Origin of the sequence: Pelagibius sp. (genome assembly GCF_965227505.1) — a bacterium.
Taxonomy (GTDB): Bacteria; Pseudomonadota; Alphaproteobacteria; order Kiloniellales; family Kiloniellaceae; genus Pelagibius.
Genome location: NZ_OZ245757.1, coordinates 226,380 through 283,361, shown reverse-complemented (window position 1 = coordinate 283,361; position 56,982 = coordinate 226,380). Strand labels below are relative to the sequence as shown.

The following is a 56,982-nucleotide window of genomic DNA, read 5'->3' as shown; positions in this document are numbered from 1 at the left end:
ATGCCTCTAACAGAATCCGACCTCCTCCAAGCCCTTGTGCGGCTGGCGAGATCGCAAAAAGTGTCACCTCGCACTTTGCGCCCAAGTCAGGACTTCTCCGATCATGCTCAATGACATTCTTCAGCCAGGTCCATTTGGAGACCAAACTAACACCTTTGAGAAATAGCAGCTCACCAACCATGGTCAGCTTGCCGAAGAATCCGGAATACCTTCCTTGGAAAAGCGGCTCGTCAGGCAGGCGCCCGAACAGAAAGCCGACAACCTCCCCATCCACCTCAAGGCCAAAAGCCTTGCTGCTTTCGATCACGCTACTCTCGACATAGAGCTTTGCCAGAAAGTTTGCCAAGATGTGCGGCGATACTCTTTCCGAAACTCCAAAGCTCAGCGCCACGATCTCGTAGCACTTCGGCAAGTCTGTAAAACGGAACGAACGAAGTTGAGGCGTGTTCTTGTTCCTGGATCTTGATACCATTTGCCTTGCTCTTTGAACCGCACCGGGTTTGCCGGAGGCTGGGTTGTGTGAGTCACGCCGCCATGGCGGGCTCACGGCTTTCGGCATCCTAGCGAAAAACTCAGCTCAGATCAGCGAAGCACGCGCTCACCTCGTTTCGAATGCAGGTCGCGGTGTTTCGACATATTTTGGAAAACTAAGACCTGCGTTTTTCACCAATCGGCTAATCTAGCGTAGGGCTATTGCGAAGGAGTAGTTCGTATTATCGACATCTCGACATGTCGAGATACGCCCACATGTGGGCGTGTTGCGATTGAAGCCAAAGCTTAGCGAGCAACGGCGGATAACTCGTCTAACTCTGAGGCGAGTTTCACTACCTACCGGTTGGTCTTGCATCTGGCTTTTCGGGGGCCGAGTCATTCAGTGGCCTTATCCGCGCGGACATGGAGCGGAAAGACCTTACCAAGTTGAAGAAAGAGCTTTGCCAAGAGAGGGCGATAGAGGCTGCGGCGAAGGGAACCAAATGGGAAATGTCGGATATAAAATCAAAACACAAGATTTTTATCTGGGTAACTTCTCTCTGGCATAAAAGTGACTGGTAAGTGATCCGTTCGTTTTATTAGTAGAACCATACTAACCGCATCAGCGGGACTTTGTATGGAGACTAATATGATCAGAAAATCTGTAACAGCACTTGCTACAGTAGCGACTCTTGCCATCGCCTCTTTGCCCGCGTCCGCAGGAAACCAGTTGGCCGTCGCGATTGGCGGGTATGACACGGTATCGTATCACCAAGATGGTCCAATGCCGGGAGAGGCTCGGATCAACCATTTCTGGAACGGAGCGATCTGGTACTTTGCTTCGACCGAGAACCGGGACGCCTTTGCGGCTGATCCGGAGCGTTACGCCCCTGCTTATGATGGCTATTGCTCTTGGGCGGCCAGCCAGAACTACAAAGCACCGGGCGATCCAAATGTTTGGCAGATCGTGGACGAAGTACTGTATGTGCAGGTCCATCCGCGCGCGCAGGAGCTTTGGCAGGCAGACATTCCGGCGCATATCGTAGCTGGCGATGAGAACTGGCCGCGCATTCACCCGTTCTAAGGCGAGATCACGCCGACGGTGGTTGGGTTCTGGGAGGGTGACACTCCCGGCCTAAGCCCTGGCAGGCCTGGATACAGACTGATTGAAAGGCCGGTCCGGTTTCGCAGAACAGGAACCGGCCCGGCCTTTCGTCTCTCTGACCGGGCGCAGCATGATGACAATAGATACTGCCATACCGAACCGCGCCGGACTTGGCCTTAAGGCAGAGCACTAAGAGGCCGTTCTGGACGGCCAGCCGGACCGTGATGGACTATCACTAGCGCTCCCCCTTCGTAGTTTTAGGCAGTCCCCACAGCAGCACCGCACCCGATGCCCTACACAGATCCTTGCGCCGATACCGCTGCTGAGCACCTGGCCCCCACGCCACCTCCATGAGCACGTCGGCCTCCGTCATGGCGATCACGCGCTTTCGGGACAGAAAGCCGACAAGGCCGCACTGGTCGAGACGGGCGTAAGGGCGGTGTTTGTTGGCTCCGAACAAAGAATGCGCATCCCACCCCATCCGCCATTCCCCGCCGATTGTGCGACGGCCTTGTATGCGGGGCCGGTGGTCGCCTTGCGGGACAAAGCCGACACGAGCATGGTCGCCGCGCGGGTGCATGGAACGCAGGGCAAGGGCGGCGCACTGATTGCGCCGCCCGACGCCGAAAGCCCTAACCTTGGTAGGCCCTTTGAAACAGCCCGATGACCTCATCCTTGATGGGCTGTTTCGGGTTGGTGGCCCCGCAGGCATCCTTCATCGCATTGTCTGCCAGGGTCGGAAAGTCCTCCGGATTCACGATGTCGAACGCAGCCAGGTTTGCGGGAATGCCGACCTCTTTGGAGAGGGCTCGGATCGCGTTTAGCGCCGCCTCAGCGCTCTCCGCCGATGTCATGTCGCGTGTGTCTATCCCCATGGCGCCGGCGACTTCGACGAACCGCTCCGGTACCGCTTGTGCATTATAGGCTTGGACATGCGGGAGCAGGATCGCGTTGCAGACGCCGTGCGGCAGATCGTATAAGCCGCCGAGTTGGTGGGCCATAGCATGGACGTAGCCAAGGCTCGCGCTGTTGAACGCCATGCCCGCCAGAAACTCCGCATAGGTCATCATTTCGCGCGCCTCGTGATCGTGGCCGTCCTTCACGGCCCGTGCGAGAAATCCCGAGACCAGCTTGATGGCATGCAGTGCTGCCGAGTCCGTAACCGGCGTCGCAGCCGTGGAGACATAGGCTTCGATGGCGTGGGTCAGGGCGTCCATCCCTGTTGCAGCCGTGAGCGATGGCGGCATGGCCTCCATCAGCTCCGGATCATCCACGGACAGAGTCGGCGTTGTCCGCCAATCGACAATTGCCATCTTCACATGGCGCTTTTCGTCGGTGATGATCGCAAACCGAGTCATCTCGCTGGCCGTGCCTGATGTCGTGTTGATGGCAACGAGCGGCAGCATAGGCTTCGACATCTGGTTGATACCCTCGAAGTCCCGAATATCGCCGCCATGTGTCGCCAGGATACCGATTGCTTTCGCCGCATCATGGGGCGAACCGCCGCCGAACGAGATGATGAAGTCGCACGCCTCCTCCCGAAGCATAGCTGTCCCGGCATCGACTTGGCCTGTGGTCGGATTTGGCTCGACCTCGTCATAGATCGCGTAAGCGACGCCGATCTTGTCGAGCAAGTCGGTCACCACCTTGGTTGCCTTCAGCTCCCGGTGCAACGGGGCGTCTGTGACGATAAGTGCCTTTTTGAACCCGAGCGCTTGGATTTCTTTGCCGGCATCAGCCAGCCCGCCGGCTCCCATAATGTTCACCGTCGGCATGAAGAAGTAGTAGGCCATGATTCCCCGCTTGGTTGTGTGTTGAAGTAAGGCTCTTGAAGGTGCGGTCGACTTCGCCACCGTCATATGTGGTGTGTTCAAGGACAATTCGCGCTTTATCGGAGCGCCCTTGTTATGCCGAGCCTACTTTCTGCCGCTCAACGGTCGCTTGTATGCATACAGCGAGCCAGTCTGGTGCGCGTCAGGTCGCGGCGTTTCCGTCAAGCGTGCGAGGCTCCTGACAGCGCCCCGAAGACCTTCTGCTTTTTCACCTGGCTGCCTTCGCTCCTGTCACCACGGTGACAAGAGGCCTGTGGTTCCGTGACGTCCCATAACCCAATAGGAGGGCACAAGATGAAGAGAACAGCCGTAAATCCGTGGCCGTGGTCCTTGAACTACGGCTACAACCAGGCCGAGGTCCTTGAAGGTACGAAACGGCATCTGGTATGCGCAGGACAGACCGCCGTGGATGCAGAGGGCGCGCCGCAGCACCCCGGCGACATGCGGGGACAGATCGCACTGGCGGTCGATAACCTCGAAGCGGTCTTGCAAGCAGCCGATATGGGGCTTGTTAACGTCGTCCGCTTGGGGATTTTCACGACCGACGTGGACGATGCCATGAAGCACTTCGACATCCTCGGAGCCCGGTTCGGACCCCTTGGCGTTTCACCGCCCATGACGCTGCTTGGCGTGAGCCGTCTTGCCCTGCCGCCGCTCCTGTTCGAGATCGAAGCAACAGCCGCAGCTTGATCACAAGGTCGGCCCGCATTGGAACCCAAAGGCCATTCGCGCTAGGATCGTCGCGGTAACCATTGGAAAACAGAGTCCAATGCGTCGCTCAGAAAGACTGTTCCGGATCGTGAACGAAATGCGCAGCCGAGGGGTTAGCCGCGCCGCGGACCTGGCCGCGCATTTCGAGGTGAGCGTGACCACGATCTATCGCGACATCGCCCATCTCCAAGCCTCCGGCCTGCCGATCGATGGTGAGGCCGGAATTGGCTACCTGCTCCGCCCCGGCTTCGACCTGCCGAATGTGACGTTCACACATGACCAGGTCGATGCCCTGGCAGTCGGTTTGTCCTTTGTGGAGCGCACCGGCGATCCGGTGCTTGCTACTGCGGCGCGGGAAGTGCGCGCAAAAATCCAGGCAAGCATGCCTGCACCGGAAGAGCGCAAGCTTGCTGATGCGCCGTTTTACAGCCTTCAGCCCAAACGTGGCGCATCGCAAGACAACCGCCTCCTTCGAGAAGCAATCCGCAATCAACGCATTGTTCAGATCGTCTACAAGGATGGCCAGGGGAACCTCACCCGCCGGCGCCTGCGTCCGCTCGTGATCTGGGACCTGCCGGACGGTTGGATGGTCTCCGGTTGGTGCGAACTCAGGGAAGGGTTTCGGACGTTCCGATGGGACCGGATCACGGAACTCACCAAGACGGAAGACAGGTTTCAGGAAGACGAGAAGACCGGCCTCATCGCCTTCATGGAACGGGAGCGCTGCCACGCCTGAAGCCAGCCGCGGTCATCCCCTGCCCGGAAAGGGTCTCGTTCTCATTTTCATGACACCCGGCCCGCCAAATGCGAAGGTCCCTGCACTACAACGCTGGAGCGCAGCATGACGACATCGGTGTTTGATCCGCTGGTCGAGGTGGAGGCTCTCGAACAGCTCGAGTTCCGGGAGCTCGCGGGTTTCAACGAGGGCGCGGTGGGCGTCTTTTGGGCGGACGCCGGCGCTACCGGTCCTTGGGAAATGCACCCGGACTGCGAGGAGTTCCTTATGGTTCTGGACGGCGAGGTCGAAGTCGAAATCCTGCCCGAAGACGGTGGGCCCGCAGAGGTACGGCGGCTTCGGTCAGGCGCCGCCACAGTCGTGCCGCGCCGCTGCTGGCACCGGCACACCATCCTGAAGCGAACCAAAGAACTCTACCTGACGCCGGGCGCCACGGAAAACTCTGACGCTGACGACCCTCGATCGAATGCAGACGAATGAATGCACGTCAGCTCGGTCCGAGCAACACCCGGCCGAGCCCAGAACCTGAAGCGCCCAGCACCTGAAGCCTCTGCTGACTGGCGTCGGAGCGCGCTGCCCGGCGCCGCCCCGTTGTCTTTGTCAGAACCGGCACCATGATCATTGGCGGTACCGGCACTGGAACAGGCTTGCTGGCGGAGGCCGGCGCACCTACAGTCCCGCCGCCGCAAGCGTTGAGAATTAGGGGGTTTTTGTGGGTCTTTTGACCGAAGTCGTTTTGCCGCTTGCGCTGGCATTCATCATGTTTGCACTCGGCCTGGGTTTGACGTTCGATGACTTTGCGCGGGTCGCACGGCGTCCGCGGGATTTCATCGTCGGGGCCCTGTCGCAGATTCTGCTGCTGCCTGCGGTCGCCTTTGTGATTGTCAGTCTGTGGTCGCTGCCACCGGAACTGGCGCTGGGCGTCATGATCATCGCGGCGGCCCCGGGCGGCGTGACCTCGAACATCCTGACCGCCTTTGCGCGCGGCGATGTCGCCCTGTCGATCTCCCTGACAGCGGTCATCAGTCTGCTCAGCGTCGTCACCATCCCCCTGGTCGTCGTGTTCGCCTATGGCCAGTTCATGGGCGGCGATGTCGGCGCCGATGTATCGGTCGCCAAGACGGCCATAAGCGTCTTCGTTATCGTGACCTTTCCGGCACTGCTTGGCCTGCTGCTGCGCCATAGCGCCGAAGGAATCGCGCTTCGTTTCGAACCTCTGGCCCGCCGCATTTCGACCTGGCTGTTTGCCCTGGTGCTGGCCGGCGCGATCTATCAGGAGCGAAGCAACATTCTCGAGTACCTGACCCAGGCGGGCCTCGTGACCCTGGTGCTGAATGTCGTCATGATGGCCCTGGCCTACCTCATCGCGCGGCTCTTCGCTTCGGGCATCCGCCAGCGCGTCGCCATCTCCATCGAATGCGGCCTGCAAAACGGCACGCTGGCGATCGCGGTCGCAACCCTGCTGTTCGGCGGCGGTCTCGTGACTGTGCCGGCGGCGACCTACAGTGTGCTTATGTTCGCCACCGCGCTGGTCTTTATCGCGTTTCTCAGACGGCGGGTGCCACTGCAGCAAACCGCCAGCGAGACGGCTTAGTCGTCGGCCCATAACCCAGCGGCGATTGCTCAGATGGCTCTGGCGCGGGTGCAGACCGGCGCTGGCCGAAGATCACCTCAGAGCCCGATCGGCACCTGTGGAACGCAGTGCGCCCGGGATGCGTGCCATGCGGACAGAAGTCAGCAGGCCGCGCAGATCACGCAGAGGTGATCTGCGCCGCGTATTGCTGTTCGGCTACAGTTTGTCCGTTCCGGGCCTTGGCCGTGGCTGAACGGGCGGGAATCCGCCAAACACGGACCGGCGCTGGGCAAAGCCGCACCCTTGAGGGATCTCGCGATGAAGCGACAGAAGCGCAAGGCAACGCCGAAAAGAAAACAGGGGCCCTGCTCCGGCGCCCAGACTACGCCCCAAGCCGCGCCGAGAAAGAAGCTGCGCAGCCGGCGAGATCTGCTGCAGAACATCGGCTTCGGTGTTCTCGGCATCGGGGTTGTCGGCGGAAGCGGCTGGTACCTCGCTGGCAGTGTTCACGCCAGCATTCTCGAGCGGGATTTCTCGCGCCTCGGAAACGGAATCCCGACCGTCGTACAGGTGCACGATCCGCACTGTCCCCAGTGCCGCGATCTGCAGCGCGAGGTGTGCAAGGCGCTTTCGGAACTGGACGACGCTGAGATCCAGTATCTCGTCGCCGACATTCGCCAGCCTGAAGGACGGGCGTTTGCTGCGGAAAACGGCGTCGGCCACGTCACCGTGCTGCTCTTCGACGGCAGCGGAACGCGGCGCGGCGTCATGGTGGGCCAGAACAGCAGCGATGTCTTGCTGAACGAGTTCAGAAACCTGATCCGCAGATCCGCCTCAGGATAGGGCCATCCCCTTCCCTGCCCGGCAGCGCGCGTAAGGTCAGCCGCCGCTGCGCAGCAGGCCGGCTGCGAGATGGCGGAATGCCTCTACGGCACGCGCAAAGACGGCGTAAGGATTGTCGGCGGCGGCGATCCAGAGCGAGGCATTGAGAGCCGTTCCGTTCAACAGCCGCGCGGCCGCTTCCGCATCCACCGGCTTGACGGTTCCCGCATCGATGAGTGCCTGGATCGCCTTTGTCGTCCTTTGCAGACAGGCGCTCTGATTCGGCCATTGCGACGGGTCGCCGAGCACAGCCGGCCCGTCCAGCAGCATGATGCGTTGAATCTCCGGCTCGAGGGCCATCTCGATGTAGGCGGTGTATTCATCGAGAAACCCCTGCCAGGGATCTTTCGCCCGGTTCTGGACGCTGCGCAGGCGCGCCAGCATTTCCCCGTCGATCTGGTCGATCACGGCCTGCAACAGACCCTTCTTGTCGCCGAAGTTATGATAGAGCGCGCCCCGGGTCAGGCCGGCCTCGGCTGTCAGGTCGTCCATCGACGCCGCCGCATAGCCCTTCTCCGCGAAAGCCTTCCTGGCTGCCTGAACAAGCTTCGCCCGGGTCTCCTCCACCATCTGCGCACGCCGTTGTGCGGCCACCGTCTTCTCCTGTAGGTACATACGCCGCGTATGCTATTGACATACGGCTTGTATGAATTTAAATGCCGACATACGGAACGTATGTCAATGGCCGTTCGGCCCGATACGACCCGAGCAACGAGGCCCGATCGAACAGGAGCAAACCCATGAGCAAACGCGATGCAGTCTTCCCGGCCGGCCGCCAGGCGCTCTACGAGATGCACCACTACTCGGCGGCTATTCGCTCCGGCGACCTCCTGTTCGTCTCCGGCCAGGTCGGCAGCCGCGAGGACGGCTCGCCCGAACCGGATTTCGAGAAGCAGGTGCAGTTGGCCTTCGACAATCTCTCAGCCGTGCTGAAGGCTGCCGGCTGCACCTTTGACGACGTCGTCGACGTGACCACTTTCCACACCGACCCGGCGGCGCAGGTCGAAACGGTCTCCGCCGTGCGCCTGAAGGCGGTCGGGGAACCGCCCTACCCCAACTGGACCGCGGTCGGTGTGACCTGGTTGTCGGGCTTCGATTTCGAGATCAAGGCCATCGCGCGTATTCCCCAGCCAGCGTGATCGATTGGCGACGGACGGCGCAGCAGTTGCGCGCCGTCCGCTCAGACCGTAGAACGGTTGCGCTACAGGGAGACGCAGATGACGCTTCCCCGGACAATGCGGGGCATGGTCCTGACGGGCCACGGAGGCCTCGAGAAGCTGGAGTGGCGCGATGATCTCGCGGTCCCAAGCCCGGGCGCCGGCGCGGTCCTGATCAAGGTCGCGGCCTCTTCCGTGAATAACACCGACATCAACACCCGCACGGGGTGGTATTCCAAGAGCGTACGCGGGGATACGGCCTCCGGCGCAGTAGAGGGCTACGGCTCCGCGGCGGACGCGGATGGCGGTTGGTCCGGAACTGCGCTGTCCTTTCCGCGCATCCAGGGTGCGGACTGCTGCGGCGAAATCGTGGCCGTGGGGGCTGGCGTGCCATCCGCCCGCACCGGTGAGCGAGTCCTGGTGCGGGCCCTGCAAAGCCCAGAAGGAGCGTCAGGCTCCAAACCGACGACCGCGACCTTTGGATCGGAGTGCGATGGCGCTTTCGCTGAGTATGCGATTGCTGCATCGGGCGATGCGATCGCTGTCCGGTCAGACCTATCGGATGTGGAACTGGCCTCCTTTCCCTGCGCCTTTTCGACCGCCGAAGGCATGATCCAGCGCTGCGGTCTTGGCGCGGAGCGGGTGTTGATCACCGGCGCCTCGGGCGGTGTCGGCTCAGCCGCGATCCAGCTGGCTAAGCGGCGCGGCGCCCGGGTGACGGCCCTGACGAGCCCGTCCAAGGCCGATCAACTGCGCGCACTCGGCGCCGACGAAACGATCGACCGCGATGCGGGGCTGCCGGAGCGCAGCTTCGACATCGTGCTCGACCTTGTCGGCGGGCCGCGCTGGCCGGATCTGATCGACGCCCTCTGCGATGGCGGGCGCTACGTCACCGCCGGCGCAATCGCCGGCCCCATCGTCGAACTGGATCTGCGCACGCTTTACCTGCGCGACCTCTCGTTCTTCGGCTGCACGCACCAGCCGGCCAATGTGTTCACGGATCTGGTGCGCTACATCGAGGCGGGCGAGATCCGCCCGATCATCGCACAGAGCTATGCGCTGGCGGACCTGCGCGCCGCCCAGGAGGCCTTCCTGACCAAGTCCCACGTCGGCAAGATCGGCATCCGGGTTCACGACTGAGCCAAGCACTCGATCATGGGACGACGAGAACCAGCTTTCCGGTTTGTCCGGCGGCAGCCGCCGCATGAGCCTTGGCAGCCTCTGACAACCCGTAGGTCGTGATCTCCGGCAGCGGCAACTGACCCTCCGCGAAGAGTTTACCGAGCTGCTCAAGCGCCGCCCGGTCAGGCGTGACCTGGAGCATCTGCCCTTCGACTGCCATGCCGGCGGGGATCTGCGGAGGCTGCACGGTGGAGACAACCCGACCGCCCGGCCGAACCCAGGCAATTGCGCGCTCCAGGAGCGGACCACCAACCGTATCGATCAGCAGATCAACTGATGGCGGTGCAGCATCGAGCCCGCTTTTGTCCGTGGCAAGATACTGAACATGGTCCGGCAGGTCGGCGTGCTCCAGGTCGCGCGCCGTGGCGGCGGCCCATACCCGTGCATCCCGCAGGGCAGCAAGCGCCAGGCACAAGCGCCCGACGTTGCCGGCGGCGCCGAGAACGAGCACTGTCTGGCCCGGACGGAGATCGCCGGGACCGTTCACGAGTTGATGGGCCGCAAGTCCGACGACCGGAACGGCTGCAGCTTCGATTGGCGTCAGTTCCGGCGGAAGCGGGGCGAGCGCGGATTCCGGAAGTGTCGCGCGCTCGGCATAAGCACCGGGACGTCCGATCGGAATCATGCCGAACACCGCATCGCCCGGCCGGAAGTTGGTCACCGCGGCGCCGACAGCGGCGACAATACCGGCAATGTCCCAACCGAGAATGGCCGGCAACGGCAACGGCATCAGCCCAGCCAGCGCACCGGAACGGATCTTCCAGTCGAGCGGGTTGATCCCGGCCGCATGGACGTCGACGACGACCTCGTCCGGACCGGGGGTGGGATCCGGGGCCTCCTCGAAGCGCAGCACCTCGGGTTCGCCATAAGAATGGATCCGAACGGCTTTCATTGCGCCAACTCTCCGTTAGCAGCGGTGGCATAGGAGGCGTGCGCCAGCGGCCAGCGGTTATGGCAAAGCCGGCCGGCAAACCCTGCATCGCCGTGTTGTGTCATGGCGCAGCTCCGTTCTTGATGTGAGAGAAGCCCGGCGGCCTGGGGCCGCCGGGTCCTGCTTCAAGCGGCGGCACTCCGCTGTGGGATCCCCTCGCCGCTGATAGCCCGGCGAAAGAGCGCCTGCATCTCTGCGACGGTCGCCGGTCTTGGGTTGGTAGCTGCGCAAGCATCGGCAAGCGCGTGATCCGCCAGGTGCGGCACGTCTTCATCCTTGACACCCATCTCGCTAAGGTTGCCGGGGATACGCATCGCCTGGTTGAGGCCCAGCACCTTGCCTATGAGATCCTGCACGACCTCGTCGGTGGCGCGGCCCTGTCGCTCGATGCCCATATGCTCGGCGATCTCGGCGTAGCGCTCACCGGCAACCGTGGCGTTCCAGGCGATCACATGCGGCATAAGGACCGAGTTGATGACCCCATGGGCAAGGGTGTGGTACATGCCGCCGACCTGGTGCGACATGGCGTGGATGAAACCGAGGCTCGCGTTGTTGAAGGCCATACCGGCGAGAAATTCGGCATAGGTCATGTCGGATCGTGCGGCGCGGTTCTTGCCGTCACGATAGGCCTCGACCAGCGATTTCTCTATCAGCTCGACCGCCCGAAGCGCGCCCGGATCGGTCAGGTGACTGGCGGCGGTCGACACATAGGCTTCGAGTGCATGGCTGAGGGCATCCATGCCCGTGGCCGCGGTCAGACCTGCCGGCATCCCCTCCATGAGCTTCGGATCGTCGACGGAGACGCTTGGCGTGCAGCGCCAGTCCACGACCGGCAGCTTCGACCGGGCTTCCTCGTCGGTGATGATGGCGAAGCGGGTGATTTCACTGGCCGTGCCGGAAGTCGTGTTGACGGCGAACATCGGCGCCATCTTCACCTGCATCCGGTCGACGCCGGCATAGTCGCGGATCGATCCGCCATTGGTGGCGACAATACCGATCCCCTTGCAGCAGTCGTGCGGAGAGCCGCCACCGAAGGAGATAAGAAAATCGCATTCCTCCTCCGCATAGATCGCCGCTCCCTCGTCGCATTCGGCGACAGTGGGGTTGGGCGTCACCTGATCGTAGACGACGTAATCGATCCCCTTTGCCTCGAGCCGGTCGATAAGCGGCTTCGTCGCATGGACCTTTCGATGGAGCGGTTCATCAGTGACAATCAAAGCTTTCTCGAAACCTTGGGACAACATCTGGTCAACAGCCGCATCGAGCGCGCCGTCGCCTGCGATGTTCATGGGGGGCAGAAAGAAGAAGTCGGGCATAGCAGTTCTCCGGAATCACGGTTTCTGACACCAATCCGAAAAACGAGGCCGGGCGGACCGCTTCACAGCGCAAAGCGATCGGAACGGACGCTTGGGGGAACGGGCCTCGCCGCCAATGCGGGAAGTCTCTCAGCACCCGGCCTCAGTCAGAACGGAGCGATCAGTTCAGCTTGACGTAGACGGCCTTGGTCTCGGTAAAAGCCTCAAAGGCCTGGCGGCCACGGTTGCGCCCCCATCCGGACTGCTTGTAACCGCCGAAGGGCATCGCCGCGTCAAAGACGTTGTAGCAATTCACAAAAACCGTCCCGGCGCGGATCGCCTTGGCGACATGATGTGTCTTGCGGACGTCCGTCGTCCAAATCCCTGCGCCGAGCCCGTAATCGGAATCATTCGCGCGCCGGACGACATCGTCGATGTCGGAAAACCGCTCAATCGATGCGACGGGCCCGAAGATCTCCTCACGAACAATCGACATGTTCGGATCGACGTCGGTGAAAAGCGTCGGTTGCACGAAGTAACCCTTGTCACTTGCCCGGGCGCCGCCGACCGCTACGGTCGCGCCGTCCGACTTGCCCGCATCGATGTAGCCCATCACCGTGTTGAGCTGATTCTGGGAGACGAGCGGCCCCATGTCGGTATTGGGTTCCTGGCCCGAACCGAGACGGATCTTGTTAGCCTCCTCAACCATGCCTGCCACGAATCTGTCATAGACCTTGTCCTCGACATAGATCCGTGTGCCTGCACAGCAGCACTCGCCCTGGTTAAAGAAGACGCCCATCGCAACGCCGGCAATGGCAGCCTCGAGATCAGCATCGGCGAAGATGATGTCCGGCGACTTTCCGCCGAGCTCCAAGGTCACCTTCTTCAGGTTTGAGTCGGCGACGGACTTGAGCAGGCCGCGACCAGTGCGGGTTGAGCCTGTGAAGCCGATCTTGTCCACCTGCGGGTGCTCCACGAGGCGCGCGCCTGCGCCGGTACCATAGCCATGAACGATGTTGATGACGCCCGGTGGCACACCGGCCTCCAGCGCCAGCTCCCCGAAGCGTATGATCGACAGCGGTGTCACTTCGGACGGCTTCAGCACGACCGTATTGCCGGCGGCAAGCGCGCCGGCCATCTGCCAGCCGGCGGCGATCAGCAGTGGATAGTTCCAGGGCGTGATCAGACCGACGACTCCGACCGGCTCTTCAACCGTATAGGCGTGGAATTCCGCACCCGGTATCGCAAAGTCCGAGGTCGGCACCACATGCCCTTCGCGCGTGCGGGTATGGGCAGCCATGTAGTGGAAGAGGTCGGCGGTCAGCGGAATGTCGGCTACGCGGGCAACCTTCACCGGCTTGCCGTTGTCGAGGCTTTCGATCCAGGCCAGTTCCTCACCGTTCTCCTCAATGAGGTCGCCCAGTTTCTGCAGAATGCGCTGACGCTCGGCCGGAAGCATGCTCGGCCAGGGCCCCTCATCGAAGGCTTTGCGTGCGGCGGCAACAGCAGCGTCGACATCGGCGGCATCGCCGAGCGCGACCGAGGCGAGCGTCTCCTCGGTTGCCGGATTGAGCGTCTCGAAGGTTTCTCCTGATTTCGCGTCGACCCACTCGCCGCCAATGAGCAGGCGGTGGGTCCGGTTGAGGAAACTCTCGGCGGGACCGAGTGAGGACTTGAGAGGCGTTACAACGTTCACCGCGAAGCTCCTTTCAAGTTGCGAGTTGAATCGACTCAAGTTGCGAGTTGAATCGACCGGTTCGGAGCGGGCTGCAATCAGCCTCCGAACCCAGGAGCCATGGTGAAGACTTGAACGTGCCGCGTATTCCGAGGACGCGGTGCCGATTCTGAATTCCCTGATCTGCGTGGCGTGAAAGTCAGGACGGGTCTGAGAACGCCGAAGAGAGCCGCTGGGCGTCGGGCTCAAGACTTGGCGCTTTGGGGCCGGCTTGTGGGCGCCATGCCTTCGGCGCCAAGACAAATCAACTGTGGCGATCTGCTCCGTTTTCGCGCCGATGCGCAGGTCGGGGAAATCGGTGTTCGGGTCCCAAACCGGCCCGGACGCGCAGCCAGCGGACTATGGCTTGCGGCCGAGCTCAAGCAGAAGCTGGGTCTTCATCAGGTCGCGCGCCATTGCCGGCGTCACAACCGACCCCCTGACCAGCATGGCGCCGGCGAGGCCGTCCATCAGCGCTGCAAGGCGCCAGGCGGCGGCTTCGGCGTCGATCCCCTTTGCCTGCCCTTCCCCCGCGACCCTGACCAGGAGACCGGCGATCAGCCGCTGCCAGTCTGCCATGGCCGCGTTCATGACTCCGGCCAGAAGATCGTCGCGATGCGCCTCGTCCTGGGCGTTCAACCACAGCCGCCAATGCCGCATGTCTTCGTCTTCGACCATCCAGTCGGCCAGGCGGTTGAGCGCCTGCAGCGCGGGCAGGGTCGCGACCATGGCCTGGACCTCGTCGATCTCCCGCCTTGCCGCCAGACGCACGGCCTCGGCCCGCAGGTCCGCCCAGGACGGGAAGTAGTGGTGCAGGAGCCCCGAGCCGACGCCCAGCGCCTTGGTCACATCCCGCGTCGCCGCCTGCGCCAGCCCCCTGCGAAGCACGGCCTCGGTGGCGGCTTCGACAATCTGCCGGCGGCGCTCTATGCCAGACATGCGCGCCATCTCAATGCCTCCTTGAAATCCTTGCCTGAGCTGAGCATATGCTCAATTGAACAATTGCTCAATCCAGGACTCTCCCATGAAACCCGAAAGCCACGTCAACGTTATCGTCGTCGGCGGCGGAGCGGCCGGACTGGCCGCCGCTGCGGCGGTGGAACAGGCCGGTCTGTCCTGCCAGCTGCTGGAAGCACAGGCGCGTCTGGGGGGCCGCATCCGGACAGTACCGCTGCGAAGCGGCGGCGTTTTCGACGAGGGAGCGCAAATGGTGAACGGCGACATGCACGCCGTTCTCGGCCTTGCTGCGCGCGCGGGCCTGCATCTGTCACCGGTCCCGCGAACCGGGATCGGCCTCTGCCTCGCCGGAAAACAGACTCTGCGCTCCGAAGACCTGATCTCGGCCAGCGAGCTTCACGACCTTCTCGAAGACCAGGTGGTGCGCTGGGACAGTCCCGGCGAAGTCCTTCGCGCGCTGCGCCTGAAGCTGGAGTGGTGGAACACCCCTTGGGAGAGCCCTGGCGAAGCGGGGCGTGGGCTGAGGTTCTTGGTCGAAAAACGGACCGCCCCGAAGGAGAGTCTCGCGGCGGCTCTGCGTGCCTTGTTGCTGGAGGCCGAGGAGCACGCCATGGCCTATTCGCATTTCTCGGAGATCCTCGGAGCCGCGCCGGAAGACATCCATGCGCAGGCGGTCAGAGACATTTTCGCGCGCTACGCTTCCGAACGGGATGACCTGGAGTTCCAGATCGCCGGCGGGATGATTGGGATCGTCGATCAGCTTGCGTCGGATCTGCGGCACAGACCGCGCCTGAGCACGCCTGTGGAGTGCATCCGCGCCACAGGGGACCGGGTCGAAGTCTTCGCCGCGGCGGAGGTCCGGACAGCCGATCATGTGATCGTCGCCGTACCGCCGCCCGCCGCCCGGCGGATCACGTTTGAAATGGATAACAGCCACGAGCTGGCGGCGCTTCTGGCGTCCTTTGCGGCCGGCGCCATGATCAAGACGGTCCTCGTCTTCGATCGCGCATTCTGGCGCCTCAAGGGGCTCAGCGGCGTGGCGCTCTTCGCAGACACACCGGGCCTGGCAGTGGTCGATGGCAGCAGCGACGGCCCCTTCCCGCCCCGCCTCATCGCCTTCCTCGGCGGACCACTCGCACGGCAATGGGCCGTGTTGTCGCAGGAGGCGCGCCAGGACCTGCTCCTCAGTCGGCTGAGCCACGCTTTTGGCGAGGATGTGCGCAGTTATGGCGAAATCGCCGAAGCGGTCTGGGTCGACCACCCCTGGTCCGGCGGCGGTTACAACGCGACCGTTCGGGTCGGGGGCAACCCCGACGCGGTCTGCCGGCTGGCGGACTGGAGCGGCCGGGTCCGTTTCGCCGGGGCCGAAGTCGATGACCGGTTCTGGGGCTATGTGGAGGGTGCCATCCACAGTGGCCGATCCGTCGCCCAACAGATCAGCGGCCGTGCTGCGGTCGATGTCATTTGTGAGACCGGGTCGCCTCGAACCGCCTAGGGACAATGCCCTCCCCATCCAATTCGACTATTTTTTTCAAAGGGATAGAGTGGCTTTCTTATGCCCAGCTTCCATGACTCCGCATGACAATCCGATCGATAAGCAAAAAATGATTCGCGCCCCCTTGTTAGAACGATTCTAAATCCTACATCATTAGAATAGTTCTAATTCCTGAGCGCAGACCCTACGACGCGGAGGCAAAACATGGACGGCGGCAGCAAATGCCCGGTGACCGGCCGGGTACATATTTCCAATCGTGACTGGTGGCCAAACCAGCTCAATCTCAAGATCCTTCATCAGAATTCCCCCCTCTCCGATCCGATGGGCGAAGCCTTCAACTATGCCGAGGCGTTCAAGACCCTCGACCTCGACGCCCTGCGGAAGGACATCTTCGACCTGATGAAGACCTCGCAGGACTGGTGGCCGGCCGACTATGGCCACTACGGCCCGCTTTTCATTCGCATGGCCTGGCACAGCGCCGGCACCTACCGCACGGCCGATGGCCGCGGTGGCGGCGGGTCGGGCACCCAGCGCTTCGCCCCCCTCAACAGCTGGCCCGACAACGCGAACCTGGACAAGGCGCGGATGCTGCTGTGGCCGATCAAGCAGAAGTACGGCAGGAAGATTTCCTGGGCCGACCTGATGATTTTCACCGGCAACTGCGCGCTTGAGTCGATGGGGCTCAAGACCTTTGGCTTTGCTGGCGGCCGCGCGGACATCTGGGAGCCCGAAGAGGACATCTACTGGGGGTCCGAAAGCACCTGGCTGGACGACAAGCGCTACTCCGGCGACCGTGATCTGGAGAACCCGCTGGCCGCCGTTCAGATGGGTCTGATCTACGTGAACCCGGAAGGTCCCAACGGCAATCCCGACCCGGTCGCCTCCGGGCGCGACATCCGCGAAACCTTCGCCCGCATGGCCATGAACGACGAGGAAACCGTTGCCCTGGTCGCCGGCGGACACACCTTCGGCAAGTGCCACGGCGCCGGCGACGCGGCACTGGTCGGCCCTGAGCCCGAGGGCGCGGGCATCGAGGACCAAAGCCTGGGCTGGAAGAGCAGCTTTGGCAGCGGCAAGGCCGGCGATGCCATCACCAGCGGGATCGAAGGTGCCTGGACCCCGACACCGGTGACCTGGGACAACAGCTACTTCGACACCCTCTTCGGCTATGACTGGGAGCTGGTGAAGAGCCCGGCCGGTGCGCATCAGTGGGCGCCCAAGGGCGGCGCCGGCTCTGACACCGTTCCCGATGCGCACGATTCCTCGAAGCGCCACGCGCCGATGATGACCACGGCGGACATGGCCCTCCGGATGGACCCCATCTACGAGCCCATTTCGCGCCATTTCCACGAGAATCCGGACAAGTTCGCCGATGCCTTCGCGCGGGCCTGGTTCAAGCTGACACACCGCGACATGGGCCCCCGGGCGCGTTACCTCGGCAAAGAGGTTCCGGAGGAAGTCCTGCTGTGGCAGGACCCCGTCCCCGCGCCCACGCATCATCTGATCGACGATCAGGACATCGCCGCGCTGAAGGGCAAGATCCTGGCATCCGGGCTTTCCATTTCCCAGTTGGTTTCGACAGCCTGGGCCTCGGCCTCGACCTTCCGCGGCTCCGACATGCGCGGTGGTGCGAATGGAGCGCGCCTCCGCCTCGCTCCGCAGAAAGATTGGGAGGTCAACGAGCCCGCAAAGCTGAAGACGGTTCTGGATACCCTTGAAGGCATCCAGAGAGACTTCAACGGCGCGCAGGCCAACGGCAAGATGGTCTCGCTCGCTGACATCATCGTTCTCGGCGGCAGCGCCGCCGTCGAGCAGGCGGCCAAGGACGCCGGCCAGGACGTGACGGTGCCCTTCACGCCGGGCCGCACGGATGCCTCGCAGGAGCAGACCGATGTCGAGTCCTTCGCAGTGCTGGAGCCGATTGCTGACGGCTTCCGCAACTACCAGAAGGGCAAGTACAGCGTCTCGGCCGAGGAACTGCTGGTCGACAGGGCGCAGCTGCTCACGCTGACCGGCCCCGAGATGACGGTCCTCGTCGGCGGCCTGCGGGTGCTCGGCGCCAACGTTGGCGGCTCCAAGCATGGGGTCTTCACCGACAGGCCCGAGACCCTGAGCAACGACTTCTTCGTCAACCTGCTCGACATGGGCACGACCTGGAAGGCGACGTCACAGGACGACGACGTCTTTGAGGGCCGCAACCGCGCGACCGGCGATCTGAAGTGGACCGGCACGCGGGCCGACCTCATCTTCGGGTCCAACTCCCAGCTTCGCGCCCTCGCGGAAGTCTATGGGTGCCAGGACTCGCAGGAGGCCTTCGTGAAGGACTTCGTCGCGGCCTGGACCAAGGTCATGGACCTCGACCGTTTCGATCTGGCATGACCGCAGCGGGGCGGCTGTTCCCCCCCTTCTGAGCACGTCACTCGCTGTGTATGCACTGGGCGGACCGCTTTGGTCCGCCCTTTGCTTTGCGCGGATGCTTGAGAAACTGCGTCAGCTGCGCAGCCTGCGCGTTATCACGGCCTGCTGTCAAAATGCAGGGTGCCTTCGCGCCTGCCCGGCTTGGGCAAGCCTGCGACAGGCGGACAGACCGCCTTTGGCCGGGATTCTTGGCTGGGCTGAAAAAGCAGTTCGCGATAAACTCCTTCGCAGCGCTCTCACCCACCGGCCAGCACCTGGAAACTCAGCTGTTCCGGTGCCTTCCCGCCTTATCTTCGCGCAAGGGAGCAAGACAGATGATCCCGACGCCCCGTTCCGCCGCAATCGCCCTTCCCTTCCTGTTCCTGGCGTTGGCCGGGCCGATGCCGACGGCAGAGGCCGCCAGCAAAGTGAAGCTGCGGCTGATGGAGACCGCCGACATTCACATGCATGTCGTCGACTACGACTACTACCGAGACCGCCAGTCCGACACCGTAGGGCTGGCAAAAATCTCCAACCTCGTGAAGGCTGCCCGGGCGGAGGTGAAGAACAGTCTCTTCTTCGACAACGGAGACCTCATCCAGGGCAATCCGCTGGGCGACTACATGGCCCTGCGCCGGGGCCTGAAGGCCGGGGAAACCCACCCGATCTACAAGGCGATGAACCTGCTGGACTACGACGCCGGCAACATCGGCAACCACGAGTTCAATTACGGTCTCGACTTCCTGATGCGTACCGTCGAAGGCGCCGACTTTCCCTACACGCTCGCCAACGTTTACGTGCTGGACGGCGATGACGATCCAAGCAACGACAAGCCGCTTTTTACACCCTACCTGATCCTCGACCGTGAACTGGAGGCCGAAGACGGCTCGACCCATGCCATCCAGGTCGGCGTCATCGGCTTCACGCCGCCGCAGATCATGCTCTGGGACAAGACCAATCTGGAAGGCCGGCTGCGGGTCGAAGACATCGTGGACTCGGCGGAGAAATACGTCCCGCAGATGCGCGCCGCCGGCGCCGACATCATCGTCGCCCTGCCTCATTCCTCCATCTCCCCCCGCGCGCGCGAGGGCATGGAGGAGAACGCGGTGACCTATCTGACCGGCGTGGACGGCATCGATGCCGTGCTCTTCGGGCACGGCCACTCGGAGTTTCCCTCGGCCAAGTTCGAAGGCTTTCCCGGCGCCGATCTGGAACAGGGCACGCTGAACGGCGTGCCCGCGGTCATGCCGGGGTTCTGGGGTTCCCATCTGGGGATCGTTGACCTGGATCTCGAGGTTGACGAGGGACGCTGGACCGTTATCGGCGGCAGCGGGTCGCTGCGCGCCATCTACAAGCGCGATGGACGCCAGCGCATACCGCTTGTCGATGCCGATCCTGCTATCGTGGCGGCGGTAGCCGCGGAGCACGAGGCAACCATCGACTACATGAACGAGGGCGTCGGCGAGACGACCGCGCCCATCAACTCCTACTTCGCGCTGGTGGCCGACGACCCCTCGATCCAGATCGTCACAAATGCGCAGAAATGGTACGTCGAGAGAATCGTCCGCGGCACCGAGTACGAGGGCATCCCGATCCTCTCCGCCGGCGCCCCCTTCAAGGCCGGCGGCCGGCAGGGGGCCGACTACTACACCGTGCTGGAGCCGGGCGATATTGCGCTGAAGAACGTGGCGGACCTCTACATCTATCCCAACACCCTGCGCGTGGTGAAGCTGAACGGCGCGCAGGTGCGCGAATGGCTGGAGATGTCCGCCGGGCAGTTCAATCAGATCGATCCGGCGGCAGGGGGCGAGCAGGCGCTGATCAACACCGGCTTCCCCTCCTATAACTTCGATGTCATCGACGGCGTTTCCTACAGGATCGATGTGACCAAGCCGGCCCGCTACAACAGGGAGGGCGAGGGCGTCTCACAGGATCACCGCATCGTCGATCTCTCCTTCGAGGGCAGGCCGGTGACCGAGGACATGGAGTTCCTCGTCGCCACCAACAACTACCGCGCCAGCGGCGGCGGCAACTTCCCCGGGCTCGACGGCTCATCGGTTATCATCGAGGCGCCGGACGAGAACCGCACGGTGCTGGCCAACTACATCTTCGACCAGAAATCCATCAACCCCTCGGCCGACAACAACTGGTCCTTCGCGCCCATCGGCGGCGAGGCCAAGGTCACCTTCACCACCAGCCCCGGTGCCCAGGCTGTTGCCGAGCAGATGGGTTTCACCATGCTCGGCGATGCCGAAGGCGGCTTTGCCAAGTACGGTATCGACATCAAGTGATTTGACGGATCAGAGAGCGTACGAAGGCACTCGGTCTCGACGTTCCGCAAACGATTACCGCCGCCATGGTCGTCATGGCGGCGGCAGGCTTTGCGAGGCTCCGGGCTTTCGAAGAACCGGCCTCAGAACAGGTATCGGACGCCCAGCAGCACCGTGTGGTTCTGGTACTCGGCATCCGTGCCGTCAAAGTCCGGGTCATCCGTGATAAGGAAACGATAGTCCAGGGACACCGCGACGTGCTCTGTGAGCGAGTAGCCCAGTCCGGCCCCCACCTGACCACCGAACACCGTGTCGTCGCCGTCTTCAAGGGCGATACCCGCGATTTCGGGGTCGTCGATGTCAACGAACACAGCCCCAAGACCACCGCCGATGTAGGGTGCGAAGCCGCTGTCGCCGATCTCCCAGTTGACCCAGGCGTTCGCCATCAGAGCCAGCGAATAGACATCCCCGCTCGCGTCAAAGTCCGCACCGCCAATCTCAAACTCGTCGAGCGCGTTGTCCCGATAGGTTATCTCGCCTTCCACATCGATGGAGAGACTGTCGTTGACCCCGAAGCGGTAACCGCCGACGCCGCCGACCGCAAAGCCGGTATCGAAGCTCGCCTCCGCACCGGCCACCAGAGGATCTTCCAGATCGCTGTCCTGCACGACGTTCGCCCCGCCATGCACGCCAAAATAGAATTGAGCATGGGCGGTGCCAATGAAACCCAGGAAGCCGATGGCCGCCAAGATCAGTATTGATTTGTACATTGAACCTCCATTACCTCGACTTCTGGTACATGAATTGCTCCAAAAGGCGTTTTACGTGATGTTTAATCGCGTATTAGTGTACGCGCCGAGGAAGGCGGAACAATCAAAACTCTTTTCTGTTTTCGCTCTGAAGTTGAGTTTTTGGTAAGTACCAGACTGATGGAGGCGCCTCCGGGGGGCTTCCGGATCTTCTCGTCGTTGACGACGGAGCCCTACCGAGTCGGTCCGGTCACAAGTAGCCCGGCGCGCCGCGGCGGCGCCCGGCGTCGCGTTGTTATCGGAGCCGACTGCGCAGCTAAGGCAGAGTTTGCGCGATGGATTTCAGGGTGGCGACGAGCCAGGCGAGGCCCGGGTCGCCATCCGACCGTCCGCGCCAGACGCAGGAAAACGCGAAATCATCGGTATCGAATGGCGGATCGCTGAGCCTGAGACCGTAGTGTTCGACAAAGGGCTCAACCACGCTGCGCGGTTCCGTCGCGACGAGCGAAGACGTTGCCAAAACGTGGGGCAGGACCAGGAAATGCCCGACCGTCAGCGCCACTTCCCTGCTGCAGCCGGCACGCCTCAGGAAGCGGTCCGCATAGCCCGTCGGCTCGCCGGCAAGGGAGACGTGGACGTGGCGTGCCGAAAGGTAGCGTTCGAGCGTCAGGGCTTCGGAGGCTATGGGATTGACCGCGCCGACGGCGCAGACAAAGCGGTCGTGGAAAAGGGTGCGCTGGTGCATGCGCTTCGGCGCGGCGGGAAAGCTCCCGACCAGGCACTCCACCTCCCCCCGGTCCAGCATGTCGAAGCCCGTGGCGCGGCTGGTGTGGCGCACCAGAAAGGTGATGCGATCCATGTTATCGGAGCAGCGGTCGATCAGCGCCGGCAGAAAAACCGATGCCGCGTAGTCCGACATGCCGATGACGAAGCGCCGCCGGTCCGTCGCCGGATCGAATTCCCGCTCCTGCCGCAGGAGGGTCTCAAGCTCGTTCAGAGCCGCGGCAATGCCCGGCGCCAGTGCCAGCGCCTTTTGTGTCGGCTCCATGCGGCCGCCGCTGCGAACGAAAAGCGGGTCGTTCCAGATACCGCGCAACCGGTTGAGCGCATGGCTGACCGCGGATTGGGTCATGCCCAGACGCTGCGCGGTTCTGCCGACACTTCCTTCGTCGGCAAGGGCATGGAACACGAGCAGAGCTGTCGTATCGAGCGCCCTTAAATTCGATTCCTTCATAGTGGATATTAATATTATCAGGTTTGTTCATTCTCAAGGTGGCGCCATCTGGTTGGACAGCAACACACAGATCGGGAGCCAACGATGCCAGGAAAACCTCGCCGGAAATGGGGCCTGCGGGCCCTCGCCCTCGCCGGCCTTATCTGGCCGGCCGCTGCGGCCGCACAAGCAGACACGGCCGCGCAGGCGGACGCGAACGAGCCTGCCCGCGCCGCCTGCCCTTCAGGTGACCGCTACGAACGCGGCCTTGAGCGCGTCGATGAGATCACCCGGGGACAAGGGCGTGCCGTTGTCGAGGCGCTGTCGCGGACGTCGCCTGACCTAGCGCGCTACGTCATCGAGTATCCTTACGGCGACCTCTTCTGCCGGCCCGGCCTGACCGACCGCCAGCGTCAGCTGGCCATCGTCGCCGCCCTTGCGGCCCTGGGGTACACACAGCCCGAACTGAAGGTGCACATCCACGGTGCCCTGAACGTCGGCATCACCGAGCAAGAGGTTGTCGAGACGATGATTCTGATGTCGGTCTACGCGGGATTCCCCGCCTCACTCCACGGCCTGCGGGCGGCACAGGAGGTCTTCGACGCGCGCGCCGCTGAGCAATGATGCCACGGGCTGCCTCCGCTGGCGCCGCCAAGGATACGGGACCACGGCTGGAGCCCGGTGAAGCGCCCTACTCCGGCGCTTCGCCGAGGGCCATCGAGAAACGGTCGCAGAGGGTCTTGATGACCTTCACCCTCGCATAGCGCTTGTCGTTGCCTTCGACCAGGGTCCAGGGCGCCGAGGCCGTGCTGGTGTACTGAACCATATCGTTCACGGCCTGCTCGTACTCATCCCACTTGTCACGGTTTCTCCAGTCTTCATCGGTCAGCTTCCAGCGTTTGTAGGGCGTCTTCTCACGCAGCTTGAAGCGCGCCAGCTGCTCTTCCTTGGTGATATGAATCCAGTACTTCACCAGGATGATCCCGTGATCGATCAACTGGTCCTCGAAATCGTCGATCTCCCCGTAAGACCGCCGCCACTCGTCTTCCGTGGCCAGGTTCTCGATGCGCTCGACAAGGACCCGTCCGTACCAGGAGCGATCGAAGATCGTGATCTGCCCGGCCGCCGGAATGCGGCGCCAAAACCGCCAGAGGTAATGCTGGGCCTTCTCCTCTTCGGTCGGCGCGGCGATCCCGTGGACCTGATAGTTTCGCGCATCGAGGGCTTCGTTGATCCGCCGGATGGCACCGCCCTTCCCGGCAGCGTCCGGTCCCTCGAACACCAGAATGGCCGAGACGCCGTTCGCCTTCGCCTGTAAATGCTGCCTGTAGAGCCTGGCCTGCAGGTCGACCAACTGCGCACGGTAGTCATCGCGGACAAGCCGCTTCGACATGTCCAGGCTGCTGAGAACGGTGATCGACTTGGCGGCAAGGTAGCCCATATCGTCAGCCGGCTTGGGCTTGGCCTTGGGGAGCTTGCCCAGAGATTTGGATTTGCCTTTCGCCTTGGACTTGGCCTTATCGCTGCTTGGTGCGCAGGCCGCCGCCATCGCCTCTTCGTTCAGGCGGTCCTCTATCTCCCGTTCCAGGGAGTCGCGCAGGATCGTCGCCACGGTCACCGCCCGGTAGTTCGGGTCCTGGCCTTCCACCACCGTCCAGGGGGCAATGCCCCTGTTGGTACGGGAAATCACCTGCTCGGCTGTGCGGATGAAGGCATCGTAGTTGCGCCAGTTCTCCCAGTCCCGTTCGGTGACCCTGGCCTTTGTCAAAGGATCGTTTTCCAGGTTGCGCAGACGCTGTTCCTGAGCGTCGCGGCTGAGATGCATCCAGAACTTCTGCACCACGGCGCCGTCGCGGGCCAAAGCGCGCTCGAAGCGCACGATCCGGTTGAGCTGTTTGAGGAAAGCGGCCTCGTCGATCCTCTCGTAGACGAAGTCCAGCACCGGACGGGAGTACCAGGCGCTCAGGAACATTCCGATGCGGCCACGCGGCGGCAGGTCGCGCCAATACCGCCAGAACTCGGGCCGGTCGTGGTCACCGTTGTTGACCTCGTCATAGGCGCGCGTGATCAGCCAGCGCGCGTCCATCCAGGCATTCAGCAGGCCGACGGTCTCCCCCTTGCCGCCGCCGTCGACGCCCGCAAAGACCAGAACTGTCTGAAAGTGCCGCTGTTTGCGCAGATCATCCTGCAGTTCAAGCAGTTCCTGGCGAAGCACCGGCGCGATCTTCTTGAAGTCTTTCTTTGAGATGGCGCGGCCGAGTTCGGCGGTTTCAAACATGGTTTCTTCCTGCAGTCGGGACTTTGCCTCGGCCTTGACCCCGGGCAACACGGGGAAACAGCGTAACACAATCGCACGCTGTGCAATTCTTCGACAAGGGGTGACGGTCCAGGCGGCTTCCTCACTGCAGGCGGCAATGGTCAGGGAGCGTTCTCGCAGTGCATGACGGATGCCTGGGGCCGTGTCGGCCGCCAACACCGGCCGTCAACCGGGACCGGGTGCGATCACAGCTTTCAGGGACCGGGTGGCGGCAGCACGGTCGCCGCGCAGCAGGCCACCGAGCGCAGCCAGGGCGCTGGGCCTTGCCTGAGCGTTCCAGGCCAACCAAAGCGGCGGATAGAGGAACAGCCCTGCCACAACCAGGGCTGAGAGTTCTGCAGACGGCGCCAGCCGATCCCCGAGCACCCAGCCCAGGGCCGCCACCATCACGGCCATCGCGACCGCCGGCACCGCGGCATGGGCCAGGACGCCAAGCTGGCGGCGGACCGCCACGCCGCTGTGTCTGGCCACGAAGCCGGCCAGCACCGGCGCCAGCAGCCATTGCCTGAGAGCGAGACCCGCCACGGCACCGAGCAGGCCGAACTGCGCGCCGATGCCGCAGGTGACCGCCCCCACCGCGATCGCTATCAGCCGGGCGCGGCTGATGTCTCCCAACGCGCCATAGGCTGTGAGCACGTTCGGGGCAAAGCCTGAAAGCGGAGTGCGCAGGGAGGCGAGGATGAGAACCTGCATCACTACGGCCGTGTCGGCCCAGTCGCGGCCGAATACGAGCGGCAGCAGCAAGGGGGCCGTTACGAGCGCTCCCAGGAGCGCCGGCCAGAACGTCCATGTGCCGACGCGAATGAGGGACGCGATCAGGCTTTCGATCTTCTCCGGCTCGCTTCGCAGCTGGGCCGTTGCCGGAAGGGCCACCGCCGACATCGGCCCGCTGAGAACCGCATTCAGCTGATCGATGAACCGTCGCGCGACGACAAAGAAGCCGAGCGCCTCGGTGCCGAGAACGTAGCCGATGATGCCGCGCGGCAGGGCCTGCACCGAGATGTAGCTCAAGACCCTGTTCTCGATGCGGCGCAGTCCGAAACGGCCCATGACGACGAGATCGCCGGTCGAGAACCGGGCCTTGGGTATCCAGCGCAGAGCGACATGGATCAGGATCAGGATGATGAACCGCCGCAACAGCTCCAGCCCGATCAGGCTCCAGATCCCGTAGCCTGCAAAGGCCAGAGCGATTCCGAAAGACACGGCAAGAACGCTGGCGACGGCATTGACCTTGGCCAGCGTCGAGAACCGCAGCTGCCGGACCAGCAACTGGTTGGGAACACTGGCCGCGGCGGTCAGAACCGGCAGCAACGCCATCACCGGCAGGATTTCCGCGAGCCCGGGTGTATCGAAGAAAGTCGCGGCCAGGCTGCCCGCAGCCACCAGTGCGGCGGCGCACGCCAGTCCCACCGCCATCAAGGCGGCGTAGATGCCGGACTTCTCGGCCTCGGACAGGCTTTCCTTCTGCACGACGCCATCTGCGGCGTGTCCGCCAACGAAGACATCCGCGAGCATGGTGAACAGCAGGCCAAGCGCAAAGACCCCATAGGTCTCCGCGCCCAGAATCCGTACCAGGACAATCAAGCTGACGAGGCCGGCGACGACCTGAACGATCTGACCGGCCGAAGCCCAGGCCGTCTGGGTGATCAGGATTTGGGCGCGGGCCATGGCATCGTCTTGCCGCGCTAGCCGCTCTGACTTCTGGACGCGGCCAGACCTGCCTGTTTACGGGCAAGCCGGGCACTCCAAAGATTCAGGACAGCGGTGACAACCGCGACCCCGAGCTTCTGAGCGGTATAACTACGGCGGACAAGCGGGACCTGGCGAACCACGGGCTTTGCGATGCCTTCAATGTGCCGCCAATGCAGCATGCCCTTGCGCGTCTCGAAGTAAGGATCGTCATACATGGACCACTTGCGCTGGAAGTGCTCCAGGCTCCGGCGCTGCCAGACCGGCGACCATCGCAGCGCGAAGTAGGGCCAGTCTTCCCTGGTCAGCGGCCGGGCGCGGCTCGGGAAGAGATAGGTCACGACGGAGCTGGGCTCGAACATGACCCGTCCGCCGCTCTGCCAGACCGTCATGCAGAAGTCTATGTGTTCCTTTGTCGCCAGAAGGTTTTCATCCAGATCGCCGAGACGCTCGAAGGTCTCCTTTCGGACCAGGGCGCAGTGGAACTCGCAGCACTGGGTTTCGCCCCGGCGAAGCTGGACATCCTCGACGTTCTGACCCTGCAGCAGATGAATGTCGGTCATGCGCCACTGGCCGGGTTCGGCGTTCAGAAACGTCGGCAGATCCTTCGCGAACTCCCCGCCGGCCTGATGGATCTCGCTATGGATCGGAAGACGCTGACAGGTAAGAGGGGCAACGACTTCGGCGCCGGTCTCCTCTGCGCAGTCGATCATGGCCTGCAACCAACCCCTGGAAACGATGACATCGTTGTCGATGAAGACAACATAGCGTGTCGTCACCAGTCGCTGGCCCAGGTTGCGCGCCTGATTGGGAGTGAGGAATTCTTCCTGGCGGTGGTAGCGAAATCCTCGCTCCTCGCAGATTGCCTTGATCCGTTCGGCAATGCGCGCCGGGCTGCCGGCATCGAGATAGATCAGATCATAGGGCGCGTCGGTGAGGTCCACGATGCTGAGCAGGGACTCTTCAGCCACCCCGAAACGTTCGCGCGGCGTCACAACAATCGTGGCAAGGGCAGACGTCTGTGCGGTCGGTTCCGACATCTCGATCACCTTCTGTCGTGCGTCTATGGTTCGCGTTCCTCTATCGTCTTAAGGCCTGCGGCCTCACTGCCTGGGTTGCGCCATGGCAAGCTGGTCCGGAAGCTGGGCTTCGGCCAAGCCATGCGGTCCCGAGGCCAGCGCCCGCCGGTAAACCTCCAAGAGCTGGTCGGTAATCGCCTCGTTGCCGTAAGTCTGCTCAACCCGCGCCCTGGCCCGCCGGCACATCTCCGGCCATTCGGCCTCGCGCGACAGCAGCCGCTCGAGCGCCGCCGCCAGGTCGGCCGGATCACCCTCTTCCGCAAGGACGCCGGTCACCCCCTCTTCCACCAGTTCGGGAATGCCACCATGCCGCGTTGCACAAGTGGGAACACCGACGGCCATGGCCTCCTTGATCGTGTTCACCGGCGCGTCCGCGCCGCCGGTCGGACTGGTCATCGACGCGGCTATGAAAACGTGGCTGGCGTTCAGAAGCGACTGGATCCGCCCATGATCGCAAGCGCCGAGAAAACGCACCCGCTCCGAAAGTCCGCTCCGGCGAACCTGCTCTTCCAGTGCCGGACGCTGGTCACCCTCCCCCACGATGGTCAGCCGCAGGGCGCGCCCTTCGGCGGCAAGACGGCGCAGGGCTTCGACAACGACGTGGACCCCCTTGCGCGGCGTGAGACGGCCGACGGCGATGCACTCTATCGGGCCGCGGCCGGCGGGCAGCGGGTCGCGGTAGGGAAAACCCTTCAGATCGATACCGGATCCGACAACCGCGATTTTCTCCGCCGGACACCCGAGGCCGATCGCGCGATCGCGGAAGTGCGCGCAGTTGGCCACGAAACCGTCAGCCGTTTCCCAGAGGTAGTCGTAGACCCCGGGTCCCCCCGCCTCGACCACCTCCGAAATGTCGTAGCCGCGGAAGTGCACGATCAGGCGTCCCTCCAGGATACCCGCCTGCCGGTGCTTCAGAACGAACTCCCCAAGGGTGGCGAAGTGGCAGTGGAGGATGTCGTAGGGACCGGTATCCGCAAGGGCTTCGGCCTGATAGGAGGATGTCAGGTCTGCCCAGCCCCGGCGGTAAATCTGCGGCTTCAGGACGGGTAGCGCAGCGAGGCCTCGTTTGCGTGCCAGCCGCCAGGACACGGCGGGTAACCGCAGAAGCCGCTGCCCGTAGGCTGACGGCCAGTGCACGTTGCGGAAGCGATCACGGAGCTTGTGCTGCACGGATGGATCGGAAGAAAACCCGGTCGGCTCAATACCCGAAAGACCGAAGATGTCGACCTCATGCCCGCGGTCTATCAAACTCGCCGCTGCCAGGGCAATGAATGGCTCCGACATCATGGGAAAGCCATTTGTGAAGAAAGCGATCTTCAACAGCGCTGTCACCCGGAATCAGCCGATGGGTGCTGCCTTCCGGCAGCGCCGTCGAAGATACCACCCGGTTCTTCCGATTCCACCGGTCATTGATAACGACACATAGAGATCACAACTCCTGCGGCGTCTGTCGGAAGAACATCCGAATCAGACCAGTTCACTGCAAGTCCATCGCTTCCTAGAAGTTATGTTTATGAGGCGCCGCAAGACTTCATGAAGCATCTACACTTGCATACTTCAGCATGCTCCTTTGTGGTGCCGGCAGGTCCGAAAGAACTGCGACGTCGCCGAAGCGCATGACGGCATCCAGCGAAGGTTTTTCGACAACCGCAATCGTTTCGACCTTCAATAGAGCCGCGTTGGTTTCGGAGTGCCTGGAAGCGCTTCTCCGTCAAACGCTGCCGCCCCAACAGATCATCGTCGTCAACGACGGATCAGAGGACAGCACGGACGAGACTCTGCGCGCTTTCGGGAGCCGGATCGAGGTTGTCCGGCGCGCCAACAGGGGAAAGTCGGCGGGCATCAACCTGGCGCTGTCGATGGCGCGTCATCCACTGATCTGGATTGTCGACGACGACGACCTCGTGCTGCCTGAGGCTCTGGCCATGCTGACCGGCTTGCTGCAGGGCGCGCCCGAGGCCGGGTTCGCCTATGGCCGCTACCTGCGCTTTGCCGGCGACCCGCACAGCGGCCGCAAGGAGATCTTCGACACCGGCTATTGGCGCACCTGCGCACCCTCGGACTTCCTGACAGCCACGCTCGAGGATTTCTTCGTTCATCAACCCGGCATGCTCGTTCGCCGCGCGCTCTATGACCGGGTGGGGCCCTTCGACGAACGCCTGCCCCGGTCGCAGGATTACGAGATGCTGATCCGCCTTGCCCGCGTTGCACTGCCTGCCCCGACGGAGGCGATCGTTTTCCATCAGCGTCAGCATGACGGGGACCGGGGTCACGCAGCCGCACGCTTCGCCGTCGACCAGCGCGAGGACCGCTGGATGGAGGCGGACAAACAGATCCTGCTCGCGTGTCATCGGGCATTGGAGTTGCGCGAGTACCTTGCATCGAAAACGCTCGAAAGCCCGGAGGACCGGCGGCATGCCCTTCTGCAGCGGGCAACCATCATGGCGCGCAAGAAACTCTGGGCCCTGGCGCTCGATGATCTCGAGTCTGCGGCGCTCGCGTCGGCCAGCCCCTTATCCGATGTGGAAAAAGCCGTTGTCCGGCGTGCCGTCTTTTCGAAGTACGGTTGCCGGGAACTGCTGGACGACAAGACTGTTTCACGGCGCATACAGAATCTCGCGCGACGCGCATCCAGCGGGCGGCAGATGGCGCAGGCCCTGGCGCGGGGATTGCTGTGGCGGGTAAAGGAGCAACTGCGCGCGGGCAATCCGATGGAAGCGGGTCGCCTCGCCTCCCTCTTGGTCTCCTGGGGGCTGCAACCGCCACTCGCCTTAAGCTCAACAGGCCGCTCGAACCGACCGAAGGAGAGCTGAGCGTGCGGCAAGACGCAGTGCCTCTCACAGGCTCCCTGGCCTCACGGGTTCTTGGTCAGCAGAGCCTTTGCCGTCGCTTCGTCGGTAATGAGCGCTGAAGCGAGCCTGCCGGTCAGCGCGGCCTTCAGGGCGACGACCTTCTTTTTTCCGCCGCCCAGCACAACGGTCAGCCGCTTCGGCGGCCTTTCAAGAGGCAGGCTTGCCACACGGCTGTTGATCGAATTGTCGAGCGGCTGCCCCCCGGCATCGAACGACCAGCCGGTGATTTCCCCGATCGCGCCGCCCTCGATCAGGGCCGAGATATCGGCATCGCTCAGAAAGCCGTCGCGGTGGATCGGGGCTTGCCATGCGATCTCTCCGATACCGACGAAACTGGCATCGGCCTGATCGCGCAGTTCCTGCAAAGCCCGAAAGGCACGCTGGTCCTGCAGGACCTCCCGGTCCGCAATCGTCTCCGTCACCACAGGCGCGGGCACCGGATAGCGCTGAGCGCCGACCTTGTCCCCGAGCCGCATGACCACGTCATAGGGATTGGCCTGACCGCCCGCCGCCATCGCACCGACCAGGGAGACAACCTTGTGTTGGGGGCGCTCCATCGTATCCAGTTCTTCGACAGCCGCCCGCAGCGTCCGCCCGTTGCCGACGCAGACCGTGACCGCAGACTTGCGCGACAACAGCCGTTGCAGCCGAACCGCAGCGGCCACCGCGATTCCCGCCGTCGAGCCGGGAGCCGCCGGATCGCTCGGCGTCACATCGCAGAACTCAAGGGCAAAGCGATCCGCCAGGCGGGCCGCCAGTTCGGTGCAGGCTGCGACCGGGTGATCGAGCCGGAACTTGATCATCTTCTCGCTCACCGCCAGCGCCACCAGCCGCTGGACGGCCTGGCGGGAAAGATCGAGCTGCGCGGCGATCTCATCCTGGGTCCGGCCGGCAATGAAATAGAGCCAGGCCGCCCGCGCGGCGTCGTCCCTGCGCCGGTCGGCCTGCCTGTCCGTCGTTCTCTCGGCTGTCTTTTCCACCTGCCTAGCCCCTTTGACATGCTGGTCTAATGTGACGGCCTAACACACTGGGCAGACATACTATAGCGATTCTGCCTTGGGCACTTCCGATGCCCACCACATCCGCAGCCACTCCATGCTGCAGAATTCTTAAAGCAACAAGCTTGACTTATTCATCAGCCCGTGCGATCAATTGCTCAATAAACGAGCATATGCCCAAAACCTACATGCTCATAACCCTGGGAGGAAGGCTAAAATGGATCCCACGCGACTCGCACTTGTCCCGCGCCTCACACTGGGCGCTTGCGTCCTTCTTGCATCGACGGCCCTCGCCTCTGCCGAGACTCTCACCATCGCCACCGTCAACAACGGCGACATGATCCGCATGCAGGGTTATACCGACGACTTCACCGCCAAGACCGGCCACGAGGTCGAGTGGGTCACACTGGAAGAAAACGTTCTGCGTCAGCGCGTGACCACGGACATCTCCACCAAGGGCGGTGCCTTCGACATCATGACCATCGGCATGTACGAAACCCCGATCTGGGGCTCGAACGGCTGGCTGGTTCCGCTCGACGATCTGAGCGCGGAGTACGATGTCAACGACATCCTGCCCGCGATGCGGGACGGTCTGAGCCACGACGGCACGCTCTACGCTGCGCCGTTCTACGGTGAAAGCTCGATGGTGATGTACCGCACCGACCTCGTCGAGGCGACCGGTATGGCCATGCCCGAAGCCCCGACCTGGGATCAGATTGCGGAACTGGCCCGCGCGATGACCGACCGCGAGAACGAGATCAACGGTATCTGCCTGCGCGGCAAGGCAGGCTGGGGCGAAGGCGGCGCCTTCATCACAGTCACCGCAAACTCCTTCGGCGCACGCTGGTTCGACGAAAACTGGAGAGCCCAGTTCGATCAGCCCGAATGGGCCAATGCACTCAACTTCTTCGTGGACCTGATGGCCGATGCAGGTCCTCCGGGATACGCCACCAACGGCTTCAACGAGAACCTGTCGCTGTTCCAGCAGGGCAAGTGCGGCATGTGGATCGACGCGACCGTCGCGGCATCTTTCGTGACCAACCCCAATGACTCGACCGTCGCGGACAAGGTGGGCTTTGCCTTGGCGCCGGACGCCGGCCTCGGCAAACGCTCCAACTGGCTCTGGGCCTGGGCGCTGGCCATTCCGGCCGGCACGCAAAAAGCTGACGCGGCCAAGCAGTTCATCGAGTGGGCCACCTCGAAGGAATACATCGAGCTGGTTGCCGCGAACGAAGGCTGGGCCAACGTGCCGCCGGGCGCCCGGACCTCGCTCTACGAGAACCCTGAGTACCAGAAGGTGCCTTTCGCACAGAAGACGCTCGAGTCCATCAAGGCCGCCGACCCGACGAACCCGACGGTCCAGCCGGTGCCTTATGTCGGAATCCAGTTCGTCGCCATCCCGGAGTTCGCCGGTATTGCCACCGAAGTGAGCCAGGAGTTCTCAGCCGTCTACGCAGGCCAGCAAACTGTGGACGAGGCGCTTGCCAAGGCGCAGGCCCTGACCACTGACGCCATGGAAGCCGCGGGCTACTGAATCTTCCTCCCAGCCGGAGGGCGGGTGCGCCCGCCCTCCGGTCCTTTCTCTCTTGAGATTACAACCCCGAATCTTAAACACTTCGGGCGTTGACAGAGGAGGTCTGTCCAATGGCCACCCAGCATTCGCGTTCCGCAGCCCGCTTTATGTTGGCGCCGGCCGTGATCCTGCTTCTGGGCTGGATGCTCGTGCCGCTTACGATGACGCTTTTCTTCTCCTTTAAGAAGTACCTGCCGATGCGCGGCGACTCGATGGCCAATGGACTGGACTGGGTCGGTTTCGCGAATTACACCCGCTTCGTGACCTCCAGCTCGTTCTGGCCGAGTGTGCAGACGACCCTGGTCATCGTCGGCGGTGTCCTGGTCATCACCGTCGTTTTCGGCGTGCTGCTGGCGATCCTGCTGGACCAGCCGATGTGGGGCCAGGGCATGGTTCGCATCTTCGTCATCGCACCCTTCTTCGTCATGCCCACCGTGTCGGCGCTGGTCTGGAAGAACATGTTCATGGACCCGGTGAACGGCCTTCTGGCACATCTTTGGAAATTCTTCGGCGCCGCGCCCGTGGAGTGGCTCAGCCAGGCGTCGATGCCCTCACTGATTATGATCGTCAGCTGGCAATGGCTACCCTTCGCGACCCTGATCCTCCTGACGGCGATCCAGTCACTCGACAGCGAACAACTGGAGGCCGCCGAAATGGATGGCGCTCCGGTCCTGAAGCGGTTTTGGTTCATCGTGCTGCCGCATCTGAGTCGCGCGATCACCATCGTGGTCCTGATCCAGACGATCTTCCTCCTGGCGATCTTTGCGGAAATCTTTGTCACCACTGGCGGCGCGTTCGGCACCAAGACACTCAGCTACCTGATCTTCCAGCGTGTGCTGGAAAGCCAGAATGTCGGCCTTGGCTCTGCCGGAGGCGTCTACGCCATCATCCTCGCCAATATCGTCGCGCTCTTCCTGATGCGCATCGTCGGCAAGAACCTGGACGCATGAGGAGGAAAGGATAATGGCCCGCGCTGTCACGACGCAACGCAAGACGATCAACACGGTCGCTGCCTGGGTGATCGGCCTTCTGATCTTTTTCCCGATCCTCTGGACGATCCTCACCAGCTTCAAGACCGAGGCCCAGGCGATCAGCGACCCGCCGATCTTCCTGTTCTTCGACTGGACGCTTGAAAACTACTCGGTTGTACAGGAGCGCTCAGACTACATGCGTTTCCTTTGGAACTCGGTGATCCTGGCGGGCGGCTCTACTCTTCTGGGTATCATCATCGCCGTCCCCGCTGCCTGGTCGATGGCCTTTGTGCCCTCGCGCCGCACCAAGGACATCCTGCTGTGGATGCTCTCAACCAAGATGCTGCCGGCGGTGGGCGTGCTCTATCCGATCTATCTGCTTTTCATCCAGTTTGGGCTTCTCGACACGCAACTGGGGCTGACCCTCGTCCTGATGCTGATCAACCTGCCGATCATCGTCTGGATGCTCTATACCTACTTCAAGGAAATCCCCGTTGAGATTCTCGAGGCTTCGCGGATGGACGGCGCCGGCCTGCGTGAGGAGATCCTCTATGTCCTGACGCCGATGGCCTTGCCCGGCATCGCCTCGACCGTTCTGCTGAACTTCATCCTCGCCTGGAACGAGGCGTTCTGGACCCTCAACCTGACCGCCGCCCAAGCCGCACCGCTGACCGCGTTCATCGCCAGCTATTCCAGCCCCGAGGGCCTGTTTTTCGCCAAACTCAGCGCGGCTTCGACCATGGCAATCGCACCGATCCTGATCCTCGGCTGGTTCAGCCAGAAACAACTCGTCCGCGGCCTGACCTTCGGCGCGGTGAAATAGGGAAGACGGAGATGGGACAGATTACGCTCAACCAGGTAACCAAGACCTTCGGCGACGTGAATGTCATTCCGCCCTTGGATCTGGAAATCAACGACGGCGAGTTCGTGGTGTTCGTCGGGCCTTCGGGCTGCGGGAAGTCCACCTTACTCCGGCTGATCGCCGGACTGGAGGATGTGACCAGCGGGATGATCCAGATCGACGGCAACGATGCCACAGCAGTGCCGCCGGCCAAGCGCGGGTTGGCGATGGTGTTCCAGTCCTATGCACTCTACCCGCATATGTCTGTACGCAAGAACATCGCCTTCCCGCTCAAGATGGCCAAGATGGATCAGGCTGAGATCGACAGGCGTGTGAACAACGCAGCCAGCGTGCTGAACCTGGCGGATTACATCGATCGCCGCCCCGGGCAGCTTTCCGGCGGGCAGCGCCAACGAGTCGCCATCGGCCGCGCCATCGTGCGCGAACCCGCGGCCTTCCTGTTCGATGAGCCGCTCTCGAACCTTGACGCTGCGCTGCGGGTGGGTATGCGGCTCGAGATTTCCGAGCTGCACAAGCGACTCGACACCACGATGATCTACGTGACCCACGACCAGGTCGAGGCGATGACCATGGCCGACAAGATCGTCGTACTGCATGGCGGCGTGATCGAGCAGGTCGGCAGCCCTCTGGAGCTGTACCAGTCACCGCGCAACAGGTTCGTCGCGGGCTTCATCGGCTCGCCCAAGATGAACTTCATTGAAGGTGCCGAGGCCCAGAAATACGGCGCGCACACCATTGGCATTCGCCCCGAACATATCGAGGTTTCCGACAGTGTGGGCCCCTGGCAGGGCGTCGTCGGCGTGGCCGAGCATCTGGGTTCCGATACGTTTTTTCATATCCATGACTCCGGTCTGACCGATCCGCTGACCGTGCGCGCGGACGGCGAAGTCAGCTTCAGCCATGGCGACAGAATCCATATGACGCCCCGCGAGGACCGGATCCATAAATTCGACGCGCAAGGGATGAGAATCGGGTGAGCCGTCTGGAAGGCAAGACTGCAGTCGTCACAGGCGGGGCGCGCGGCATTGGACGCGCCATTTGTCGGGCCTACGCGGCAGAGGGGGCGCAGGTCGCCGTTGCCGACCGCCTGATCGACGACGCGCAGGAGACCGCGGCGCTCCTCGGCGAGGCCGGCATGGCCGTGGCGATGGACGTCACCGACGTGGATGCGATTGCCGCTGGTGTCGCCTCGGTCGAGCAGAAATGGGGCGGTGTGGACATACTGGTCAACAACGCCGGCATCTTCAACATGGCCTCCATCGAAGAGGTGACGGTCGAGGACTATCGCCGGCAGTACGACGTGAATGTCGCGGGCACGATCTTTGCCATTCAGGCTGTCGTGCCGAGCATGAGGAAACGCGGTGGCGGCGTCATCATCAACTTCTCGTCGCAGGCAGGCCGTCGTGGAGAGCCCAACATCACACTCTACTGCTCGACCAAGGCGGCGGTGATCTCGATCACCCAGTCCCTGGCGCTGGAGCTGGCCAAGGACAGGATCCGCGTCAATGCGATTGCCCCGGGCGTCATCGACACGCCGATGTGGGCCCAGGTGGACGCGCTCTTTGCGAAGTATGAAAACAAGCCCGTCGGACAGAAGAAGCGTGAAGTGGGCGAAGCCGTGCCGCTCGGCTACATGGGTGCGCCTGAAGAGGTCGCCGAACCCGCGGTTTTCCTTGCCTCCGAGGACGCAAGGTATATCACGGCACAGACGCTCAACGTGGACGGCGGCAACTGGATGAGTTGAAAGGCCTGGTGTCATGTATCTCGAAAAGCTGAAATTGGACGGACGCGTTGCCGTGGTCACCGGCGGCGGGCAAGGCATCGGGGCCGCCTGCGCCCGGGCCCTGGGGGAGGCCGGCGCCACTGTCGTCATTGCCGAACTCCATCCAGAGCGGGCCGAGGCTTCCGCCGCGGAGCTGGTCGAACTGGGTCTTCAGGCGGAAGCCATGCCCCTCGATGTCACCCGGTCCGCTGCCGTCGACCGCGCAGCGGCCGAGATCGTCGCGCGCCACGGCCGTGTGGATGTGCTGGTGAACAACGCCGGAGTGGCCAAGAGCGATGTGAGGGCCGAAGACACCAGCGACGAACACTGGCGTTTCCATATGAACGTCAATCTGGACGGCCTGTTCTGGTGCTGCCGCGCATTCGGCCGACAAATGCTGAAGCAGGGCAGCGGGTCCATCGTCAACATCGGTTCCATGTCCGGCTTCATCGTGAACAAGCCGCAGCCACAGGCCTTTTACAACGCCTCCAAGGCCGCCGCACACCACCTGACCAAGTCCCTGGCCGCCGAGTGGGGCGCCAAAGGCGTACGGGTGAACGCCGTGGCCCCGACCTATATCGAAACCCCGTTGACCGCCTTTGGCATGAACGAATGTCCAGAGATGTACGAGACCTGGCTGGAGATGACGCCGATGGGCCGCGTCGGACAGCCGGACGAGATCGCCTCGGTGGTCCATTTCCTGGCCTCCGACGCCGCCAGTCTGGTCACCGGCGCCGTCGTGATAGCCGATGGCGGCTATACCTGCTGGTAAGGGATCGGCTCAGGCGGGTTCCAGCAAGGCCTTTGCCGTGTCGGTATCGGTGACCAGATCGGTGAAGTAGCCGCGCTCCAGCAGCGCCCGCAATACCGGGACCTTGGCCGGGCCGCCGGAGACCATCACCCGCCGCGGAATCTTGATGAAGTCGCTGGGCGGGAAGCCGAGCACACGGCGATTGATCGGGTGATCGAGGATCTGCGCTTCGGCATCGATGTAGTAACCCAGGAAATTGCCGATGGCGCCCGCCTTGGAGGCTTCGCGGAACTCGGCATCGTCGACGAAGCCCATGCGCCGGATGGTGCTGGAGTCGACCCCGCCGACGCTGGCCAAGGCAAGATCGGCGGACTGGGTCTTCAGGTAAACCTCCCGCATCATCGGCTGCTGCAGGATCGTGTCGCGGCTCTCCTCGCTGTCGCAGACGATGGGCCCCGGCAGGTAGTAGCATTCCGCGTGTAGCCGCGCCGCGAGATCGGTGGTGGCCTCGAAGGCGTCCACCGAGGAGCGCCGCGTCAACGAGCCCAGCATTGAGACTACCGCCGCATCGCGCAGCGGTTTGTCCTCCGTCGCCTGGGCCATGGCTTTCAAGGTGACACCCCAGGCGATGCCGATGGTCATGCCGTCGTCGTAGAGGGCGCTCAGCGGGCCGGCGGCGGCACGGCCGAGCACCTCGGCCAGCTGCGCCTCGTCGGCCACGCCGCCGATCACCACCTCGACCAGATCCAGGCCGTAGGTCTCGGCGAGCTGCTGCTCGAGGGCGACGTTTTCCGCCAGCTTGGAATGGATGGTCACCCGCACGATGCCGCGCCGCCGCGCTTCCGCCAGCAGGCGGTTCACCCGCACCCGGTTGATGCCCAGGGTCTCGGCGATTTCCTGCTGGGTGCGCCCCAGCATGTAGTAGTGCCAGCAGATGCGCACCGCCAACTGCTCGGGCCAGGTCTCGCGCTGGGCCTCGTCCCCGAGGCGCTGAGCATCATGGTTCGCCCGAACCATAGGTCACTCTCTTCGTCCGTTCGGTCTGAGAGCATTAGCATGAACAAATGATATTGCACGGAAAAAAATGTTATGCGACCTTTGCAGTCAAGAATCATAAGGAACGCTGCCGCGGGCGCCGCCTGCCGGTCCGGCGATTGGGGAGGTTTGAGGTGGGTCCACGGCCGTCGTCACGGCGCGATCCGGAATCAGCAGGGCCGCCGCGCAGAGGGCTGCGGGCGTCATGACGGGCAGCATGATCCGCGCGCCCCGCTTCATGATCGCAGACCACCCCTTGCCGTGGCTGCTGCCGCTGATCGTGATTTTGGTGGTCTTCGCGCTCTACCCCTTTTTCTACAATATCTTCCTGTCCTTTCATGAGTTCGCGCCGCGCAAGCGCGAGCTGGTGCCGGTCGGCTTTGACAACTGGGTCCAGCTCTTCGCCGACCCGCGCATGTGGAACGCCTTCTCCGTCACGCTCCTTTACACCGGGATCTGCCTGACCATTCAGGTCGTCCTTGGAATGGCGATCGCCCTGCTGATCGATTCCGACGATCCGGGCTTCGGCTTCCTGCGCGGGGTCCTCACCCTGACGCTGGTCATCCCGCCGGCCATCACGGGCATGATGTTTCTGCTGATGCAGGACGCCCAGTTCGGGATCATCACCTGGACGCTGCAGTCCCTGGGCCTGCTGACCCAGGCGACACCGATCCTGGCCACACCTTCACTGGCACTGTGGGGCGTGATCGTCGCCGACGTCTGGCAGTGGACACCCTTCATGGTGCTGATTTTCGTGGCCGGGCTGCGCTCCCTGCCCCGCGATCCCTTTGAATCTGCGATGATCGACGGCGCCAGTTCCTGGCAAATGTTCCGGCGGCTCACCCTGCCGATGATGGGCAAGGTCATTGCCATCGCGGTGCTGATCCGCGGCATCGACCTGTTCCGCATGTTCGACTACGTCTTCGTCATGACCTCAGGCGGCCCGGGGACTTCGACCTACACCCTCAGTCTTTATGCCTGGGAGCAGACCTTCAGCTTCATCAAGTGGGGCTACGGCGCCACCCTCAGTCTCTTTGCGCTTTTCGTCATCCTGATCGCCGCGAACCTCTTCGTCGTCGTCTTCAAGGTCAGGTGGTAGCCCATGCTGTTGAGTCCCGGACAGCGCATTCTCCGCGCCCTCGCCGCCTGGGCGGTGGTCATGCTCTTCGCTTTCCCGATCTACTACTGGGTGACGGTCTCCATCAAGCTGGACCGGGAGATCTTCTCGATCCCGCCCAAGGTTTTCTCCTTCGAAACCAGCGCCAAGTCCTACGAGGAGGTCTTCGGCATCTCCCTGGGCTTCGAGCAGGGCCTGTCGGTGCTGCCGGGGGGCGGCGACTTCTACATGACCCCCCGCCTCTGGGATTCCATCGTCATCGCCGTCTGCTCGACGGCCCTGGCCATCGTCATCGCCACCCTGGCGGCCTACGCCCTTTCGCGCATGCGGTTTCGCGGCCAGCACCACTTCGTGTTCTGGATCCTCTCGACCCGCATGATGCCGCCGGTGGCCGTCGCCATTCCGATGTTCTTCATCTACCGCGACTTCGGCCTTCTGGACACCTATCACGGCGTGATCCTGATTCATGCGCTGATGAACATGCCGCTTGCGGTGCTGCTGCTGAAGAGCTTCTTCGACGACATCCCCCGGGAAATCGACGAGGCCGCCCTGATCGACGGGGCGTCGCGCTTCCTGGTGTTCCGAAAACTCGTGCTGCCGATGGCCATGGGCGGGATCGCCGCAACCGCGGTGCTCTGTTTCATCTTCTCCTGGACGGAGTTTCTCTTTGTCCTGACGCTGACGCAGACGGGCCTGAAGACCGTGCCGGTGGTCTCCTCGACCTTCGTCACCTCGACCGGCACGGCCTGGGGCAACATGGCGGCGCTCGGCACCGCGGCCATTCTGCCGGCCTTTATTTTCATCCTGCTCGTGCAGAAGAACCTGGTGCGCGGGCTCACATTGGGATCAGTGAAACAGTGAAGTGGAGCAAGAGACACCACGATTGTCTGCTGACCTGCGAACGGCCCGCCTGGGCCTAGATTGAGGGAGGAGTTGCGATGAGAGAGTCTGATCGAAAGTTGTATCTTGCCTCTGTCACGGACCGCTATGTCCGCGGCGACCTGTCACGGCGCAAGTTCCTGCGCGCCGCGAGCAAGCTGGGCCTGGGTGCCGGGGCGCTGGGACTCACCGCCACCATGCCGTTCGGATTTCGGGGCGGCGTCTTCAACACGGCGGCGGCTGCGGAGATCGTCCCCGATGCCGACATGATGGCCTGGTTGAAGGACGCGGCGAAGCCTTTCGCGGGACAGACCATCCGTCTCGCCACCGAGTCCACGCCGCCGTCGAATGCGATCAACGAGCATCTGAAGCCCTTCTTCGAGGAAGCCACGGGCATCAATGTGGAGATCGAGGTTCTGCCGCTGGAACAGGTGCTCCAGAAACTGACCCTGGACGTCGCGTCCGGCCTCGGCACCTACGACCTCTACTATCTGGATCAGAGCTGGATGGCGAGTTTCTCGGGCGACGTGCTCGATCCGCGCGAGAAGTATGCCGCCAAGCCGGACCTGGCGATGCCGAACTACAACTTCGACGACTTCCTCGGCCCGCTGGTCGACGGCATCTCGATGTACGACGGCATCATGGTCGGCGTTCCCTACGACATTCCGATCTTCATCTACATGTACCGCAAGGACGTCTATGACGAGCTCGGCCTGAAGGTGGCGACCACCATGGACGAGTTCCTGGCCAACGCGCAGGCGATCCAGAAGGCCAAAGGCCCGGATATCTACGGCACGACAGGCCAGATGAAGTCCGGCCACTACAGCCTGGAGTGCGACTGGACGGCCTGGCTCTGGGGCCATGGCGGATCGATCTTCGGGCCGGACCAGAAGTTCAGCGGCAACGACGCCGAGGGCCTGGAGGCCATGGACTACTGGGTGAGGCTGAAGGAGAACATGCCCCCGGGCGTGACCTCCTGGACCTGGGACGGCCAGGGCCAGTCGGTGGCCCAGGGCATCGCCGGCCAGGTGCTGAGCTGGGGCGAGTTCTTCCCCTCCTGGGACAACCCCGATGCTTCGCGGGTCTCCGGGCTCATGGAGGCGGCCATTCCGCCGGCCCCCAACGCCCTGCGCACGGTCGAGCAGACCGGCTTCGGCGAGATCCCGGGCGTCGGTCATCAGGGCGGCTCTTCGCTGGCGGTGTCCAAGTACTCGAAGAGCCCGGATGCGGCCTGGCTGTTCGCCCAGTGGGCGACCTCCGCCGACACCCAGGTCTTCATCACCACGTTGGGCGGCGGTACCGGTCCCACCCGCACCAGCGTCTACGACGACGCCCGGGTGAAGGCCAACGCCAAGCCAGGAATTCCCGGGACGACACGTCATCTCGATGTGGTTCGCGAAACCATCGACAACTACATGGGCTCCGAACCCGACCTGCCGGAATGGGCGGAGCTCGCAAACGACACTATCCCTGTTGAACTTGGCCGTTTCTTTGCCGGTGAATACGACAGTGCGAAGGCGGCAATGGACTCCATTGCCGAGAAGACCAACAAGATCGTATCCGGTTAAAGTGGGATGCGGCGGTGGGCTGCAGACGATCGCAGCCCACCTCCTTTTTTTCGGATTTTCCGTGGTCGGACAACAAAGCTGAAGGTCTATGGCCGCCTCTCGCGACCTCGTCATCGGGATCGACTCCTCGACGCAAAGCACCAAGGCAATCGCCTGGACCCGCGAGGGAGAGGCCCTGGCCGAAGGACGAGCGCCGCTTGCCCTGTCGAACCCGCAGCTCTATCACTTCGAGCAGGACAGCGAGGACTGGTGGCGGGCCTGCGTCATCGCGCTTGAGGACCTGCTGTCCAAGGTTAAAGCGGAGCGGATCGCAGCCCTTGCGATCTCAAACCAACGCGAGACTTTCGTCCCGCTCGACGAAGCGGGACAGGCGCTGCGCCCCGGCATCCTCTGGCTTGACGAGCGTGCGCGCCAGGAAGTCGACGATCTCAGCGCCGAACTTGGCGCCGAGACGATCCACCGCATCACCGGGCGCTTTCCGGATATAACCCCCTGCGTGTACAGCTACCTCTGGCTCAAACGCCACGAACCGGAGGTCTTCGCCCGTACGGCCTGCTTCACCGACGTCCAGTCGTTTCTGGTTCAGCGTCTCTGCGGCGCCCTGAAGACCGGCTGGATCTCAGCCGACCCCATGGGGCTGTTCGATCTCGTTGAGAAACGCTGGGCGCCCGAGATTCTGGCCGCCCTGGAGTTGCGGGAAGAACAGATGCCGACGGCCTTTGCACCCGGCACACTGCTCGGAGAGGTGAACGACGAGGCCGCAACCGCCACGGGCCTGCAACCCGGAACACCGGTCTTTGCGGCCGGCGGCGACGGCCAGCTTGCCGGGCTAGGCACCAACTGCACGGCGCCGACCCGCGCCTACATCAACCTGGGCACCGCCGTGGTTTCCGGCGTCTGGTCGCCCACCTACGCCTTTGACCGGGCATGGCGCACCGAGATCGCCGCCCAGGGCGAAGGCTACATTCTGGAGAACTGCCTGCGCTCCGGCGCCTTCCTCATCAACTGGTTCGTCGACCGCTTCACCCCGCAGGGGCGCAGCAACCCGAACGTTTTCTCGGATCTGGAAGAAGCTGCCGAAGCCATTCCCCGTGGCTGCGAAGGGCTCATGGCCCTGCCGTACTGGTCTGGTGTCATGGACCCCCACTGGGACACGGCGGCGCGCGGCTGTCTCATCGGCTTCGGCGGCGGACACGGGCCCGCCCATGTCTACCGCGCCCTTCTGGAGGGCATGACCCTGGATCAGGTCATGCGCACCCGCCTGATGGAGAAGAACGCGAAGCTCGACATCACGGAGTACCTAGCCATCGGCGGCGGCGCGGCAAGCCCGCTCTGGCGCCAGATGCTGGCCGATGCCTCGGGCAAGACGGTGCAGATCTCCGACACCGTCGAGGCCTCCGCGCTGGGCGCGGGCATGATCGCGGGCTACGGCGCCGGCTGGTACGGCTCTATCGTCGAGGCCGCCGAAGCCATGGCCGGGAAAACAACGGCCGTCGAACCGAACGAGGATCACCGGAGGGACTACGAGGAGCTGCTGGAGATCTACAGCGGGCTCTATGACGCAACCGCCGCGACCAGCCGGAAGCTGGTCGCCTTCGCTTCACGGGGAACTGCTGCATGACGGCAACCAGCATCCATCACGCCAAATCCTACGGCGGGGTCATCGATCAGCTTGTCGCCGGCGAGTGGGTCGACCCGACAACCGGCAAGCCTGTCAGGCTGCCGATCGACAGCATCGTGATCGAGTCCAGCCTGGACGGCCATGAGGCCGACCTGATCGCCGCCCTGCATCCCAAGCGCCCGCTGCTGGTGGTCTGCGACGAAAACACCCGGGACGTGCTCGGCAAGCGGGTCTATGAGGCTCTGAAGCCGCTCGGCCAGGTCGACGAGTATATCTGGGCCAACCCACGCTGCAGTGAAGAGGGCGTGGCCGAACTGATGGCGGAGACCCGCGGCTATGAAACCCTGATCGCCGTCGGCTCAGGTACTGTCAGCGACAGCGTGAAGTATGCCACCTTCCAGGATGGCCGCGACTACTCGGTTTTCCCGACCTCGCCGATGAACGCCTACTCGACGCCGACGGCCTCGGTCACTTCGTCAGGCATGAAGAAGTCCATCACCTGTCATTCGGCGCGGGGCATCTTCATCGATATGGAGGTGCTGGCTCACTGCCCCAAGCGCCTGGTGCGGGCTGCCTTCGCCGATGTCATCTGCCGCACCACCGCCCAGGTCGACTGGCTGATGTCGAACCTGCTCTTCGACACCACCTATTCACCCTCTCCCTACATCCTGCTGGCCTACGACGAGGACGGCATGCTCGATCATGCCGGCGAACTTACCTCCGGCAACCTCGACTATCTTGCCATGCTGACCCGCATTTCCACGATCATGGGCCTGGGCACGACTTTCACCGGCACCACACACTCCGGCAGCATGGCCGAGCACATGATCTCCCACTGCATCGACATGTTCGCGGGCGAGGCTCACCCCGGCACCTCCCACGGCGAGCAGGTCGGCGTGACCACCCTCACCCTCTCCGCCCTGCAGAATCAGATTCTGGGCGCCGACAGCCCGCCGGAGGTTGCCCCCACGGCCATTCCGGATGACGAACTGACCGCGCGCTACGGGCCGGAGATGGCCGGCATCATGGTCGAGCAGACCCGCAAGAAGGCGATCGATGCCGCCATGGCGGAGCGCATCAACGAGCGCTTTGCGCAGGACTGGGACGGCTTTGTCGAACCCCTGCGTCAGGTCATGCTGCCGCTGGAGCGCCTGCAGACCGCGATGGCGGCGGCGGGCTGCCAGCAGACGCCGGAGGATCTGGGCCTTGACCCGGCCTTCTACCGGCAGATCCTGGCGGACGGCCGTTTCACGCGGGATCGCTTCACGGCACTGGACCTGGCCGACGACAGCGGGCTCTTGGAGCCCTTCGTGGCGGCGCATCCTTGATACTGAGCAGGAGGATAGCGGAAAGAAACTATGGCATCGGTTGAGTACGAGAACGTCGGCAAGAGCTTCGGCCCGGTCCGGGTGATGGAGAACATTTCCTTCACCATCGCCGACCAGCGCTTTGTCGTCCTGCTTGGGCCCTCGGGCTGCGGCAAGACCACCCTGTTGCGTATGACCGCCGGCTTGGAAAGCATTGCCGAAGGGGAGATCCGCATCGGCGGTGCGCGGATGAACCAGGTGCATCCGCGCGACCGCGACATCGCCATGGTGTTTCAGAACTATGCGCTCTACCCGACGCTCAAGGTCTACGACAACATTGCCTTCAGCCTGCAGGTCCGCAAGCACGCGAAGGAAGAGATCCGCCGCCAGGTCGAATGGGCCGCGGACCTGTTGAACCTCAGCCCCTATCTCGATCGTTATCCAAAGGAGCTTTCCGGCGGCCAGCGCCAGCGCGTCGCCATGGGGCGGGCCCTGGTCCGCCATCCGCAGGTCTTCCTCTTCGACGAACCCCTGTCGAACCTGGATGCCAAACTGCGCGGCCAGATGCGCTACGAGATCCGCCGCCTGCACGACCGTTTGCAGACGACGACGATCTATGTGACCCACGACCAGATCGAGGCCATGACCATGGCCGACGACATCGTGGTCATGCGTGACGGCAACATCGAACAGATCGGCACGCCGGAGGAGATCTACGACCGCCCGGCCAATTGCTTTGTCGCCGACTTCATCGGTTCCCCCTCCATCAACTTCCTCACAGGCGCGGTGCGGGCCGAGGGCGGGTCGCCAGTCTTTCAGTCCGGCAGCGTCGCCCTGCCCCTGCCGGCGGACTGCGGCGCGAGCCCGGGTCAGTCGGTTGTCTGCGGCATCCGGCCCGTCGATGTCTCCGTCGCCCCCGAAGGGACGGTGCAGGGCGAGGTCATCCTGGTGGAGAGCACCGGTGCCGAATCGCACATCCTTCTATCGGCCGATGGGCAGGAACTGCGCGCCGTGGTTCAGGGACGCTACCGCGCCAGACCCGGCGATACTTGCGCACTCGATATCAACCCGGCCGCCCTGCATCTTTTCGATGCCGACAGCGAAAAGCGGATCGGCTGATGGCACGGGTTCTGATTCTCGGGGCCGGTGTCATGGGCAGCGCCATAGCCGTGCCCGCCCTCGACAACGGGCATCAGGTGACCCTGGTCGGGACCCATCTCGACGGCCGGATCATCGAGGCTCTGAGAAAAGATCGCAACGGCCACCCAAAGCTCAACGCCCCGCTGCCGCCGTCCGTCCAACCGCTGGAGATCAATGCGCTCAGCGAAGCTCACCTGCGCGACGCCGATTTCGTCATCGTCGGCGTCTCAAGTCCCGGCATCGACTGGGCGACGGACAAGCTGAAACGGTTTCTGACCGCGCCGCGCCCCCTGGCTCTGGTTACCAAGGGTCTGCAGCCCTGGAACGGCCAATTGCGCTCCTTCGCCGGGGGCCTCGCGGAGGCGCTGGCCGATATCGGCATGACGCCGGGCATGGTGGTCGGTATCGGCGGCCCCTGCATCGCCAAGGAACTCGCCGACCGGCAACCGACCGCCGTCGTCTATGCGGGTTTGGACCGTCAGGTTTTGGAAGCGCTTCGGGCTGTGATGCAGACCGACTACTACAGGGTTGCTCTCAGCGACGACCTGGAGGGGGTCGAGGTCTGCGCTGCCCTGAAGAACTTCCTCGCCATTGCCGTCAGTGCCATGTTGACACGCTATCCGGAGATCAATCCGCAACCTACAAAGCCGCAGGCGATGAACCCTGCCGCCGCCGCCTTCACGCAGGCGGTGCGGGAGATGGCTGCCCTGACCCGCTGGTTCGGCGGGCAGCCGCAGACAGCCTACGGGCTGGCCGGGCTCGGCGACCTGAATGTCACCGTCGGCGGCGGCCGCAACAGCCGCCTGGGATTTCACCTGGGAGAGGACATGACCTTGGAGGAAGCGCTCGGCGGCCCGCTCGCCGGCGAGACGGTGGAAGGGGCCGACACCGCCCTCGTCCTCGCCGCGCCCCTGGAAAAAGCCTTCGCGGATGGGCAACTGGATCCTCTGGACTATCCGATGACCCGCACGCTGATTGCGACCATCCGCGATGGCGGACCGCTGTCCCTGGACTTTACCGCCATTCGCTTTGCGTGACGGCCTGCCCGGAAAGGAAGAGCGATGACCACCGCAAAAAGCCTTGCAAAAAGCGTTGGCCTTGGATGTGACCATCTGGGCCTTGAGTTGAAAAACGCGCTGAAGACGCACCTGGAATCCCAGGGGCTCAGCGTCACGGATATCGGCGTCGACAGCGAGAACCCTGTCGACTACCCGGATATCGGCGCCGAGCTGGCACGCCGCCTCGCCGGCGGCGAGTTCGAGCGGGGCATCCTGGTCTGCGGCACCGGCGCCGGCATGGCGATTGCAGCCAACAAGGTGCCGGGTGTCCGCGCGGTTTGCGTGATGGACCCCTACACGGCCGAGCGGGCCATCGCCTCCAACAACGCACAGGTGATCACCTTCGGCGCCCAGATCATCGGAACTTCCGTCGCGCGGATGCTGACCGACATCTATCTCAGCAACGAGTTTCAGGGCGGCCGTTCGGCCCCCAAGGTGGCAAAGCTCGAAGCCCTGGACCGCTAGGGTCCGGCCTGTGACCGCAGATGCGCGCTACATCGGGGTCGACCTTGGCACCAGCGGCGTCCGCATTGTCCTGACCGACGGTCAGGACCGGATCCTCACGCAGCTCCAGTGTTCCCTGCCCCCGCCCGACCAGAAAGACGGGCGTGTCAGTCAGGACCCGGCCCTCTGGTGGCAGGCCGTCGACGGACTGATGGTCCGTCTCGGCCGCGAAGCCGATCTGCATACGGTTGCCGCGCTCGCGGTCGACGGCACCTCCGGCACCATTCTTGTCTGCGATGAAACCGGGGAACCGCTTGCCCCCGCGCGCATGTACAACGACCGCAGCGCCGTGGCCCAGGGCCGCCGGATCGACACCGTGGCGCCGGCCGACAGTATGGCGCGCGGAACCGGCGGCGCCCTCGCGCGGCTGCTGGGGCTCCTTGAGGAGACAGGAGCGACCCTGCCCCGCTTCGCCCTGCACCAGGCAGATTGGATTGCGGGCAGGCTGACCGGCCGCTACGGCCAGAGCGACTTCAACAACTGCCTGAAGCTCGGCTTCGATGCCGTGGCGCAGCGCTGGCCCGCCTGGATGGCCGATCTCGGCTTCAATCTCTCGCTTCTGCCTGAAGTGGAGCCTGCCGGCCAACCGCTGGGCCCCTTGCGACCGGACCTGGCGGAACGCTATGCCCTGCCCGCTGACTGCCTGGTCGTCCGCGGAACCACCGACGGCAATGCCGCCTTCCTGGCCGCGGGCCGCTTCGAGCCGGGAATGGCCGTCACCTCGCTCGGCAGCACCCTGACCGTAAAACTCGTTTCCGCCGATCCGGTTTTCGCGCCGGAGTTCGGGGTCTACAGCCACCGTCTGCTCGGCCACTGGCTGGCCGGTGGCGCCAGCAACACCGGCGGCGCGGCCATTGCACGCCACTTTCCGGTAGAGGAGCTGCAACGTCTGACGCCGCAGCTGCGCCCGGAAGCGCCGACCGGCCTTTCCTACTATCCGCTTCCGGCCCCGGGGGAGCGGTTTCCAGTCGCGGACCCGGACATGCAGCCCTCGGTCTCCCCCCGTCCCGAAGACGACGCCGTCTTCCTGCAGGGCCTTCTCGAGGGTGTCGCGCGGATCGAGCGGGAAGCCTACGGGCGCCTGGCGAGCCTGGGCGCAACGCCGGTCGCGCGGGTCCTGACCGTCGGCGGCGGTGCCGCCAATGCGGCCTGGACCCGGATCCGAGAGCGTGTCATGGGCCTGCCGGTCGGCACTGCCCCGCAGACCGAGGCCGCCTACGGCGCGGCGCGCCTGGCCCGCCTTGGATATCAGGGCGCCGTCAGCCTCAATGCAGGTCCATGCAGTTCGCGTAGTAGGTGACCGTCGCCGGCCAGTCGGAAAAGACGCCCTTGACGCCAACGTCCTGGGCCAGAACGTGCAGCAGTTCGAACATGGCGCCGTCGGAGCGGGTCACCTCCTTGATCGACTGATAGTACCAGCCCCCGCCGCCGCCCAGCGGGCCGGAGCGCTCAAGCGTCCAGGTGATCAGGTTCAGGCCCGCCTTGCGCGCCTCCCTGGCATAGGTGGAAGGCACGATCTCGCCCTCCGCCACCGTCACCAGCACCCACAACGGCGGGGCGATGTAGTTCACGCCGCGGTCCGCCAGTTCCTGCATGCTGGGCGCGAAGGTCTCCGGCTTCATGGGATCGAAGCCCTCGACGTTGTAGCGGCCGTCCAGATAGACCGCCTGCCTGCCGAACTCCGGCTCGTTCTCGATCCAGTAGAGAACGTCGTTCAGATTGAAGGACTGGGCCCAGACGTCTTCAGGCGGAACGCCGGCGGCCTTGTACTCGTCGATCAGCTTCTGGGCGTAGTCCTCCTGGGAGAAACCCTCGAAGGGCATCTCGACGGCGGGCGCCTTCAGTTCCGGCGTGAACTTGGCGCCCAGCGTGCGGAAAAGGTCGATGGACTCCGCATGGGTCATCAGCGTCCCCGTGCTGGCGGCGTAGAGATCGGTGCGCCACGCCGCCGTGCCGTCCATGTACTCCTCGACGCTCTGCGCGCGCTTGTCCGCCGCATCCATCTTCCCGACGAGGGTCTTGAACTCGGCCAGGGTGACGTCGCTTGCCCGGCATTCGGCACTGGCATCGGCGCCGTTCCCGGCCGGTGTGAAGCCCGCCGTGCATTTGGGCGCCAAGGGCGACGCCAGAATGTTGGTGGTCGTGTGCAGATCGTCCTGCGCGTGGCGGCAGACCAGTTCCTTGTCCTTGGTGAAGGTGACATCGCATTCCAGGATCCCCGCCCCCATGCGCGCCGCCGCCACGTTGGACTCGACCGTATGCTCCGGGAACATCAGCGGTGCGCCGCGGTGACCGATGGAGAAGAGCTTCCGCTCAAAGTCCCGTTCGGCGCAGGACAGCAGTTTGGACTTCAGGACGCCGTCATCCATCTGGTCGATCAGGAAGAAGGGCCGCGGTCCCAGTTGGATCGTCTCGGCCTGTACGGACCCCGCCGCCGCAGCCCCGCCCAGCACCAGACACATCACCTTCAACGCTTTCATCTGCGGCCTCCATCTTCCCGTATTCAACACGGCGTTAGTGGCTCAGGGAAGCGTGAATCGCAAATGACGTTCGCATGACAGCGGCGTGAAGTCAGAGCGCCCGAACCCGGCCCGACAGCCCTTCTCCCCGCTTTATGGACGAACCGCCGGTCATCTCTCTCATCGTTCTTGTACCAATGTTCCGGGGCTGGGACGTTGCCGTCCGGTTGTTCGGCTTTCTATACTGTTCGCGGTTGACGTCACCGATTCGTCCGGCGGTGTCGACACGCTGGGAGACGGGCAGTCTTGCTTGGGGGGAAGCGATGTGCGGCGGGCAGGCGACGGGAATCGACGATCCACAGCTGATCGAGCTCTTGGACTATTGGCAGAGTCTCAGGGTCGACGACGGGCTGCCGGCGCGCCAGGCGCTCGATCCGTCGGTCCTGCCGGCTGAACTCATGCCGCACTTCTTCATGTATGAGGTGCTTCGCGGGCCGCTGGACTACCGCATGCGCCTTGCCGGATCGATGCTCTGTGCGACGGTGGGCTTCGAGATGCGCGGCAAGACCTTCGACGAGATCCATCCGCAAGACCAAGCCGCTGAGATCAGGCGGGAGTTCGATGGCGTGGTTCAAAGCGGTCGGCCCCACTACGCAAAGCGCTCAGCGCAGTGGTTGCCCGACAGACTGCTGCACTACCGCCGCCTGCTGCTGCCTTTTGCCGAGGACGGCGTGACGGTGGACAGCCTCGGCGGCGCCTCGCTGTTCGACCTGCCCGACCGGCCCCTGTTCTAGCGCTCGCCCTTCCGGCGCCTACTCGGCTGCGGCAATAGGCGCCTTGGCGCGCTTCTCGCGGGCCGCTGCCTCCCGCTGGGCTTTGGCGACGGCCGCCTGTGCCGCCTCGGTATGGGCGAACATCTCCAGCCGCTCGTCTTCTCCGTGGTCAGTCACCGGTGTCAGAGCCAGGTCCGTGTAGTTCCTGCTGGCCGGGTCCCGCTTGATCCGCTGGCACTTAAGCCAGAGCCTCAGCGCAAAGCCGGCAAAGGGGACATAGGTTCTGAGCGCCTCCCAGACCCGGCGCGGGTAGAACACCAGCGGCGACTCCAAGGGCAGGCCCGAACGGCGCTGCCTGCGCACCTTGCGGCGGAAGTAGCCGCCCTGAAGCGGGTGCACCTTTTCGTAGCGGATGCAGCCGGCGAACTGCAGCGCGTGCGCCCAGATCCGCTCCGGCTTGTTGCCGCTGACAATGATCCGCCGCATGAGCGTTTCCAGATGCTCATCGGAGTAATAGAGCTCCCAGGCCCTGTTGTAGATGCCCTGCCATTCCTCCTTGGTCATGAGGGAGTGGCCGGTGCAGACGTGCTCCAGGTCATAGATGTTCATGTCGGGGTCCATGGGGACGCCCTTCACATAGAGGTTCTTGTGGTCCTCGGAGCCCGGCAGGGGCGTCAGGCAGAAAAACTCCAGGATGTCGATGGGCAGCTCGCGTTTGATGACCTCGATATCGTGGGCGATCTTCTCCGGCGTGTCGGCGGGAAATCCCAGGATATAGCCGGCATAGGTCAGGATCTGATGCTTGCGCCATTCCTGCAGCATCAGCCGATACTCGGTGATCCGGTTCTGGCGCTTCTTCGCGGCCATGAGGTTGTCCGGGTTGATGTTCTCCAGGCCGATAAAGACTCGCGCGACGCCGGCCCTCTTGGCCTTAGCCACGAAGTTCTCGATCTTGTGGCAGAGCGTGTCGACCTGAATGATGATGGAGAACGGCAGGCCGGTCTCTTCCTTCAGGTCGCCCAGGCGATCGAAGATCGCTTCCCAGTTCTTGTTCCGCGCGAAGTTGTCGTCGGTGATGAAGAACCGGGTGATGCCCTGCTCGATGTTCGCGCGCACCAGGCGCTCGACGTCGTCCGCCTCCCGAAAGCGGGACTTGCGGCCCTGGACGTTGATGATGGTGCAGAAACTGCACTGAAAGGGACAGCCGCGCCCAGCATCGAAACACGCCACCGAGCCGCCGTAACGGCGCACCAGGGATTCCGGCAGGTAGGGCGTGGGTTCGTTGTCGATCCCCGGCAGATCGTTCATGTAGTTGTAGATCGGCTTCAGCTCTTCGTTCAGCGCGTCGCGGTAGAAGTGGTGCAGCCGCCCCTCGCCCTCGCCGGCGTAAAGCGTGATGCCGAGGTCCAGGGCCTCCTGCAGGTCGGGCGGCAGTTCGGGCAGCATGGAGAGGCAGCCGCTCGGATGGAAACCGCCGATCGCCACCTGGATGCCCGCGGCGCGAAACTGGCGTGCCAGGTCCATGGCGCGCGGGAACTGGTTGGACTGCACCCCGACAAGACAGACCACACCGCGGACGCCGGGCGCGGTCATTCGCTCGATGATCCGCTTGACGGGTATGATCGTGTTGGTCTCGTCGTAAGCGTTGAGGTCGACCTCGACGTCGCCCCCAAGAAGCTTGCGGTCTATGATATCCAGCGAAAGGCCGTAGAGGCTCGAGAGCGTGTTGGACGGCACCCAGGCCTTGGCCCACTGAATGACGTAGCCGTCGTCGTCGTAGTGAGATGGCTTTATGAGCTCTACGACGAAATGCTGACTTTGACCGTTCTCAGTCATGTCGCCCCCAAGTCCGACCCACCTAGTCAGAATTCGTAGTCAGAATTAACCCATTATGGGAGCGAAATACAGGATGAAGCGGCTTGCTGGCGAAAACAGCCCCTTTGGGCCGACAAAAGGACGTAGAAAGAGCCACCGCAACAACAATTAGGAGTTAGGCGGACCGGCTTTGTGTCCAAACGGGCGGAATTGCGGCGACTCCGCGCCGGGCGAGGCCGACGCGGATGCCTTGCGAACTATACGTGTCTATTCGACGGTCACCGTGATCCGCTCGGACATCACCGGCGGATTGTGCGGGATGTGGCTCCAATCGCCCAAGACAAGCTGCAGCGTATGGGTTCCGGCGGGCAGTTCGACCGTGGTCTCGGTCTGTCCGCCGCCGAAATGGATGTGGCTGTCGTCCGCCGGGATCGGCTCGTTCAACTCTTCCCCCTCGATCGCCTCGTTGATGATCAGATGGTGGTGCCCGGTGTGCTTCTTGTCGTCCACGCCCGCCGGCGCGACGCCCATGCCGGAAAGGCCGAAGCGGATGGTCACCGGCGAGGAGACCGTCTGACCGTCCTGCAAATCGATGAAGTAGACCTTGGCATCGGGCGGCGCCGGCGTCTCGCCGGCCAGGGCTGCACCGGCCGCCAGAGTCACGGCGGCGGCGATCACGGGAATGCGCATGGAATAACCTCCCTGTTCGTCTTAGGCTCATGACCGGCGCGGCCATGATCTGAAGCGAGAACACCCAAAGACCGGAATTTATTCGCGTGGCAGTCGAAGGATCGGCGCAGGACCGTATGAAGGAGATGCTGGAGGGCTTCTATCCCCGGCTCTGGCGGTACTGCCTTGCCTTGACCCGGGAGCTCCCGGCAGCGGAGGACCTGTGCCAGGCCGCCTGCCTGAAGGCTCTTGAGAGCGCGCATCAATTTCAAGCTGGAACACACGCCGACCGTTGGGTTTTCCGCATTGCCAAGAACCTCTGGTACAACACCCTGAGAGCTGAGAACGTGCGCCGGGGCGGCGGACTGGTGCCCAGCGAGGAGTTGGCGCTGCCTGCGCCCGGGGCAGATGCGGAAGCGAATTTTTTCCATGCCGAAGTGTTAAAGGCAGTGATGGACCTGCCCGAGGCGCAGCGCGTGACGGTGTTCCTGGTCTATGTGGAGGGCTTTTCCTACAAGGAAGCCGCCGAGCACCTGCAGATCCCCATCGGGACCGTCATGAGCCGGCTTGCCGCGGCCCGCAACAAGCTCTCCGCCTTCAACGCCACCTCGGGCGCAGCCAGAAAACGGACCCTTTGACGGATGACGATGGACAGTAGGCCGATCGCCGACGAAGAACTGGTTGCCTATCTGGACGGTGAACTGCCGCAGGAGCAGGCGGAGGCCGTGCAGCAGGCGCTGCGCGACGATCCGGCCCTGCGTGCGCGGCTGGATGCCCTGAGGATCGACACCGACGCCGTAAAGTCGGCTTTCGACAACCTGCTTCCTTTGGCGCCGGGCCGTGCGCAGCCGACCCTTGAAGAAAGGCCTCCCGGCCCTCCGGACCGCTCCCCCGGTCGTCCTCTGGGTCGTCCTCTGGGTCGTTCTCTGGGTCGCCCCCTGGGCCGCCGGGCGGCTATCGCCGCGACACTTGTCGCCGTCGCAGCCATCGGCTTTGCCGGCGGCCGCATCACCGCCCCGACGCAGACCGAAGACTGGCGCATGGCCGTTGCCGAGTATCAGTTGCTCTATCGCAGCGAGACGCTGACCCATCTCGATCCCAGTCCGGCTGAACTCGAAACCGAACGGGCAAGGGTGGTCGCCCGACTGGGCCTGGATATCGCCGGCGCGACGCTTCGAAACGTCAGCGGCCTGCGTTATCGCCGCGCTCAGATCCTCGGCTACGAGGCGGCGCCGCTCGCCCAGTTCGCCTTTCTCGACAGCCGGGACCGTCCGGTGGCGTTCTGCGTAACCCCGACGGAGGCCGGCGACCGGCCCTTGCAGACACAGACCCTCAGGGGACTCGCCGCGGTGTCCTGGGCCGCCGACGGCTTCGCCTTTCTGGTGATCGGCGACGTCCCGCAGGGACTGCTGGACCGGGCCGCCCGCGACCTCTCCGCCTCCCTCGCTCGAGCCTCTCGAACCACGACCTCATGAGCGGCAGTCGGATACCGCCCCTCAAGAGCGGAACGGACTAGATCGCCGTCAGCGGTTCGTAGGCTTCCGGCCGCCGGTCGCGGAAGAACTGCCAGAGGTTCCGCACCTCGCGGACCATGTCCATGTCCATATCGGCCACGACCAGTTCGTCCTTGTCCTCGCTGGCTTCCACGAGGAACTCGCCGCGCGGATTGACGACATAGCTGGAGCCGTAGAACTTGCCGATGTTCCAGGGCGCCTCGGTGCCGACCCGGTTGACCGCGCCGATGTAACAGCCGTTGGCAACCGCGGAGGCCGGCTGTTCCAGTTTCCAGAGGTATTGGCTGAGGCCGGCCACGGTGGCCGAAGGATTGACGATGTACTCGGCCCCGCTCAGGGCCAGGGCGCGCCAGCCTTCCGGAAAATGCCGGTCGTAGCAGATATAGACGCCAAGCTTGCAGTAGGCCGTCTGGAACATCGGCCAGCCGGAGTTGCCGGGCTTGAAGAAGAACTTCTCGTAAAATCCTGCCACCTGCGGGATGTGGGACTTGCGGTACTTGCCGAGGTAGCTGCCGTCGGCGTCGATGACGGCGGCGGTGTTGTAGTAGACGCCGGTGATGTCCTCCTCATAGATCGGCACCACGATCACCATGGAGTGCTTCTTGGCATACTCCTGCATCAGTTTGACCGTCGGGCCGTCGGGCACCTTTTCCGCCGCGCCGTACCACTTCACGTCCTGGCTGGGACAGAAGTAGGGCTGGTTGAAGACTTCCTGCAAACACAACACCTGGACGCCCTTGGCGCCGGCCTCGTCGATCAGCGGCAGATGCGCTTCGTTCATTCTGTCGCGGATGGTTTCCGGGCTTTCCCCCGTATCCGCCTTCAGGGCCATCTGAATAAGGCCCGCCCGCACCGTCGCCATCGCTCGCTCTCCCTCTGCAATGCGCCGCGGCTCTCCCGCGGCACCATCTGTCCTGCGGAAGATTTGACCATTTGGTCAGGAAGTGATGCAAGGCCCTATTCGCCCGGCGTCAGGCTTCTCGCCTCCGATGCTCGCACCGAAAACCGGGCGAAAGCACGAAAAGCGGACTCGCATCGGGCTGCGACATGATGCAAAATTGACCAAACGGACAGGAAATCCAAAACAGGGACAGGCACAAGGAGGGACAGCAGTCATGGCGATCTTGATCAAGGGCGGCACCGTGGTGACGGCCGACCACTCCTATCGGGCCGACGTGCTGACCGAAGCGGACAAGATCGTCGCCATCGGTGAAAACCTGGAGGCTCCTTCCGGCGCCGAGGTGATCGACGCGGGCGGCGGCTACGTCATGCCGGGCGGCATCGACCCCCACACCCACATGGAACTGCCCTTCATGGGCACGGTGGCTTCCGAGGACTTCTTCACCGGCACCACCGCCGGCATGGTGGGCGGCACGACGATGATCATCGACTTCGTCATCCCCAATCCCCAGCAGGACATCATGGAGGCCTACCACACCTGGCGCGGCTGGGCGGAGAAGGCTGCGGGAGACTACTCCTTCCACGTCGCCATCACCTGGTGGGACGAGACCGTCAAGGAAGCGATGGGGACCCTGACCCGCGACCACGGGGTCAACTCCTTCAAGCACTTCATGGCCTACAAGGGCGCCATCATGTGCGATGACGAGGTCCTGGTGAACTCCTTCACCCGGGCCCGCGAACTGGGCGCCATCTGCACCGTCCATGCCGAAAACGGCGAGTTGGTCTTCCACCTGCAGAACGAGATCCTGAAGAGCGGTATCACCGGGCCGGAGGGCCATCCCCTCTCCCGCCCGCCCGAGGTCGAAGGCGAAGCCGCCAACCGCGCCATCCGCGTCGCCCAGGTGCTCGACGTGCCGCTCTACATCGTCCACAACTCCTGTATCGAATCCCTGCAGGCCATCACCCGGGCGCGCAACGAAGGCCAGCGCGTCTTCGGCGAGGTCCTGGCCGGCCACCTGCTGGTCAACGACGAGGTCTACCGCAACCCGGACTGGGATTTTGCCGCGGCCCACGTGATGAGCCCGCCGTTCCGCTCCAA

General features: G+C 63.6%; 51 protein-coding genes (2 of these 51 running past the window's edge). 32 read left to right on the top strand and 19 right to left on the bottom strand.

Features of this window, described 5'->3' with window-relative positions:
• Positions 1–472 carry the 5' portion of a GNAT family N-acetyltransferase gene (locus ACO06P_RS01305; RefSeq protein ID WP_420348211.1) on the bottom strand. It extends 185 nt beyond the left edge of the window, so only the first 472 of its 657 coding nucleotides appear in the window; the start codon lies at positions 470–472; its stop codon lies off the left edge, out of view.
• 648 nt (positions 473–1,120) lie between these two features.
• Between ACO06P_RS01305 and ACO06P_RS01300 the strand changes: the two genes are divergently transcribed.
• Complete coding sequence (locus ACO06P_RS01300) at positions 1,121–1,555, top strand: YHS domain-containing (seleno)protein (protein ID WP_420348210.1); 435 nt, start codon at positions 1,121–1,123, stop codon at positions 1,553–1,555.
• A gap of 653 nt (positions 1,556–2,208) precedes the next feature.
• On the opposite strand, the gene ACO06P_RS01295 is transcribed toward ACO06P_RS01300, so the two are convergent.
• A complete protein-coding gene (locus ACO06P_RS01295; RefSeq protein ID WP_420349684.1) occupies positions 2,209–3,372 on the bottom strand; it encodes an iron-containing alcohol dehydrogenase in 1,164 nt (387 codons plus the stop codon).
• Positions 3,373–3,702: 330 nt separating this feature from the next.
• On the opposite strand from ACO06P_RS01295, the gene ACO06P_RS01290 reads away from it, so the two are divergent.
• The 5 genes from ACO06P_RS01290 to ACO06P_RS01270 all read left to right on the top strand — a co-directional run bounded on the left by ACO06P_RS01290 (position 3,703) and on the right by ACO06P_RS01270 (position 7,271).
• On the top strand, positions 3,703–4,098 hold the full coding sequence (locus tag ACO06P_RS01290; RefSeq protein WP_420348209.1) for a RidA family protein: 396 nt from the start codon (positions 3,703–3,705) through the stop codon (positions 4,096–4,098).
• Positions 4,099–4,177: 79 nt separating this feature from the next.
• On the top strand, positions 4,178–4,855 hold the full coding sequence (locus ACO06P_RS01285; RefSeq protein ID WP_420348208.1) for a helix-turn-helix transcriptional regulator: 678 nt from the start codon (positions 4,178–4,180) through the stop codon (positions 4,853–4,855).
• A 105-nt stretch (positions 4,856–4,960) separates the two neighbouring features.
• Positions 4,961–5,335 (top strand): cupin domain-containing protein, encoded by a 375-nt coding sequence (locus tag ACO06P_RS01280; RefSeq protein WP_420348207.1) that lies wholly within the window; start codon positions 4,961–4,963, stop codon positions 5,333–5,335.
• A 232-nt stretch (positions 5,336–5,567) separates the two neighbouring features.
• A complete protein-coding gene (locus ACO06P_RS01275; RefSeq protein WP_420348206.1) occupies positions 5,568–6,449 on the top strand; it encodes a bile acid:sodium symporter family protein in 882 nt (293 codons plus the stop codon).
• 297 nt (positions 6,450–6,746) lie between these two features.
• Positions 6,747–7,271: a hypothetical protein gene (locus tag ACO06P_RS01270; protein ID WP_420348205.1), complete on the top strand. Its 525-nt coding sequence runs from the start codon at positions 6,747–6,749 to the stop codon at positions 7,269–7,271.
• 36 nt (positions 7,272–7,307) lie between these two features.
• Here the strand turns inward: ACO06P_RS01270 and ACO06P_RS01265 are convergent, their stop codons facing one another.
• Positions 7,308–7,904 (bottom strand): TetR/AcrR family transcriptional regulator, encoded by a 597-nt coding sequence (locus ACO06P_RS01265; RefSeq protein ID WP_420348204.1) that lies wholly within the window; start codon positions 7,902–7,904, stop codon positions 7,308–7,310.
• Positions 7,905–8,050: 146 nt separating this feature from the next.
• Here ACO06P_RS01265 and ACO06P_RS01260 point away from each other — a divergent pair, with 146 nt between their 5' ends.
• Together ACO06P_RS01260 and ACO06P_RS01255 are read left to right on the top strand one after the other, a co-directional pair.
• A complete protein-coding gene (locus tag ACO06P_RS01260) occupies positions 8,051–8,449 on the top strand; it encodes a RidA family protein (RefSeq protein WP_420348203.1) in 399 nt (132 codons plus the stop codon).
• A gap of 78 nt (positions 8,450–8,527) precedes the next feature.
• Positions 8,528–9,607, top strand: coding sequence for an alcohol dehydrogenase family protein (locus tag ACO06P_RS01255; RefSeq protein ID WP_420348202.1), 1,080 nt, complete (start codon positions 8,528–8,530; stop codon positions 9,605–9,607).
• Positions 9,608–9,620: 13 nt separating this feature from the next.
• Here the strand turns inward: ACO06P_RS01255 and ACO06P_RS01250 are convergent, their stop codons facing one another.
• From ACO06P_RS01250 to ACO06P_RS01235, 4 genes are all read right to left on the bottom strand, one after another.
• The gene (locus ACO06P_RS01250; RefSeq protein ID WP_420348201.1) at positions 9,621–10,541 is read right to left on the bottom strand and encodes an NADP-dependent oxidoreductase; all 921 of its coding nucleotides are present in this window, start codon (positions 10,539–10,541) and stop codon (positions 9,621–9,623) included.
• Positions 10,542–10,705: 164 nt separating this feature from the next.
• A complete protein-coding gene (locus tag ACO06P_RS01245; protein ID WP_420348200.1) occupies positions 10,706–11,896 on the bottom strand; it encodes an iron-containing alcohol dehydrogenase in 1,191 nt (396 codons plus the stop codon).
• A gap of 160 nt (positions 11,897–12,056) precedes the next feature.
• Positions 12,057–13,799, bottom strand: coding sequence for an aldehyde dehydrogenase family protein (locus tag ACO06P_RS01240; RefSeq protein WP_420348199.1), 1,743 nt, complete (start codon positions 13,797–13,799; stop codon positions 12,057–12,059).
• A 150-nt stretch (positions 13,800–13,949) separates the two neighbouring features.
• Positions 13,950–14,537: a TetR/AcrR family transcriptional regulator gene (locus tag ACO06P_RS01235; protein ID WP_420348198.1), complete on the bottom strand. Its 588-nt coding sequence runs from the start codon at positions 14,535–14,537 to the stop codon at positions 13,950–13,952.
• Between the two features lie 76 nt (positions 14,538–14,613).
• Between ACO06P_RS01235 and ACO06P_RS01230 the strand changes: the two genes are divergently transcribed.
• The 3 genes from ACO06P_RS01230 to ACO06P_RS01220 all read left to right on the top strand — a co-directional run bounded on the left by ACO06P_RS01230 (position 14,614) and on the right by ACO06P_RS01220 (position 20,729).
• The gene (locus ACO06P_RS01230; RefSeq protein ID WP_420348197.1) at positions 14,614–16,041 is read left to right on the top strand and encodes a flavin monoamine oxidase family protein; all 1,428 of its coding nucleotides are present in this window, start codon (positions 14,614–14,616) and stop codon (positions 16,039–16,041) included.
• Positions 16,042–16,245: 204 nt separating this feature from the next.
• The gene (gene katG, locus ACO06P_RS01225) at positions 16,246–18,420 is read left to right on the top strand and encodes a catalase/peroxidase HPI (RefSeq protein ID WP_420348196.1); all 2,175 of its coding nucleotides are present in this window, start codon (positions 16,246–16,248) and stop codon (positions 18,418–18,420) included.
• A gap of 353 nt (positions 18,421–18,773) precedes the next feature.
• Positions 18,774–20,729: a bifunctional 2',3'-cyclic-nucleotide 2'-phosphodiesterase/3'-nucleotidase gene (locus ACO06P_RS01220; RefSeq protein ID WP_420348195.1), complete on the top strand. Its 1,956-nt coding sequence runs from the start codon at positions 18,774–18,776 to the stop codon at positions 20,727–20,729.
• A gap of 122 nt (positions 20,730–20,851) precedes the next feature.
• On the opposite strand, the gene ACO06P_RS01215 is transcribed toward ACO06P_RS01220, so the two are convergent.
• Entirely contained in the window at positions 20,852–21,478 is a 627-nt protein-coding gene (locus ACO06P_RS01215) for an outer membrane protein (RefSeq protein ID WP_420348194.1), read from the bottom strand.
• Between the two features lie 295 nt (positions 21,479–21,773).
• Positions 21,774–22,691, bottom strand: a complete 918-nt coding sequence (locus ACO06P_RS01210) for a LysR family transcriptional regulator (protein ID WP_420348193.1) — start codon at positions 22,689–22,691, stop codon at positions 21,774–21,776.
• A gap of 84 nt (positions 22,692–22,775) precedes the next feature.
• Here ACO06P_RS01210 and ACO06P_RS01205 point away from each other — a divergent pair, with 84 nt between their 5' ends.
• Positions 22,776–23,294: a carboxymuconolactone decarboxylase family protein gene (locus tag ACO06P_RS01205; protein WP_420348192.1), complete on the top strand. Its 519-nt coding sequence runs from the start codon at positions 22,776–22,778 to the stop codon at positions 23,292–23,294.
• Between the two features lie 67 nt (positions 23,295–23,361).
• On the opposite strand, the gene ACO06P_RS01200 is transcribed toward ACO06P_RS01205, so the two are convergent.
• From ACO06P_RS01200 to ACO06P_RS01185, 4 genes are all read right to left on the bottom strand, one after another.
• Positions 23,362–24,948 carry a polyphosphate kinase gene (locus ACO06P_RS01200; protein ID WP_420348191.1) on the bottom strand — a complete coding sequence of 529 codons (1,587 nt, stop codon included), beginning with the start codon at positions 24,946–24,948 and terminating at the stop codon, positions 23,362–23,364.
• Positions 24,949–25,152: 204 nt separating this feature from the next.
• Positions 25,153–26,655: an oligosaccharide flippase family protein gene (locus ACO06P_RS01195; protein ID WP_420348190.1), complete on the bottom strand. Its 1,503-nt coding sequence runs from the start codon at positions 26,653–26,655 to the stop codon at positions 25,153–25,155.
• Between the two features lie 17 nt (positions 26,656–26,672).
• The gene (locus ACO06P_RS01190) at positions 26,673–27,716 is read right to left on the bottom strand and encodes a glycosyltransferase family 2 protein (RefSeq protein WP_420348189.1); all 1,044 of its coding nucleotides are present in this window, start codon (positions 27,714–27,716) and stop codon (positions 26,673–26,675) included.
• A 63-nt stretch (positions 27,717–27,779) separates the two neighbouring features.
• Complete coding sequence (locus tag ACO06P_RS01185) at positions 27,780–29,075, bottom strand: glycosyltransferase (RefSeq protein ID WP_420348188.1); 1,296 nt, start codon at positions 29,073–29,075, stop codon at positions 27,780–27,782.
• Between the two features lie 296 nt (positions 29,076–29,371).
• Between ACO06P_RS01185 and ACO06P_RS01180 the strand changes: the two genes are divergently transcribed.
• Positions 29,372–30,568 (top strand): glycosyltransferase family 2 protein, encoded by a 1,197-nt coding sequence (locus ACO06P_RS01180; protein WP_420348187.1) that lies wholly within the window; start codon positions 29,372–29,374, stop codon positions 30,566–30,568.
• A gap of 41 nt (positions 30,569–30,609) precedes the next feature.
• On the opposite strand, the gene ACO06P_RS01175 is transcribed toward ACO06P_RS01180, so the two are convergent.
• Entirely contained in the window at positions 30,610–31,587 is a 978-nt protein-coding gene (locus ACO06P_RS01175; RefSeq protein ID WP_420348186.1) for a sugar-binding transcriptional regulator, read from the bottom strand.
• 235 nt (positions 31,588–31,822) lie between these two features.
• Here ACO06P_RS01175 and ACO06P_RS01170 point away from each other — a divergent pair, with 235 nt between their 5' ends.
• The 6 genes from ACO06P_RS01170 (at position 31,823) to ACO06P_RS01145 (ending at position 37,545) form a co-directional block, all read left to right on the top strand.
• A complete protein-coding gene (locus ACO06P_RS01170; protein ID WP_420348185.1) occupies positions 31,823–33,139 on the top strand; it encodes an ABC transporter substrate-binding protein in 1,317 nt (438 codons plus the stop codon).
• 110 nt (positions 33,140–33,249) lie between these two features.
• Positions 33,250–34,128: a carbohydrate ABC transporter permease gene (locus ACO06P_RS01165; protein ID WP_420348184.1), complete on the top strand. Its 879-nt coding sequence runs from the start codon at positions 33,250–33,252 to the stop codon at positions 34,126–34,128.
• 13 nt (positions 34,129–34,141) lie between these two features.
• Entirely contained in the window at positions 34,142–34,972 is an 831-nt protein-coding gene (locus ACO06P_RS01160; RefSeq protein WP_420348183.1) for a carbohydrate ABC transporter permease, read from the top strand.
• A gap of 11 nt (positions 34,973–34,983) precedes the next feature.
• Positions 34,984–35,988 (top strand): ABC transporter ATP-binding protein, encoded by a 1,005-nt coding sequence (locus ACO06P_RS01155; RefSeq protein ID WP_420348182.1) that lies wholly within the window; start codon positions 34,984–34,986, stop codon positions 35,986–35,988.
• Positions 35,985–36,755, top strand: a complete 771-nt coding sequence (locus tag ACO06P_RS01150) for an L-iditol 2-dehydrogenase (protein WP_420348181.1) — start codon at positions 35,985–35,987, stop codon at positions 36,753–36,755. Before ACO06P_RS01155 ends, ACO06P_RS01150 begins: the two co-directional genes overlap by 4 nt.
• Before the next feature lie 13 nt (positions 36,756–36,768).
• Positions 36,769–37,545 carry an SDR family NAD(P)-dependent oxidoreductase gene (locus ACO06P_RS01145; RefSeq protein WP_420348180.1) on the top strand — a complete coding sequence of 259 codons (777 nt, stop codon included), beginning with the start codon at positions 36,769–36,771 and terminating at the stop codon, positions 37,543–37,545.
• A 9-nt stretch (positions 37,546–37,554) separates the two neighbouring features.
• Here the strand turns inward: ACO06P_RS01145 and ACO06P_RS01140 are convergent, their stop codons facing one another.
• Positions 37,555–38,541, bottom strand: a complete 987-nt coding sequence (locus ACO06P_RS01140) for a sugar-binding transcriptional regulator (RefSeq protein WP_299390763.1) — start codon at positions 38,539–38,541, stop codon at positions 37,555–37,557.
• A gap of 223 nt (positions 38,542–38,764) precedes the next feature.
• On the opposite strand from ACO06P_RS01140, the gene ACO06P_RS01135 reads away from it, so the two are divergent.
• From ACO06P_RS01135 to ACO06P_RS01095, 9 genes are all read left to right on the top strand, one after another.
• A complete protein-coding gene (locus ACO06P_RS01135) occupies positions 38,765–39,658 on the top strand; it encodes a carbohydrate ABC transporter permease (RefSeq protein ID WP_420348179.1) in 894 nt (297 codons plus the stop codon).
• Positions 39,659–39,661: 3 nt separating this feature from the next.
• Complete coding sequence (locus ACO06P_RS01130; RefSeq protein ID WP_420348178.1) at positions 39,662–40,537, top strand: carbohydrate ABC transporter permease; 876 nt, start codon at positions 39,662–39,664, stop codon at positions 40,535–40,537.
• A gap of 77 nt (positions 40,538–40,614) precedes the next feature.
• Complete coding sequence (locus tag ACO06P_RS01125; protein ID WP_420348177.1) at positions 40,615–42,123, top strand: ABC transporter substrate-binding protein; 1,509 nt, start codon at positions 40,615–40,617, stop codon at positions 42,121–42,123.
• 88 nt (positions 42,124–42,211) lie between these two features.
• Positions 42,212–43,744 (top strand): xylulokinase, encoded by a 1,533-nt coding sequence (locus ACO06P_RS01120; protein WP_420348176.1) that lies wholly within the window; start codon positions 42,212–42,214, stop codon positions 43,742–43,744.
• The gene (locus ACO06P_RS01115; RefSeq protein ID WP_420348175.1) at positions 43,741–45,072 is read left to right on the top strand and encodes an iron-containing alcohol dehydrogenase; all 1,332 of its coding nucleotides are present in this window, start codon (positions 43,741–43,743) and stop codon (positions 45,070–45,072) included. Before ACO06P_RS01120 ends, ACO06P_RS01115 begins: the two co-directional genes overlap by 4 nt.
• A 30-nt stretch (positions 45,073–45,102) precedes the next feature.
• Positions 45,103–46,170 (top strand): ABC transporter ATP-binding protein, encoded by a 1,068-nt coding sequence (locus ACO06P_RS01110; protein ID WP_420348174.1) that lies wholly within the window; start codon positions 45,103–45,105, stop codon positions 46,168–46,170.
• Complete coding sequence (locus ACO06P_RS01105; RefSeq protein ID WP_420348173.1) at positions 46,170–47,228, top strand: NAD(P)H-dependent glycerol-3-phosphate dehydrogenase; 1,059 nt, start codon at positions 46,170–46,172, stop codon at positions 47,226–47,228. The genes ACO06P_RS01110 and ACO06P_RS01105 overlap by 1 nt, the downstream gene beginning before the upstream one ends.
• Positions 47,229–47,252: 24 nt before the next feature.
• Positions 47,253–47,714: an RpiB/LacA/LacB family sugar-phosphate isomerase gene (locus ACO06P_RS01100; RefSeq protein ID WP_420348172.1), complete on the top strand. Its 462-nt coding sequence runs from the start codon at positions 47,253–47,255 to the stop codon at positions 47,712–47,714.
• Between the two features lie 10 nt (positions 47,715–47,724).
• Complete coding sequence (locus ACO06P_RS01095; protein ID WP_420348171.1) at positions 47,725–49,053, top strand: FGGY-family carbohydrate kinase; 1,329 nt, start codon at positions 47,725–47,727, stop codon at positions 49,051–49,053.
• On the opposite strand, the gene ACO06P_RS01090 is transcribed toward ACO06P_RS01095, so the two are convergent.
• A complete protein-coding gene (locus ACO06P_RS01090; protein ID WP_420348170.1) occupies positions 49,019–50,233 on the bottom strand; it encodes a glycerophosphodiester phosphodiesterase family protein in 1,215 nt (404 codons plus the stop codon). The two genes, ACO06P_RS01095 and ACO06P_RS01090, sit on opposite strands and share 35 nt — an antisense overlap.
• Before the next feature lie 302 nt (positions 50,234–50,535).
• On the opposite strand from ACO06P_RS01090, the gene ACO06P_RS01085 reads away from it, so the two are divergent.
• Entirely contained in the window at positions 50,536–51,006 is a 471-nt protein-coding gene (locus ACO06P_RS01085; RefSeq protein ID WP_420348169.1) for a PAS domain-containing protein, read from the top strand.
• Positions 51,007–51,024: 18 nt separating this feature from the next.
• On the opposite strand, the gene ACO06P_RS01080 is transcribed toward ACO06P_RS01085, so the two are convergent.
• Complete coding sequence (locus ACO06P_RS01080; RefSeq protein WP_420348168.1) at positions 51,025–52,821, bottom strand: B12-binding domain-containing radical SAM protein; 1,797 nt, start codon at positions 52,819–52,821, stop codon at positions 51,025–51,027.
• Positions 52,822–53,067: 246 nt separating this feature from the next.
• Positions 53,068–53,490 carry a DUF4399 domain-containing protein gene (locus ACO06P_RS01075; protein WP_420348167.1) on the bottom strand — a complete coding sequence of 141 codons (423 nt, stop codon included), beginning with the start codon at positions 53,488–53,490 and terminating at the stop codon, positions 53,068–53,070.
• A gap of 116 nt (positions 53,491–53,606) precedes the next feature.
• Between ACO06P_RS01075 and ACO06P_RS01070 the strand changes: the two genes are divergently transcribed.
• Entirely contained in the window at positions 53,607–54,107 is a 501-nt protein-coding gene (locus ACO06P_RS01070) for an RNA polymerase sigma factor (protein WP_420348166.1), read from the top strand.
• A 3-nt stretch (positions 54,108–54,110) separates the two neighbouring features.
• A complete protein-coding gene (locus tag ACO06P_RS01065) occupies positions 54,111–54,944 on the top strand; it encodes an anti-sigma factor family protein (protein ID WP_421938165.1) in 834 nt (277 codons plus the stop codon).
• Between the two features lie 37 nt (positions 54,945–54,981).
• Here the strand turns inward: ACO06P_RS01065 and ACO06P_RS01060 are convergent, their stop codons facing one another.
• A complete protein-coding gene (locus ACO06P_RS01060) occupies positions 54,982–55,845 on the bottom strand; it encodes a nitrilase-related carbon-nitrogen hydrolase (RefSeq protein WP_299390790.1) in 864 nt (287 codons plus the stop codon).
• Positions 55,846–56,098: 253 nt separating this feature from the next.
• Here ACO06P_RS01060 and hydA point away from each other — a divergent pair, with 253 nt between their 5' ends.
• Positions 56,099–56,982 carry the 5' portion of a dihydropyrimidinase gene (hydA, locus tag ACO06P_RS01055; RefSeq protein ID WP_420348164.1) on the top strand. It continues 559 nt past the right edge of the window, so 884 of the gene's 1,443 nt are visible here — the first part of the coding sequence; the start codon lies at positions 56,099–56,101; its stop codon lies off the right edge, out of view.

Coding starts and splice junctions, on each gene's coding strand:
- ACO06P_RS01300 (WP_420348210.1), top strand. CDS start 1,121: ATGATCAGAAAATCTGTAACAGCACTTGCTACAGTAGCGACTCTTGCC.
- ACO06P_RS01290 (WP_420348209.1), top strand. CDS start 3,703: ATGAAGAGAACAGCCGTAAATCCGTGGCCGTGGTCCTTGAACTACGGC.
- ACO06P_RS01285 (WP_420348208.1), top strand. CDS start 4,178: ATGCGTCGCTCAGAAAGACTGTTCCGGATCGTGAACGAAATGCGCAGC.
- ACO06P_RS01280 (WP_420348207.1), top strand. CDS start 4,961: ATGACGACATCGGTGTTTGATCCGCTGGTCGAGGTGGAGGCTCTCGAA.
- ACO06P_RS01270 (WP_420348205.1), top strand. CDS start 6,747: ATGAAGCGACAGAAGCGCAAGGCAACGCCGAAAAGAAAACAGGGGCCC.
- ACO06P_RS01260 (WP_420348203.1), top strand. CDS start 8,051: ATGAGCAAACGCGATGCAGTCTTCCCGGCCGGCCGCCAGGCGCTCTAC.
- ACO06P_RS01255 (WP_420348202.1), top strand. CDS start 8,528: ATGACGCTTCCCCGGACAATGCGGGGCATGGTCCTGACGGGCCACGGA.
- ACO06P_RS01250 (WP_420348201.1), bottom strand. CDS start 10,541: ATGAAAGCCGTTCGGATCCATTCTTATGGCGAACCCGAGGTGCTGCGC.
- ACO06P_RS01245 (WP_420348200.1), bottom strand. CDS start 11,896: ATGCCCGACTTCTTCTTTCTGCCCCCCATGAACATCGCAGGCGACGGC.
- ACO06P_RS01235 (WP_420348198.1), bottom strand. CDS start 14,537: ATGGCGCGCATGTCTGGCATAGAGCGCCGCCGGCAGATTGTCGAAGCC.
- ACO06P_RS01230 (WP_420348197.1), top strand. CDS start 14,614: ATGAAACCCGAAAGCCACGTCAACGTTATCGTCGTCGGCGGCGGAGCG.
- katG (WP_420348196.1), top strand. CDS start 16,246: ATGGACGGCGGCAGCAAATGCCCGGTGACCGGCCGGGTACATATTTCC.
- ACO06P_RS01220 (WP_420348195.1), top strand. CDS start 18,774: ATGATCCCGACGCCCCGTTCCGCCGCAATCGCCCTTCCCTTCCTGTTC.
- ACO06P_RS01215 (WP_420348194.1), bottom strand. CDS start 21,478: ATGTACAAATCAATACTGATCTTGGCGGCCATCGGCTTCCTGGGTTTC.
- ACO06P_RS01210 (WP_420348193.1), bottom strand. CDS start 22,691: ATGAAGGAATCGAATTTAAGGGCGCTCGATACGACAGCTCTGCTCGTG.
- ACO06P_RS01205 (WP_420348192.1), top strand. CDS start 22,776: ATGCCAGGAAAACCTCGCCGGAAATGGGGCCTGCGGGCCCTCGCCCTC.
- ACO06P_RS01200 (WP_420348191.1), bottom strand. CDS start 24,948: ATGTTTGAAACCGCCGAACTCGGCCGCGCCATCTCAAAGAAAGACTTC.
- ACO06P_RS01195 (WP_420348190.1), bottom strand. CDS start 26,655: ATGGCCCGCGCCCAAATCCTGATCACCCAGACGGCCTGGGCTTCGGCC.
- ACO06P_RS01190 (WP_420348189.1), bottom strand. CDS start 27,716: ATGTCGGAACCGACCGCACAGACGTCTGCCCTTGCCACGATTGTTGTG.
- ACO06P_RS01180 (WP_420348187.1), top strand. CDS start 29,372: ATGACGGCATCCAGCGAAGGTTTTTCGACAACCGCAATCGTTTCGACC.
- ACO06P_RS01170 (WP_420348185.1), top strand. CDS start 31,823: ATGGATCCCACGCGACTCGCACTTGTCCCGCGCCTCACACTGGGCGCT.
- ACO06P_RS01165 (WP_420348184.1), top strand. CDS start 33,250: ATGGCCACCCAGCATTCGCGTTCCGCAGCCCGCTTTATGTTGGCGCCG.
- ACO06P_RS01160 (WP_420348183.1), top strand. CDS start 34,142: ATGGCCCGCGCTGTCACGACGCAACGCAAGACGATCAACACGGTCGCT.
- ACO06P_RS01155 (WP_420348182.1), top strand. CDS start 34,984: ATGGGACAGATTACGCTCAACCAGGTAACCAAGACCTTCGGCGACGTG.
- ACO06P_RS01145 (WP_420348180.1), top strand. CDS start 36,769: ATGTATCTCGAAAAGCTGAAATTGGACGGACGCGTTGCCGTGGTCACC.
- ACO06P_RS01140 (WP_299390763.1), bottom strand. CDS start 38,541: ATGGTTCGGGCGAACCATGATGCTCAGCGCCTCGGGGACGAGGCCCAG.
- ACO06P_RS01135 (WP_420348179.1), top strand. CDS start 38,765: ATGACGGGCAGCATGATCCGCGCGCCCCGCTTCATGATCGCAGACCAC.
- ACO06P_RS01130 (WP_420348178.1), top strand. CDS start 39,662: ATGCTGTTGAGTCCCGGACAGCGCATTCTCCGCGCCCTCGCCGCCTGG.
- ACO06P_RS01125 (WP_420348177.1), top strand. CDS start 40,615: ATGAGAGAGTCTGATCGAAAGTTGTATCTTGCCTCTGTCACGGACCGC.
- ACO06P_RS01120 (WP_420348176.1), top strand. CDS start 42,212: ATGGCCGCCTCTCGCGACCTCGTCATCGGGATCGACTCCTCGACGCAA.
- ACO06P_RS01115 (WP_420348175.1), top strand. CDS start 43,741: ATGACGGCAACCAGCATCCATCACGCCAAATCCTACGGCGGGGTCATC.
- ACO06P_RS01110 (WP_420348174.1), top strand. CDS start 45,103: ATGGCATCGGTTGAGTACGAGAACGTCGGCAAGAGCTTCGGCCCGGTC.
- ACO06P_RS01105 (WP_420348173.1), top strand. CDS start 46,170: ATGGCACGGGTTCTGATTCTCGGGGCCGGTGTCATGGGCAGCGCCATA.
- ACO06P_RS01100 (WP_420348172.1), top strand. CDS start 47,253: ATGACCACCGCAAAAAGCCTTGCAAAAAGCGTTGGCCTTGGATGTGAC.
- ACO06P_RS01090 (WP_420348170.1), bottom strand. CDS start 50,233: ATGAAAGCGTTGAAGGTGATGTGTCTGGTGCTGGGCGGGGCTGCGGCG.
- ACO06P_RS01085 (WP_420348169.1), top strand. CDS start 50,536: ATGTGCGGCGGGCAGGCGACGGGAATCGACGATCCACAGCTGATCGAG.
- ACO06P_RS01080 (WP_420348168.1), bottom strand. CDS start 52,821: ATGACTGAGAACGGTCAAAGTCAGCATTTCGTCGTAGAGCTCATAAAG.
- ACO06P_RS01075 (WP_420348167.1), bottom strand. CDS start 53,490: ATGCGCATTCCCGTGATCGCCGCCGCCGTGACTCTGGCGGCCGGTGCA.
- ACO06P_RS01070 (WP_420348166.1), top strand. CDS start 53,607: ATGAAGGAGATGCTGGAGGGCTTCTATCCCCGGCTCTGGCGGTACTGC.
- ACO06P_RS01065 (WP_421938165.1), top strand. CDS start 54,111: ATGACGATGGACAGTAGGCCGATCGCCGACGAAGAACTGGTTGCCTAT.
- ACO06P_RS01060 (WP_299390790.1), bottom strand. CDS start 55,845: ATGGCGACGGTGCGGGCGGGCCTTATTCAGATGGCCCTGAAGGCGGAT.